This window comes from Pseudomonas sp. TWR1-1-3 (genome assembly GCF_049896805.1).
Taxonomy (GTDB): domain Bacteria; phylum Pseudomonadota; class Gammaproteobacteria; order Pseudomonadales; family Pseudomonadaceae; genus Aquipseudomonas; species Aquipseudomonas bubulae.
In genome coordinates, this window is record NZ_JAFCUZ010000005.1 from 515012 (window position 1) to 571451 (window position 56440).

A 56440-nucleotide genomic window follows, 5' to 3' on the forward strand; every position below is an offset into this window, starting at 1 on the left:
CTCGTCCAGAACCGGCGCGATCATTTTGCAAGGGCCACACCATTCAGCCCAGTAGTCGACCAGTACAGCGCCTTCAGCCTTGAGAACATCGGCCTCAAAGCTAGCGTCGGTGACGTGTTTAATAAGATCGCTGCTCATGGAAGTCTCCGTGGTTGTAAGCAAAAACGTAGCACATCATAGCTGTCATCACCGCGTTCAGGAAGGTGAGGGACGATTGACTCTCACTATAGTGGTGCATGAGTGCAGATATCGCCCGTTTCAGGAGCCGTCGGGGGTGACGAAGGCAATCCCGGTTCGCGAGGCAGCCTGGCGAATGTGCTCGCTCATGGCCTTTTGTGCAGGGCCGCTGGCATGACGGGCCAGGGCCCGGAGGATTTTGCGGTGCTCCTGCCAGGTTTCCATGGCCCGCTCCGGGCGGATAAACGGCAGCTTCTGGCTTTCCAGAAAAATATCGCCACGGGTGATCAGCATAGTGGCCATTGCCTGATTGCCACTGGCACGCAGGATCAGTTGATGGAACTCGAAGTCCAGCTGCGCGGCACGCTCAAAATCCCCGGCGCGTAACTCATGGCGCATTGCCTCGACATTGTCCTGCAACACATCCAGTTCGTCGCGGGTCAAGCGCACCGCCGCCAGCCCCGCAGCGAAACCTTCCAGTGCGTATCGCAGCTGGAAAATATCCTGCGGGCAGGCCTGGGCTGCATAGGGCCAGTCCGTAACCGGAACAACCGGGACATCTGCTTGCGCGGCCTGCACATACACGCCTTTACCCGGCTGCACACTGATCACGCCCAGGGCACTGAGCGAAGATAACGCCTCGCGCAGCGATGCCCGGCTGACCCCCAACTGCACCGCCAGCTCGCGCTGCGACGGCAAGGCATCTCCCGGCGCAAAAGCGTTTTCGGCGATCAATTTACGAATGGCCAGCAATGCCACTTCGGGTACGGCCCGTGCGCTTGAATTCATCACAACTCGGCTTGATCGGCTCAGGAAAGGCGTAGTTGTAAAGCTATTGCCAACGCTCGGCAAGTCACGCCCCAAGCCGGTTCAAGCCCTGTGAGAAACGCCCGATAGAGGTGCAAAAAACGTCATCACTGTTCAGACCAGTCAGACCGCCGCATGCCTTCTGAAATCAGCCCTGGCGGTCATAAAAGCCCTGTTGGCATGGCCTGTGCTCTGGCTCAACGGCGCACACCACCGCGCGCCCTTTCCGGAGAATTGCCATGACCCAGCGTTACAGCGCCTTGATTTGCGCCTTGTTCGCCAGCCTGATGCTGAGCCAGGCCCCGGCCCACGCCAGTGACCTCGATGAGGTGATGGCACGCGGCACCCTCAAGGTCGCAGTCCCCCAGGATTTTCCGCCCTTCGGCTCGGTCGGCCCGGACATGCAGCCTCGCGGGCTGGATATCGACACCGCCAAATTGCTGGCCGATCAGCTCAAGGTCAAACTTGAACTGACGCCCGTAAACAGCACCAACCGTGTGCCCTATCTGACCACCGGCAAAGTCGATGTAGTGATTTCCAGCTTGGGCAAAAACCCGGATCGTGAAAAAGTCATCGATTTTTCCCACGCTTATGCGCCGTTCTACCTTGGCGTATTTGGCCCGCCAGACGCGCAGATCAAGACCCTGGATGACCTCAAGGGTAAAACCATCAGCGTGACCCGTGGCGCCATCGAAGACATCGAACTGACCAACGTGGCGCCAGCCGGCGTGACCATCAAACGCTTCGAAGACAACAACTCGACCATCGCCGCGTATCTGGCAGGCCAGGTGGACCTGATCGCCAGCGGCAACGTGGTGATGGTCGCCATCAGCGAACGCAACCCCAAGCGCATCCCGGCCATGAAACTCAAGCTCAAGGATTCACCGGTCTACGTCGGCGTGAACAAGGGCCAGCCCGAGTTGCTGGACAAGGTGAACCAGATTCTGGCCACGGCCAAGGCTGACGGCAGCCTGGAAAAAAACGCGCTGCAATGGCTTAAAGAGCCGCTGCCAGCTGACCTCTGACACTTTGCGACGGGGTCAATCATGGCTTATCAGTTCGACTTTTTACCGGTGCTGCAAAACAGCGACCTGTTATTACGCGGCGCCCTGTTTACCCTTGAACTGACAGCGATCGGCACAGTATTCGGCGTCAGCCTGGGGATTGTCGGCGCCGTGGTCCGGGCGTGGAATATTCGACCTTTCGCTGCGTTGTTCGGGTTGTATGTCGAGTTGATCCGCAACACGCCGTTTCTGGTGCAGCTATTTTTTATCTTTTTCGGCTTGCCGGGCCTGGGTGTGCATATCAGCGAGTGGCAGGCCGCGGTGCTGGCGATGGTGATCAACCTGGGTGCCTATTCCACGGAAATTATCCGCGCAGGTATTCAGGCGATCCCCAAAGGTCAGCTGGAAGCAGCATCTGCACTGGCCATGAGCCGATTCGAGGCGTTCCGCCATGTGGTCCTGCAACCGGCGCTGGCCAAGGTTTGGCCAGCTCTGAGCAGCCAGATCATCATCGTGATGCTCGGCTCGGCGGTCTGCTCGCAAATTGCCACTGAAGAGCTGAGCTTTTTTGCCAATTTCATTCAGTCACGCAATTTTCGCAGCTTCGAAACCTACGTCCTGACCACCCTGATTTACCTGTGCATGGCCTTGTTGATCCGCCAGTTACTGAACTGGTTCGGCCGCCGCTACCTGAGCAGGAGTCGCTGATGGATTTCACGTTCTGGGACATCGTGCGTAACTTGCTGACGGGTTTGCAGTGGACAGTCGCCCTGTCTCTTGTTGCGTTTATCGGCGGCGGCTTTATCGGCTTGCTGGTGTTGCTGATGCGCATTTCCAAAAGCCGCTTCGCCCGCACTCTGGCGCGCGGTTATATAGAGCTGTTCCAGGGTACGCCCCTGCTGATGCAGCTGTTTTTGATCTTCTTTGGCATTGCCCTGCTGGGCATCGATATTTCGCCGTGGATGGCCGCGGCCCTGGCGCTGACATTGTTCACCAGTGCCTACCTGGCCGAGATCTGGCGCGGCTGCGTCGAGTCGATTGCCCACGGCCAGTGGGAGGCCTCGGCCAGCCTGGCACTCAGCCCGCTGGAGCAATTGCGCTACGTGATCCTGCCGCAAGCCTTGCGGGTCGCCATCGCGCCGACCGTCGGCTTTTCGGTGCAGGTCATCAAAGGCACTGCCGTGACCTCGATTATTGGATTCACCGAATTGACCAAGACCGGCAGCATGCTGGCCAATGCCACCTTCGAGCCTTTCATGGTCTATGGCCTGGTGGCTCTGGGTTACTTCCTCTTGTGCTACCCCCTGTCGCTCAGTGCGCGCTATCTGGAAAGGAGACTGCATGCCTCTGCTTAGAGTTACCGCCCTGCATAAATACTACGGCGACCACCACGTGCTCAAAGGCATCGACCTGACGGTCGAACAGGGCCAGGTGGTCGCTATCATTGGCCGCAGCGGCTCGGGCAAGAGTACCTTGCTCAGAACCCTGAACGGGCTGGAGTCCATTAACGACGGGGTGATTGAGGTCGATGACGAATACCTGGATGCCGCCCGCGCAGACTTGCGAAGCCTGCGCCAGAAGGTCGGCATGGTGTTTCAGCAGTTCAATCTGTTCCCGCACCTGAGCGTGGGCGAAAACGTCATGCTGGCCCCGCAAGTGGTGCAAAAGGTGCCCAAAGCCAAGGCCGCCGAACTGGCGCGCCAGATGCTGGAACGGGTGGGGCTGGGCGACAAGTTCGACGCCTTCCCGGAGCGCCTGTCGGGCGGTCAACAGCAGCGGGTGGCGATTGCCCGGGCTTTGGCCATGTCACCCAAGGTGCTGTTGTGTGATGAGATCACCTCGGCCCTCGACCCGGAGCTGGTCAATGAAGTGCTCAGCGTGGTGCGTCAGCTGGCCCGTGAAGGCATGACGCTGATCATGGTCACCCACGAGATGCGTTTTGCCCGTGAAGTTGGCGACAAACTGGTGTTTATGCACCAGGGCAAGGTGCATGAAGTGGGTGACCCCAAAGTGCTGTTCGCCAACCCGCAAACCCCGGAACTGGCGAATTTCATCGGAACGTTGTAGTCACTGACGAGGTACGAGGCTACGGGAATCGTAGAGCCTGAAAACACGAGGCCTCGGATAACAGCTAACCTCATTGCTTTCGTGCTCCACATCAAGGCAGGTGATATCACGCGTTGGCGCGAGCCTTTGATCGTGGCACGATGGCCGGGTTATCGACCGAGACCCCTCAACCATGCCCCAATCCCAAGCAAGGAATCCGTCCCTGATCGCCGCCATTGATCTGGGTTCTAACAGCTTTCACATGGTGGTGGCCAAGGCCCAGAACGGCGAAATCCGCATACTTGAGCGTCTTGGTGACAAGGTGCAGTTAGCTGCCGGCATCGACGAAGAACGCAAGCTCAGCGAAGAATCCATGCAGCGCGGGCTCGATTGCCTCAAGCGTTTCGCCCAACTGATCAACGGTATGCCGTTGGGTGCCGTGCGTATTGTGGGAACCAACGCATTGCGCGAGGCGCGCAACCGCAACGAGTTTATCGTGCGTGCCGAAGAGATCCTGGGTCACACCGTTGAAGTGATTTCCGGTCGTGAAGAAGCGCGCCTGATCTACCTGGGTGTGTCCCACACCCTCGCCGACACGCCGGGCAAACGCCTGGTGGCCGACATCGGCGGCGGCAGTACCGAGTTCATCATTGGCCAGCGTTTTGAGCCCCTGCTACGCGAAAGCCTGCAAATGGGCTGCGTCAGCTTTACCCAGCGCTATTTCCGCGACGGCAAGATCACCCCGGCACGCTACGCCCAGGCCTACACGGCTGCACGCCTGGAAATCATGAGCATCGAGCACGCCCTGCACCGCCTGACCTGGGATGAGGCCATCGGCTCTTCGGGTACCATTCGGGCCATTGGCCTGGCGCTCAAGGCGGGCGGTCATGGTAACGGCGAAGTAAACGCCGAAGGCCTGTCCTGGCTCAAGCGCAAGCTGTTCAAGCTGGGCGACGCGGACAAGATCGACTTCGAAGGCATCAAGCCCGACCGTCGCGCCATCTTCCCGGCCGGGCTGGCGATTCTTGAAGCAATCTTCGACGCCCTTGAACTGCAACGTATGGATCACTGTGACGGCGCCCTGCGCGAAGGCGTGCTGTACGACCTTCTGGGCCGCCATCACCACGAAGACGTGCGTGAGCGCACCCTCAGCTCGCTGATGGACCGTTACCATGTCGATCGCGAGCAAGCCGCACGGGTTGAACGCAAGGCGCTGCGCGCCTTCGATCAAGTGGCCAAGTCGTGGGGCCTCAAGGACGGTGTATGGCGTGAACTGCTGAGCTGGGCGGCCAAGGTGCATGAAGTCGGGCTGGACATTGCCCACTATCATTACCACAAGCACGGCGCCTACTTGATAGAGCACTCCGACCTGGCTGGTTTCTCACGCGAAGACCAGCAAATGCTCGCGCTGCTGGTGCGCGGCCATCGTCGCAACATTCCTAAAGACAAGTTCGCCGAATTTGGCGAAGACGGCATCAAGCTGATTCGCCTGTGCGTGCTGTTGCGCTTTGCGATCCTGTTCTACCACATCCGTGGCAACCAGGAAGCCTCGCAGGTGAAGCTGCGCGCCGAGGGCGATCACCTGGACGTCATCTTCCCCGACGGCTGGCTGGAACAGAACCCGCTGACCCAGGCTGACTTCGAACAAGAAGCGCAATGGCTGACCCGGGTCGGAATTGTGCTGACGGTTTCCTGACCGGGCACAACTCAAACCAACTGTGGGAGCGAGCAGGCTCGCTCCCACAGTCGTTACAGCGTTATACCGATGGCCCGGTACTCACGGCCAGTACCGGCAGGCTCAGACGCTCAAGCAGCGTGGCTTGCGCACTGCGCGGGTTCTGGTTGCCCGTTGGCGTATTGCGGATATACCGCCCGTCCGACTGAAGGCTCCAGCTGTGGGTGTTGTCCGTCAGATAGCACTCAAGCTCCTTCTTGACCCGCAGAATCAGCTTTTTACCCTCGACCGGGAAGCACGTCTCAACACGTTTATCGAGATTGCGCTCCATCCAGTCGGCACTCGACAGGAACATCTGCTCCTCGCCGCCATTGAGGAAGTAGAACACCCGTGTGTGCTCCAGGAAGCGACCGATGATCGAACGCACATGAATATTGTGCGAAACGCCGGCAATCCCGGGACGCAGGCAGCACATCCCGCGTACCACCAGATCAATACGCACGCCGGACTGACTGGCCTTGTACAGCGCACGGATGATTTTCGGATCGGTCAGCGAGTTGAACTTGGCGATGATATGCGCCGGTTTGCCTTCAACAGCGAACTGGGTCTCGCGGGCAATCATGTCCAGCATGCCCTTTTTCAAAGTGAAAGGCGCATGCAGCAGTTTTTTCATGCGCAGCGTCTTGCCCATGCCGATCAACTGGCTGAACAACTTGCCGACGTCTTCACACAGCGCGTCGTCGGAGGTCAGCAAGCTGTAGTCGGTGTAAAGCTTGGCGTTGCCGGCGTGGTAGTTGCCGGTACCCAGATGCGCGTAACGCACGATCTCCCCCGCCTCACGGCGCAGAATCAGCATCATCTTGGCGTGGGTCTTGAAACCGACTACGCCATAGATCACTACCGCACCGGCAGCTTGCAGGCGACTGGCCAGTTGCAGGTTGGACTCTTCGTCAAAGCGCGCACGCAGCTCGATCACCGCGGTTACTTCTTTACCGTTACGCGCCGCATCAACCAGCGCATCAACGATTTCCGAGTTGGCGCCGCTGCGGTACAGGGTCTGGCGTACGGCCAGCACATGCGGATCCTTGGCAGCCTGGCGAAGCAAGTCGACGACCGGAGTAAACGACTCAAACGGGTGCAGCAGCAAGATGTCCTGTTTGCTGACCACGCTAAAAATGTTCTCGCTGTTCTGCAACAGCTTGGGAATCGCCGGGGTAAACGGCGTGTATTGCAGCTCAGGGTGGCTGTCGAGGCTGGTGATGCTGAAAAGGCGTGTCAGGTTGACCGGACCATTCACCTGATACAACTCGGTCTCATGCAGGCTGAACTGCTTGAGCAGGTAGTCGGACAGATGCTTGGGGCATGTGTCGGCCACTTCCAGGCGTACGGCATCGCCGTATCGACGCGAGAACAACTCGCCACGCAGCGCACGGGCCAGGTCTTCAACATCTTCGGTATCAACCGCCAGATCGGCGTTACGGGTCAGGCGGAACTGGTAGCAGCCTTTCACCTTCATGCCTTGAAACAGGTCATCGGCGTGGGCGTGAATCATCGACGACAGGAACACATAGTTGTCGCCTGCCCCACCCACGTCTTCAGGCAGTTTGATCACGCGTGGCAACAGACGCGGTGCCGGGATGATCGCCAGGCCTGAATCACGACCAAAGGCATCGATGCCTTCCAGCTCGACGATAAAGTTCAGGCTCTTGTTCACCAGCAACGGGAACGGGTGCGTCGGGTCCAGGCCAATCGGCGTGATGATCGGCGCGATTTCGTCGCGGAAGAACTTGCGTACCCACGCCTTGATCTTGGTGTTCCAGTGCCGGCGACGGATAAAGCGCACCTGATGCTTTTCAAGCTCGGGCAACAGAATGTCGTTGAGGATCGCGTACTGGCGATCCACATGGCCGTGGACCAGTTCGCTGATGCGGGCCAGCGCCTGATGCGGCTGCAAGCCATCGGCACCGGCCTGCTCACGGGCGAAGGTGATTTGTTTTTTCAGGCCTGCGACACGAATTTCGAAAAACTCATCCAGGTTGCTGGAAAAAATCAGCAGAAACTTCAAGCGTTCAAGCAGCGGATAGGACTCATCCAGCGCTTGTTCCAATACGCGAATGTTGAACTGTAATTGCGACAACTCACGATGGATGTACAGGCTGCTGTCATCAAGGCCAGGAACGGCAATCGCCGGATGCACCGCCGCGTGCGACTCGGCCGCAGCAGGCGCATGGGCTTGCTGTTCAGGCGGGGTTTCAGGGACTGGCTCAACAATCGGCTGAGCTTCAGTGGCAACGATTTCAGCAAGTCCTTCGGTATTCATTGAATGTTCCTGTAAGAGCGGGTTTGACTCTCGTAACAGTTAAGCGACACCAGCAGTCAAGTTGTCAGAATGCCATCAACGCCTGTGGGTTTAAACCGCTCCCGGGCGCTTTATGCGGGCCAGAGACTGGTTAGAGGCCGATTTGTCGAAATTGTTTCCTGGGCAACCGACGCAGACACTGCGGGAGCGGGCTTGCTCGCGATTCAAACACCGCAGAGTTTCAGATTGACTGAGTCAACCCCATCGCAGTCAAGCCAGCTCCCACAGGTTCGAAGCAATAATCACCTGCGCGCATGGTTATAACGCTTCGCCATGAACACTAGATGACAACGCTAATGATGTAGGTCAAATACACATGATTTGTAGGACTTGTTAACGCAAAGTCACATTTCGATACTTTCCCGAACGTCCCTTAAGGCGTAGGCTGCGCGTTCATTTCGCCAGCATCCAGACAATGCTCCAACAATTTCTTCAAGAATTCGGCTACTTCGCCCTGTTTCTAGGGACGTTCTTTGAAGGTGAGACCATTCTGGTTCTCGCAGGCTTCTTGGCGTTCCGCGGATACATGGATCTCAAACTGGTCATGATCGTGGCATTCCTCGGCAGTTATGCCGGTGATCAGCTGTGGTACTTCCTGGGGCGCAAGCACGGCCGCAAACTGTTGGCGCGCAAACCGCGCTGGCAACTTATGGGCGACAAGGCGCTGGAGCACATTCGCAGGCACCCGGATATCTGGGTCCTGAGTTTCCGCTTCGTCTACGGCCTGCGTACCGTCATGCCCGTGGCAATCGGCCTGTCAGGCTACCCTCCGGGCCGCTATTTGCTGCTCAACGGCATTGGTGCGGCCATCTGGGCCATTGCCCTGGCTACCGCCGCCTATCACTTTGGCGCCGTGCTCGAAGGCTTGCTGGGCAACGTCAAGAAATATGAGCTGTGGGTGCTCGGTGCCTTGCTCCTGATCGGCCTGTGCCTGTGGGCCCGACGCCGCTTCAAGAATGCACGCCTGGCCAGACAGACCGCTCTTGAAGAGAAAAACAAGAGCAACGCCGAAGTCAGCAACCCGCCAGCCGAGTGATACGGTTTCTGCACACGTAGAGCCCCATCACGCTCAACAGGGTGTAACTGGACAGGCCGACCCAGCCCAATGCGCTGGCCGGCCACAGACCGGCCACAGGGGCCAGCCAGACCAGTGGCAGGTTGAGCGCCAGGCGCAGCCACTCAAGTTTCAGCGCCCAGGGCCGGTTCTCCAGACCTGCCCCCAGCACAAACAGCCCCAACGCCATATACCCCCAGCCCAGCATCAGCGCCTGGGGCGACAACGTCTCGCCCAGATTCAGCAAATAACTGCCCAGCGCCAGATAAACTGCAAATTGCGCCGCGATATACACCTGTTGGCGCCGTGCCAGTGGCACCTCGAATTTTACAAACCGGCTCAGGTCCGGCTTGTTTATCGGGTACTTCGCCGCTACATCCGCCGGACGCCAGCCCGTGGGCATAAACCATATCCGCAGCTTGTCCCGCCAGCGCTCGGTGCGCTGCGCATCAGCCAGCAACTGGCCATAGAACTGCCAGTTGGCCCACAGCGGATTCCAGCTTTGCAGCGGTGTGGTCACGCCGAAAATCACCGGTTCGGCGTCGTCTTCTTCCTGAAAAGTGCCGAACAAACGGTCCCAGACAATGAACACTCCACCGTAATTGCGATCCATATACAGAGCATTCTGCGCATGGTGAGCCCGATGATTGGAAGGTGTCACAAACAACCACTCGAACCAGCCCAGCTTGGGCACATGGCGGGTATGGACCCAGAACTGATAGAGCAGGTTGACGGTGGCCACGGTGACAAATACCGGCAGCGGCACACCCAGCACCGCCATTGGCAGGTAAAAGACCCAACCAAGCACAAACCCGGTGCTGGTTTGGCGCAGGGCGGTGGACAGGTTGTAGTCTTCGCTCTGATGATGCACCGAATGCGCGGCCCAGAGCACGTTGCGCTCATGCCCCAGGCGGTGGTGCCAGTAGTAGCAAAAATCGTAGAAGACAAACGCAAACAGCCACACCCACAGACTGTCTTCGGGCAATTGCAGCAGCGCCAGATATTTCAGTGCCAGCGCGTAGGTGATCAGCCCCACGCCTTTGGTCAGCAAACCGGTGGTGGTCGACAGCACACCGGCGCTCAGGCTGCTGATAGTGTCAGCCAGGCGATAGGTGTGCATTGCGCGCCAGCGGTCGGCCAGCAGCTCGACAGCAATCAGCACAAAGAAAAACGGTACGGCATACAGAATCAGCTTCATGGCACACCCCGAGCGGTATTCCATCAAGCGTAGGCGCACTTGCTGCGAAACCCTATGGCATCAAGCGCCAAATCAGGCGACATTAATGCCATGAACAAGGAGATCGACATGACCACTAAAAAAGTTGCCGTGATTCTTTCCGGCTGCGGCGTCTATGACGGCGCCGAGATCCACGAAAGCGTGATCACCCTGCTACGCCTGGACCAGCGCGGCGCCAAAGTACAGTGCTTTGCCCCCGACATTGCACAACTGCATGTCATCAACCACCTGACCGGCGAGCCAATGCCCGAGTCACGCAACGTACTGGTGGAGTCAGCGCGGATTGCCCGGGGCGAGATCAAGGATATTCGTGAGGCCAAGGTCGAGGATTTTGACGCCCTGATCATACCGGGCGGGTTTGGTGCCGCCAAAAACCTCTCCAGCTTTGCCACCGATGGTGCTGCGTGCTCGGTTCAGGCTGATGTGCTGAGCCTGGCCGAAGCCTTTGCCGAAGCTGGCAAACCGATTGGCCTGATGTGCATCTCACCTGCCATTGCCGCCAAGATTTATGGCCCAGGCGTGATCTGCACCATCGGCACCGACGCAGATACCGCTGCAGCCGTCACCAAAATGGGTGGCACCCACCAAGAGTGTGAAGTGTCGGAAATTGTCGAGGACAAGGCCCGCAAGCTGGTCAGCACCCCGGCCTATATGCTCGCCAAATCCATCAGCGAAGCAGCGTCAGGGATCAACAAGATGGTTGACCGCGTGCTTGAGCTGACGCAAAAAAACTGATCAACCCCGTGCCAGCCGGGTCAGGATACGGTCCAGGGCATTGGCGAACGCCTGCTTGTCGCGTTCGCCATAGGCACCCTGCCCGCCGCTGACCTGGCCTTGCTCGCGCAGATCGGTAAACAGATTACGCACCGCCAGGCGCTCGCCCATGTTTTGCGGGTCAAACTCCTTGCCGCGCGGGTCCAGCGCGGCAACGCCCTTTTTGACCAGCCGGTCGGCCAACGGCACATCGCTGCAAATCACCAGTTCGCCGGGCACGGCGTGCTCCACCAGATAATCATCCGCCGCATCCGGGCCGCTGGGCACCACAATCAGTTTGACCAGGGCGTAGGTCGGTTTGATCTGGCTCTGCCCTGCCACCAGCACCACCTCAAACTGACGCTTGAGAGCGAACTTGATGACCTGATCCTTTGCCGCCTTGGGGCAGGCGTCTGCGTCGATCCAGACACGCATAGAGAATTGCTCCTGAGTGTTGCCGCTCCCACTGAGGGGAGGTGTATAAGGATTTAAGAAGCCTGCACCCGACGCTTTTCCGCCAGTTTGCTTCGGCCGTACAACACGATAATTGCCAAAATGGCTACGGCCTGCGCACTCAGCGAGTACGCATCTGCATGAATACCCAGCCAGTCGAAGTCGAAGAACGCGACAGGCCGCGTGCCAAAGATGCCCGCCTCTTGCAGCGCTTTCACGCCATGCCCGGCGAATACCACCGACAGGGCGCAGAGCAAAGCCGCGTTGATGCTGAAAAACAGCGCCAATGGCAATTTGGCCGAGCCACGCAGGATGATCCACGCCAGGCCCATCAGCAAGACCAGTGCCGTGGCGCCGCCCGCCAGTACCGCGTTGTGGCCCGCCGGGCCGGCTTGCAGCCACAGGGTTTCGTAGAACAGGATCACTTCGAACAGTTCGCGGTACACCGAAAAGAACGCCAGTATCGCGAAGCCAAAACGACCGCCACCGCTGACCAGGCTGCTTTTGATGTAATCCTGCCACGCGGCGGCGTGACGACGGTCGTGCATCCATACGCCCAGCCACAGCACCATGACGCTGGCGAACAGCGCAGTACAACCTTCCAGCAGTTCACGCTGGGCACCGCTGACGTCAATCACATAGGCCGCCAGCGCCCAGGTCGCCAGCCCGGCCACCAGAGCCAGACCCCAGCCGACGTTGACACTGCGCACCGCCGATTGCTGGCCGGTATTGCGCAGGAAAGCCAGGATCGCGGCCAGCACCAGAATTGCTTCCAGGCCTTCACGCAGCAAAATCAACAACCCGGAGACATAGCTCAAAGTCCAGCTCAGGCCATCGCTGCCCAGCAGCCCGGCAGATTCCTTGAGCAAGACTTTGGCCGCTTCCAGTCGCTGCTCGACCTGCTCGATCGGCAAGCCGTCCTGCAGCGATTGCCGATAGGCCATCAGGGCTTTTTCAGTGTTTTTGCGCACATTGGCGTCAACGTTATCCAGCGAGCTTTCAACGAGTTCAAAACCTTCCAGATAAGCCGCCACCGACAGGTCGTAGGCTTGCTCACGGTCACCGGCGCGGTAAGCCGCAAGGCTTTTATCCAGGGTGGCGCTGGTGTAGTCGAGCAGCTGCGCCGGGCCGCGTTTGACTTGCGGCGGCTGCGCCCGCTGGGCACGGAACGTTGCGGTCGCCTCGGGGCCTTCAGCCGCCAGCACTTCATTCGGGGTTTGACGGGCAAGGTCCGCCAGGTTGTAGGTTTTGTCTGCCTTGCTGGCACTCGGGTCGGCACTCAGCCCGGCGATGTAGGTGGCCAGGTCCCAGCGCTGACGCTCGTCCAGCTGATCAGCAAACGAAGGCATATCGGTGCCTTCAACCCCCAGGCCAAGGGTGTTGTAGATCGCGTAGAGGCTCAGCCGGTCCAGGCGCTGCGCGTCACGCAGGTTCGCAGGCGGCGGCGTCATACCGACACTGGCAGGGCCGTCACCGGCGCCGGTTTCACCGTGGCACACCGAGCAATGCTGGGCATACAAGGGTGCGCCACGGGTAGGGTCAGGGGTAATGGCGGGGGCCTGGCTGACCTCGTAGGCCACCGCCAGTTTGGCACCCAACTGACGTGCTTCATGCGCAACGGCGGTGCCGTCTACACGCTGTTCGATGGCGCTTTGCAGGGCGTTCACGCCTTGCAGCAGCTCCTCACGCTCAGGGCGTTGCGGCAAGTCCGCGAGCAGGCCTTTGAGCACGGCCAGAAACTCGAGTTGCTCGCGGTATTCGGTCTCATCAATAACCTTGCCGTTTTCAACTGTGGGCGGATAGTCAGCACCAATGTAGTCAATCAGGTGCAGCGCTTGTGAGGCGCCTTCCGGGGTGTTGGCAGAGGCAACAAGGCTGCACAACGCGAGCACGGGCAACAATAGCCATGCCAAAAAACGCGAGCGGGAGGTCATCGATCAATCCGGATGGAAATGAGAAGTAACATATTGTTTACCGTTACTGGCTGCCGACTCAAGGCCCTCGTATGCGATCGAGCCGTAAATCAGCGAATTGCAATTCTGCGATTGAACTGGCCAAACATAGCGAGCCTTGCAGATTGATCGCCCCTTTATTGCAAGTGCTTGTGGGTTAACTATCGCCACAAATGTAGGCATTTTCCCAAAGTGATTAAACACAGCCATCACGCCCTGATTAAGGCTATTTCCCCTCCGCCGACGCTGCTAAAAATACCGATCCTTCACCACAACTGATCACCCGTACTCGGGCCCGGTCTCTGCGGTATCGACAAGTATTTATGGTTTATACGCCCGGGGACACTCATACCCATGACCGCTCGCGCCCTTAACGCTCTCATTTTGAGCGTGCTCACCTTACTGACTGGATGCTCGGTATTTCGTAGTTATGACAGCGAACTGCAAGCCACCAACCAGCAGTTGTCGGCTGGCAATGTCGATGGCGCACTGGTCCTGCTCGAACAAAACAACAGCAGCCAGAACAAAGACCTTCTCTACTACCTGGAAAAAGGCGAGTTATTGCGCGCAAAGGGCGACCTTGCTGCAAGCCAGAAGGCATGGCGCAACGCTGACAAATTGATATATGCCTGGGAGGAGTCGGTCAGGCTCGATACCGCCAGGTACCTCGCACAGTTCTCCAGTTTTCTGGTCAACGACAAAGTCCGCCGCTATGAAGGCCATGACTACGAGAAAGTCTGGTTGAGTACGCAAATGGCTCTGAATCTGTTGAACCTTAACGATTTCGAAGGTGCCCGCACGGAGATCAAAAAAACCCATGAACGCGAAGCCCTGATCACTGAACTTCGGGACAAGGAATACTTGAAACGTGAGCAGGAAGCAGAACGCAGGGGAGTACGAGCCCGGTTCAAGGATCTGCGTGGCTACCCGCTGGAAAGTCTTGATGCACCCGACGTACTGGAGCTGAAAAATAGTTATCAGAGCGCCTTTAGTCATTATTTGGCGGGCTTTGTTTATGAGGCTTTGGGTGAACGAAGCCTTGCCGCACCAGGCTATCGAAAGGCCGCAGAACTGCGACCCAACACACCTCTGATCGAGCAAAACCTGCTGAACCTGGACAAACCAGAGGCCCGCAGCGATGAAAGCGAAATTCTGATAGTGCTGCAAAATGGCTTTGCACCGGCGCGAGACTCAATACGTCTCCCACTGCCATTAACCATCAGCAACAACCTCGTCATTACGCCGCTGTCATTTCCGGTGATCAGGCCTTACACCCCCAATAGGCCCCTCACCCATGTCGTCGTCAACGGCCAGCTCCATCCCCTCACCTTGCTTAACACCACCACGACCATGTCGCGTCGCGCCCTGCGCGATGAACTGCCGTGGATCCTCCTGCGTAGCAGCGCGCGGGCTGTCACTCGAGGCGTCGCACAAAAACAACTCAATGACGACAACCCGCTGGCCGGCCTGCTTCTGGGAGTTGCTTCGACTGTTCTGGAAGACGCGGATACGCGCACCTGGCGCACCCTGGCAGACAACACATATGTGGTGCGTTTACGCCTCAGCCGTGGTGAGCATCAAATTAGCCTGCCCGACATCCCGGGCAGTACGCCGATACGCATAAGGGCCGAACGCGGCTATCAGGTCATCACGATACGCACGATCGGTAATCGCGTTTTCCACCATGCCGCCGCTGGCAGTACTACACCCGTCACCCCCCCGCTGGCTTTCATAAGCCGACAAAAACCCTGAGGAACCCACGATGCGATATTTGCTCTCGGGCGCTCTGGCGCTGTTTTTACTGATCGGCTGCGCCACACCGTCACCTCCACAACCCAACAGTGCAGCAAGCAAGATTACGGTCATGGGCAAGTTCAAACATATCTCTGCCGGAGCGATCCGCGTAGCGCGTGTAAATGGCTTCATGACCGTAAACGCCCAGATGACCAACACCAGCCGCCACAACCGATTGGTTTATTACCGCTTTACCTGGCTGGGCAAGGACGGGTTTCCCGTTGCCAATGAAGAAGGCTGGAAAACCATCACCCTGTACGCCAAACAAAACACTTTTATTCCTGCTATTGCACCAGTGCCTCAAGCCAGGGATTTCCGCCTGGAAGTGAAAACCCCCTGAGCCTGTAGCCTTTGTCACACCTGGAGAGCTATTCCATGCTTGCACGCACTTCATTACTCGCCCTTATGCTGATTCTGATCAGCGGGTGTTCCAACACTTCGCCAGTCATCGGCGGCAAAAACATAGCTTATGGCGACACCAAGGCTGTGGAACTGATCACCAATGAATTTGGCTCGACTGACCTGCAGATGATCGCCGAAAGCATGACACGCTCCCTTGCTCAGTCCGGCATTCTTCAGGGAAGGCCGGTGGTACAGGTCTACGATGTGAAAAACAAAACCAGCGAGTACATCGATACCCGCCAGATAACCACGTCGATAAAAACCCAACTGATGAAAACCGGCACCGTTCGTTTTGCGAGCGACAACACCGACATGCAAAGCCAGGTCGACCAACTTCAGTTGCAAAACCAAAGCGGCCTGTACAAAAAAACGACGATCAGCAAGACCGGCAACATGATCGCAGCCAAATACCGCCTCGAAGGCTCCATCACCTCGATTGTGAAGCGCAGCAAGGACTTCAAAGATGTTTTCTACACATTCAACCTGCAACTGGTCGATCTCGAAAGCGGCCTGGCGGAATGGATGGACGACAAAGAAATCCGCAAAACAACGGAGCGCTAAGCGATGCGTATCTGGATATGCGTTATCAGCCTGCTCTGTATCTGGGAAGTTCAAGCTGCCCCCAAAATAGCCGTGACCGACCTGGCTTATGAGACCCGTGTACAGCAATACGTCCAGTCAACCACTGCACGTAACCGTTTTCAGTCCGGCCCGAACAACGCCAATGGCTCGGCGAGCTACCAAACGTACGAGAACCGAAACAGCTACATCCAGCAAAACGAGTTGCGCAATTTCAGTGGCGATATCAAAGGAAAGATTCTCAAATCCGGGTTGTTCCGACTGGTGCAGGCCACGCCTTACAAAGCCAGCGACAAAACGGATGTTTATGACGTCATCAAGCGCATAAAGGCCGGTCATTTCAAAGGCGCCGACTACGTTCTGTTTGGCACGGTGTCTGACATTGATTTCACCCGGGACCTCAACGCACTGGCCAATACCAGGAGTTATTCGGCGATACTGGGGTTGACGCTGGTTGCTGACTTCAGCCTGATCAACACCCGTACCCTTGAGGTCACCTCAGCATTCACTGCCATGGGTAAAGGGGAGGACATCAAACTGACAAACCGCCACGATCTCAGAGTGTCCCTTAACCGGCCCCAGGTTATACGCGACGTAGCCGCAACCCTTGGCGAGGACGTGGTACGGCGACTACAAGAGCAACTGACAGGCATTGCACCTCAGCCGCCAAAGAGCGCGCCAGCACCACTCAACAGACTACCCGAGGATGAAGCTGCGGTGATTCTGCGCTGAGCCCTGAGCACAAGCCAGTTGTCGCTCAACAGCTGAGATCAGACCGACGTGTAATGCTGAGCCATGAACTCGACAAAAACACGCACTTTGGGGGCCAGAAGGCGGGCGTGCGGATAGAGGGCAAAGTAATGACGCTGGCCTGCGTTGTAGTCGGGAAGAATCTGTACCAACTGGCCGCTTTGCAAGTTCTGTTGCACCGTCGCCCGTGTGAACGCGGCAATGCCCAGACCGGCCAACGCGGCGCTGTGGAGGGAGGTAATGGTGTCGGTTTTGAAACGTCCGTTGAGCGCCACCACCACGGTATCAGCCCGCGCCGAATTCAACCGCCACTCATTGCTCCCCGTAAAACCGAGTAACTGATGGGTAGCCAGCTCGTCGACCTGGCGTGGCAAGCCTTGGCGACTGACATAACCGGGTGCAGCCACCAGAATCAGATCGGATACGGTCAGTTTCTTGGCCACCAGCGAGGAGTCTTCCAGGGGGCCGCTGATGCGCAGTGCAAGGTCGAAGCGCTCAGCCACCAGATCAACAAAACGGTCCTCGCAGGACAGGTCTACCCGGATCTTGGGGTAGCGTTGCTGGAACCCGGGCAACCAATTGCCCAACTCCAGCGTCCCGATCACCAAAGGCACGCTGATACGCAGAGTCCCTGACGGTTCGCTGCCATCGTCGGCAACAGCCAACGCCGCTTGGTCGAGCCGCTGCAAAATGTCGAGGCAGGCCGCGTGATAGCGCTCCCCTGCCTCAGTCAGGCTCAAGTGCCGGGTTGTGCGGTTGATCAACCGCACACCGAGTTGTGCCTCCAGATGCTGTAAATGCCGGGACAATGTCGAAGACGTGGTTTCCCATTGCTCGGCTGCTGCCGAAAATCCACGATTCTCGACGATGCAGCAAAACGCCCGCATGGCCAGCAACTGATTCATCGATTGAGATTCACTTTAGAGGCAATTTAACGATCTGCGCCGTAGTCATGACGTCGCCAAAGGTGTCTTCGACTGAAGCCAGGGCTGCGCGGTGCAGGCTATTTGCATCAATGCTCGAGCCGTCTGCCCGGGTAATACTGCGGGTAGCGGAAGCATCAGATGCTACCACGACCTGGTACCCCAGCGGCGCAGCGTCCCGAGCGCCGCCGGCCACGCAGGCATGGGTCATCAGGCCGGCAATAATTACCGTCTTGATGCCTTTTTCCTTCAGCAGGCGGTCCAGTTCAGTGCTGCCAAAAACGCTCACGGTGGTTTTTTGCAACACCGTATCACCCGCGCGAGGCAGCATCTGCGGGTGGAATTTCACACCTTCGCCGTCCAGCGCAAAAACCGCTGAGCCCGCCGGGGCGATATGCTGAATCTGATAAACCGGAATCCTGGCCTTGTCCGCGAATGCAATAAGCTCGCGAGTCTTGTTGAGTGCCTTCTGGCCGTCCGGGATCGGCAACCGGCCGGTGAAGTACTCCTGCTGAAAATCAATCACCAGTAAAGCCGTAGAGGCCGGGTCAAGACGATCAATCGGAACAGCGCCAGACATGGCACGGATAGTGGGGTTGGGATTGACGGCAGGCTCAGCCGCGATGGCTGAAGTTGCCGCCAGACTCAGACAGGCGAGCAATGAGGACAGTAGTTTGGGCATTGTAAAAGTCATATGAACCTCTGGTTTGGAATGATGCAACGGAGGGTAAAAGTCTAAAAAGACCGATACCTCGCTACAACGCCAGGGCGCGCATATGACTTATGCGCTTTTTGCACAGATTTCAGTTTGTAGCGCGATGCAACGTCGCCAGAAAACCCGCCGCGCCAACAAACAGACCGGCAAAGGTGCGGTTCATCCGGCGCTGTTGTTGCGGCGTACGCAGCAGACGCAGGACCTTGGACGCCAACCCTGTGTAACCGGCCATGACGATCAGGTCGACGCAGATCATGGTCACGCCCAACGTCAGGTATTGGGACACCAGCGGCGCTGCCGGGTTTACGAACTGCGGCAGCACCGCGAGCATGAACACCAGCGCCTTGGGGTTGCTGACGTTGACCAGAAAGCCGCGAAATACGAGAGCCAGCGGCTTGCCGATGGGACGCACGGCGGCGTCATCGCTCAGATCAGCCGGCAGGGCACGCCACTGTTTGACGGCGAGGTAAACAAGGTAAGCCACGCCGAACCATTTGATGGCATAGAAAGCGGTAGACGAGGCTGCAAGGATGGCGCCGACACCGGCTGCGACAATGGCGATTTGCAACGCCAGGCCCAGTTGCAGGCCCAGGGCATTCCAGTAACCGCGCCAGAAACCATACTGCAGACCGCACGACATCGAAGCAATCGCGCCAGCGCCGGGGGACAGGCTGATCACCCAACAGGCAGCAAAAAAGGCCAACCACGTTTCCAACGACATCGCACACCTCGGACAAGATCTGTAACAAGTCCCTTAAGCTAATGCGTTGGTTGAAAATTGACCACAAATTTCTGAGGGTAGTTTTGACTCTGCGGGAGCGTTACAGGTCGCTTTCTCGCCAGCGGCGTACCGAGCGCTGGAAGAACAGACTGTTGGGGACTTGCACCATGCTGCTACCACTGCCCGATTCAGCGGGCTCGATCAGCGTGGTGTAAAGCAGATTGATGGCCACCACACGGCCTTTGACGCCGGGCTTGTCCAGCGTGTCGAGCAACTCCACCACGTCGCCAATGCGAAACGGCCCCACGGTAAAGATCAACACTGCACACAGCAGATTGGAAAGCACGCTCCACATGGCGAAGAAGGCAATCGCCGCCACCGCCACAAAGCCCGACAGCGCCGTCCACAACACGGTGGCCGAAACCCCCAGACGTTCCAGCACGACGATCACTGCGCTGCCCATGATGAACCAGCGCAAGCCGCCGCGCAGCGGCATCATCAGTTGCGGAGGAAACGGGTAGCGCTCGCCCAGCCGCGTCAGGAAGCGCGCCACGACACGTTGGGAGAAGTAACCCGCCAACAGAATCAGCAAAATCTGCACACCGATCCACAGCGGTGCGATCAGTTCGGCGGGCACTGGCAAGTGCAGGGCTTCCATCAGGACAGGGCTTCCAGTTCTGCTTGCATGGACTCAAGCAATTCCAGCGCTTCCATCCACCGCTCTTCCAGCTGGCTTTCGAGCACTTTGAGCTTGGCCTGTTCCGCCAGCAGATCACGCAATTCATCTTTGCGCGCAGCTTCGTAAACGGCACTGTCGCCCAGGCTGGTTTCGATTTTCGCCAGCTTTTCGTTGACCTTGCCCAGCTCGCTCTCAAGCTTGTCAGCTTCGCGTTTATGCGGTGCCAGCTGCTGACGCAACGCTGCAGCGGCCTGACGTTGAGCCTTTTTATCGGTCTTGTCAGGGTTGACCAGCGTGGTGCTGACCGGCGCATTGCGCAAACGGTAGTCGGCCAGCCAGCGCGCGTAGTCTTCGAGGTCGCCGTCAAACTCCTGAACCTTGCCATCGGCAACCAGCAGGAACTCATCCGTAGTGCTCTTGAGCAGGTGGCGATCGTGGGACACCACCAGCACCGCGCCGCTGAACTCTTGCAGAGCCATGGTCAGCGCCAGACGCATTTCCAGATCGAGGTGGTTGGTCGGTTCGTCGAGCAGCAACAGATTCGGGCGGCCCCAGGCTATCAATGCCAGCGCCAGGCGGGCTTTTTCGCCACCGGAGAAGTTCAGTACCGGCTCGTCGATCCGCGCACCCCGGAAATCGAAACCACCGAGGAAGTCGCGCAGGGTCTGTTCGCGCTCGGTCGGCGCCAGACGCTGCATATGCAGCAACGGGCTGGCCTTGGAATCCAGTGAGTCGAGCTGATGTTGGGCAAAATAGCCAACCACCAGATTCTCGCCACGGGCCAACCGACCCGACAGTGGCTCCAACTCGCCTGCGAGGTTTTTGATCAGGGTCGACTTACCCGCGCCGTTTGGCCCGAGCAAGCCAATACGGGCGCCCGGAACCAGTTGCAGCTTGACCTTCTCGAGGATGGTTTTGTCGCCATAACCCAGGCGCGCATCGGACAAGTCGAGCAACGGGCTGGAGAGCTTGACCGCTTCGCGGAACACGAAGTCGAACGGCGAATCCACATGGGCCGCGCTCAGCTCTTCCATACGCTCAAGGGCCTTGATCCGGCTCTGCGCCTGACGGGCCTTGGTGGCCTGGGCCTTGAAGCGGGCGATATAGCTTTCCATGTGCGCACGTTGCGCCTGTTGCTTTTCGTAGGCCTGTTGCTGCTGGGCCAGACGTTCGGCACGGGCACGCTCAAATGCGCTGTAACCACCGCGATACAGGGTGATTTTGCGCTGATCGACGTGGGCAATGTTGTCGACCACGGCATCCAGGAAGTCCCGATCGTGAGAGATCAGCAGCAAGGTGCCAGGGTAATTCTTGAGGAAGTCTTCAAGCCAGAGAATGGCGTCGAGATCCAGGTGGTTGGTCGGTTCATCGAGCAACAAAAGATCCGACGGGCACATCAGGGCCTGAGCCAGGTTCAGGCGCATCCGCCAGCCACCGGAAAAATCGGCAACCGGGCGATCCATCTGTTCGTTGGTAAAGCCCAGTCCGGCGAGCATTTTGCGCGCCCGTGCATCGGCGGTGTAGCCGTCGGCGCTGTCCAGCTCGGAGTGCAGGCGCGCTTGCGCAGCACCGTCCTCGTCAGCTTCGGCCCTGGCCAGATCGGCCTGCACCTGGCGCAATCGCTGGTCGCCATCGAGCACATAGTCGATCGCAATGCGGTCGAGGGTGTCGATTTCCTGGCGCATATGGGCGATCCGCCAGTCGGCCGGGAGCAGACAATCCCCGGAATCAGGCGTCAACTCACCCAGCAGCAAGGCGAACAAAGTGGATTTACCGGCGCCATTGGCGCCGACCAGACCGGCTTTGTGGCCGGCGTGCAGGGTCAGCTCGGCGTCTTCTAGCAGACGTTGCGGGCCACGCTGTAAAGTCAGGTTCTGAAGTCGGATCATAATGGCGGCGGAGTCTACCAGCTTCCCTCTCAACTGGCGCGAATTGCACTATGCAGACTGACCTGTGGAATTACTGTTTGAACCTCTATGCCCGACCTGGGGTGGAGCAGGCCTGCCTGCAATTGCAGGACCAGGGTGTGGATGTGTGTGTGCTGCTGTGTGCAGCCTGGCTTGAGGAGCGCGGCGTGGCCTTCGACAAGGCGCGCCTTGGGCAACTGAATGCCTGTGCCGGACCCTGGCAGCACGAAGTGGTTCAGCCGTTGCGACAACTGCGAACACGCTGGCGCGAAGCAGCCGCGCACGACGATGCACTGGCGACGCTGCGCGTGCAGGTCAAGGCATTGGAGCTGGAGGCCGAACGGATGTTGTTGCGGCGCCTGGAATCCGTGACTCAGGGCTGGTCGGAAACGCCATCGCAGGATACCTGCGCCTGGCTGCAGAAGATGACGGTCGATGCCGGTCACCCTGATTGCGACGCGCTGCATACGCTGCGCGTCGCAATCAATCGCGCTTAAGAAGCGCTGGCTGGGGTCGTAGCCGAGTTTGTAGCGGTTACCGGAGTTGACGCCGGGGTTGTAGCGGGTGCCGCGGCGGCGGACGTCACGGCGGGCTTGGCCGGAGCCGTGGCCGGTTTGGCAGCTGCTGGCCTTCTTGCGGCAGGCTTGGCTGCTGCAGGTTTAGCCGCTGCGGGTTTTGCCGCAGGCTTGGCCGCTGCAGGTTTGGCCGTTGCGGGTTTTGCCGCAGGCTTGGCCGTTGCGGGCTTGGCCGCTGCGGTTTTAGCGGCAGGTTTGGCCGCTGCAGGTTTAGCAGCAGGTTTGGCCGCCGCTTTTACCGGGGCTTTTGCTGGTACTGGTTTGGCTGCTGCGGGTTTGGCGGTCGGTTTTGCCGCAGCCGTTTTGGACACTGCCGGCTTGGCCGCTACGGTTTTTGCAGCAACTGGCTTGGTCGCAGGCTTAGCCGCCGCTACTTTGCCGGCAGGCTTGGCAGCTGCTTTGGCCGGTGCTTTGGCCGGAGCCTTGGCAACCCCTTTGGCAGCCGGTTTTTTCGCTGCCGCTGCAGGCTTGGCATCGCGACTCGACAAAGCCTTGCCAACAGCCTCTTTGACTCGACCGATACCTTGGGCCAACTTCAGGCTTTCTTGAGCATCACGTTTGAGTTGCAGAATATAAGTGCGCGTTTCGCTTTGACGGTCTTTGAGTGAGTCGAGCAGTTGCTCGAGCTCTTTGACCCCAGACTTGGCCTTGGCCTGAGCCTTGGATTTTCCGGCGTTGGCGGCGTCTTGCAGTTTTGCACGTGACTTGTGCAGTTTTTCCTGCGCTTTACCGCGCTGCTTTTCAAGCTTGGCGAGCAGTTTCTCAGCATCAGCCAACGCTTGGGAGCAAGCGTTTTCCAAATGCTCAAGCAGACTGCCTGAGAGCTGTTGGAGCAAGTGCAACGGCGTATTTACGGGCTTCTTATTGGCCGACATGGTTTACCTCCTGGCTGAAGTGAGTGCGGCTCATACTAGACCTCTGCAACTACCGCCGCTAGGGCATGTTGACACTAAGGATAGCTGCACGTTGCATGACGTCGAAAAACTTGTGCTGGATCAATCTTTAACGGCCAAGCCAGCTAAATTCAAAGAGTGCCCAAACGTCTTTTAGCCCCTTCGAATTAAAACATCGGCGCCGCTCGGGCGCTGGCATAATCGCTCGCACATCACGCCGGAGAACCCCCATGCCGCGTTACATGTTTTGGATGTTGTTGTGCCTTGCGCCTGTGGCTGACGCAGCCCCCTCTCCCTCCCCCGACGACGCCCGCGATCTGGCCTACAGCATGGGCGCCAGCCTGGGCGAACGCTTGCGCCAGGAAGTCCCCGAGCTTCAAATCCAGGCACTGATCGAGGGCCTGCACACCGCCTACCAAGGCAAACCGCTGGCCCTGACGGATGAGCGCATCGGCCAGATTCTGGCGCAGCATCAGGCTCAAACAGATCCCGGGCAGGCCTCGTCAGGCATCAACGCCGCCCTGAGCGCTGAAGAAGTTTTTTTGCTGGTCGAAAAACAGCAACCCCAGGCTCGCGAGCTGGCCGACGGCATCATCCTGACCGAACTAAAACCCGGCAAAGGCGCCAAGCCCGGCCCACAGGATTCGGTGTATGTGAGCTATGTGGGCCTACTGCCCGATGGCACCGTGTTCGACCACAGCACCCAACCACAATGGTTTCGCCTGGGCAGCGTTATCGCCGGCTGGCGCAGTGCATTGGTACAGATGCCGGTGGGTGCGAAATGGCGGCTGGCGATACCTTCAAGCCAAGCTTACGGCACCCAGGGGGCCGGGGATCTGATTGCCCCCAATACACCACTGGTGTTTGAAATCGAACTGTTCGCTACCCGAAAGTAACCGTCCCGGAAATAAAAAACGGCGCGCCATTGCGCACCGTTTTTTAAATGAATTGTTGCTTAAGCCTGAGCGGCTTCTTTCTGCTTGTGCGCGCTGTGCAGCACTTCGATCAAGCAGTCTTCAAGCTCAAAACGCTCATCAAGCAGAGCGCCCAAAACCTTGATCTCTTCTGCCAGCTTGTCACAGTCAGGGCGATGGGCCTTACCATCACAATGATCGTTGAAAGCCAGGGCGGCCTCCGTAATCACGTTGATACGCGGGTAGATGGTCTCTGCCAGGGCAAGCCCGCGCTCGTCATTGAAGGCCTTGGCCTCCTGATTGAGCTGCTCGTAAATCTCGAAATGGCCTGCGGAAACATAGTCGACCAGCAGCTGGCAAAACTCTTTTTGAGGCCCGCGTTTGGGATTGTTTTGCTGCTCCAGCAGAACCGCATAAGCCTTCACAAGTTTACGGCGCTCAAGCAACCAGCGGTCTACCAGTTGGTGGACGCCGTTGAATCGTTCCTGAGCACTCTCGCATCTTTCGAGCATGATGATCTCTCTTCCCTTGTGGGCCCATGCCACCCGACATCAGCCAGGCCTGTGTGAACCAAAACCTGCACGATTGCACGGGCATTGGGCGGCATAACTCCGTGATACGTGCGGGCCAGATTATGCCCGCTTGCCAACTGCTTCAAGGTACCCACGAGAGAAAATTCATACAAGTGTTTAATCCCAAGTGCTACTTCACGTCGCAGTCACGGGGTAATTTGTCCCTGGCAATCGAGCGACTGATCTGAAAGATGGCAAGAACAAGCAGCCCGATAAAGGCCAGCAAGCTCAACTCGGGAATGCTCAAGTCAAAGATGGTCCAGTGAATATGTGTGCAGTCCTCACTGCCACGATAAATCATCGAAATGATTTCACTCGGCGACATGTCGCGCCAGATGCAGGCCAGCTCTGGCTGACAGAGCATCAGTTGATCTGGCGCCAGCTCTTGCAGCCATACCTGCCTCAAGGCACTCGCCGCGCCACCCAGCGCGAACAACATGGAGGCAAGGGAGTAACACAACATGCCAAAACCTTTGGGGCCATGGGCAAAAGCCACCAGGTTGACGAGGCAGAAATCCAGCAAGAAAAAACGCTGAACCTGACATAGCGAACAAGGCTTGAGCCCGGGCCCGTACTCGAGATAAAAAGTGCCGCCCATTACCAAGGCGCCTACTACAAAGGCTAAAAAGAAAATAAAACGTGAAGCTGCCAAGAACATGGCTTTTCCATGACAAAAGAGACAGTTGGTTACGGTAGATGAAAGCCATTAGCCCTTTCAAGGTGACCCTAAGCGGATAGTTCTCGAAGAAACCAAGGAAACCCCAACAGAAACACTAAGCCTTTAGAACAAATCATGTAGGAAAAGGCAGATTGCCCCTCGCTCGCTCAATACTGCAGGCAGCCCCACGTGTGCCGAAACACACGCCAGGCTGACCTCTTCACAGGGTCGTGGCAGTGACTGGCAAGGGGGATGCGAGCAAACGCTCATCCAGCAAATTCAGCCCTTCCTGAAAAAGCTGATTGCTGCGCCCCGTATCCCCCAACTGGGCCAGCAGTCGTGCCAGCTCGGCACAGGTTTCGGGGTTGCGCTCCACCTTGAGGCTGCTTTCAAGGTAATCCCGCGCTTTGCCCCACAAGCTGTTTTGCAGGCACAGGCGACCCAGGGTCAACAGCAGGCTGGCATCGCCGGGATGGCTCTTGAGCCAGCCTTCGGCGGCCTGCAACTGCTTCACCGGGTCACTGCCGCGCAGCAGGCCATAGAGGCGCACAAGATGGCTGTCATAACTGCGCTTGAGCGCCCCGCGCAAGACTTCTTCGGCTTCAGTTTGCGCGCCCAGCTGGCGCAATTGCTCGGCATAGGCCAGCACGAGCGCGGGCTCCTGGCGCTGGGCCGAGGTAAGCTGTTGCCAGGCGCGTTGAAGTGACTGCAACCCCGCCTCGCCTTCGCTTTCACGCTGGGCCGCCAGGCTCAGATTCTGCCCCCAGGCCCGTCGCTCCAGCTCGGCCAGCTCCTTGGGCGGCAATACCTTGTCCTTGCGCAGCTCTGGCAACAGGCGGATCAACGCCGTCCAGTCGCCACGCTGCTGGTGCAGACGCTGCAGCTGGCGCAACACCTGAACATTGTGTGGATGGCGCTCGTGCATGGCCTGCAAGGTCACCAGCGCGCCCTCGGTGTCAGCACGGTCCACCTGCAACTGGGCATGGCTCAGGGCAATGGCCAGTTCGGCCTGAGGCTGGCGTTCCAGCGCTCGCTCCAGCAGGTTGTCGCTTTCTTCGTAGTGCCCCTGCTCGTTGGCCGCTCGTGCAGCCCCCAGGTAGTAGAGCAATGGCTGCGGCTCGGCTTCGGCGGCACGGGCCAGATGCTTCTGTGCGCTGGCCCAGCGGCCCTCGGCAAGGTCCATCTGGCCTTGCTCGATGGCGATCTGCACTCGACGGCTGCGGTTGCGCCGCGACCACGGGTTGACCAGCCCTGTAGAAGCCGTCACCAGCTCCACCAGCAGCTTGACTCCCCACACCAGCAGCCACAGGACGGCCAGCAGCGCGAGCGTTGCCCAGACACTGGATTCGTAACGGAAATTTTTATAGGCGATCAGCACATAGCCCGCATCTTCAGCAATTGCCAGGCCGATGCAGGCCGCAGCTGCAATCAACAAGAACACAATCACGTAGAAGCGCTTCATGGAAGTGCCTCCTGCGCAGGGCTGGCAGCCGCTTTGACCGGCTCTTGCGCACGCACATGCCGACGCTCAAGGTAGGCCTGTACTGCGCTCAAGGCAGCCGCAAGGTCCGGGGTTTTTACCGTAACCGGCTGCTTGCCGAGTTCAATCACTTGCTCGAGGATTTTTTTGCTCTGCGGGTTATCCGCATTGAAGTTGCCCTTGAGCACATCTTGCGCCTGCGCCAGGGCCTGGGTGTAAACCGACTCCTGGCCATTGAGCGCCGCCCACTGGGCTTGCTCCAGCGCCAGGCTCAAGGCCAAGCGAACCTGGGTCAGGCTTTGGCCAGCCAACAGGGGGCGCACATTTTTGTCGGCATTGAAGTCGATGCGGATGTAGTGCGAGATCTCCTCCCACCACCGGGACCAACGGCTCGCGCCATCGCCATCAGCGGTGAGGCTGGCCAGCGAGTCACCCTGGTTCTGATAGGCCGGGGCCAGCGCACTGAGTTGCGCCACTTGATCACGCAAGGCCGCCAACTGCAAAAACAGTCCGGTGCGGTCCGGCTGCTCAACACTGCGCAATGCAGTCAGGCTTTTGGCCAGTTGCTCACGAGCGGCGAATGAACCCGGATCGTTCTGCTCACGCAAAATCGCGTCCGCGCCCTGTACCAGTGCCTGGGCGCTGGTGACGTCTTGCAGGGCCGACAAGCGCAAGGTGGCAAGACGCAACAAGTGCTCGGCCTCGGCCAGGCGCCAGTCTTTACGGCTTTCGCCCAGCACGGTTTCCAGGCGCTGGTTCAGGCGCTGCTGATCGCCTTGCAGCTGCACGACCAATTGGCGCTGATTATCCAGTTCACTGGCCGAAGGCAGTTGGTTGAGCCGCGCCAGCAGCTTCTGCTCGCCCTGCTTGATCGAAAGCGTTTGCGCGGCCAGGGCCGGTACGTCGCTCAGCTGCTCTGCGGTGGCAGCTTGCAGTTGACGCACCTGCCAGACCCCCCAGCCGCCGACAGCAACACCGGCGGCGCCGAGCAACAGGGCGAAAACCGCCAGGCCATTGCCTCGACCCTGTGGTGCAGGTTCGGTTTTTTTAGCCGGCGCTTCTGGCGCGGGCTGCACGTGTTCTTTGGACAAGACTGTTTCGCTCACGAATCCATCCTTTGCATTAGAAAGCAGGTGCGGGATGCTCCCGCAGCGCCGCCAGCAAAGCCGTGGCGCTTGCACCACGACAATCCACAACATGTTGCGCCCCGGCGCTGCGAGCCAGCTCAGCAACCCGCGGGCTTGGAACAAACAACGGCAGGCACCCAAGCATGGGCCAGGAATCGCCTGCCATCTGCCGTAAATGTTCAAAACCCTGCCCACTGCTGACCACCAGCGCGTTCAGGCGTTCCACTTCAACCCGCCGGGACAGGGTTGCAGGCGGGTATGACGGCAGTACGCGGCGGTAGACTTCAAGGTAGTCGACCTGCGCGCCAATGCTGCGCAGACGATCCGCGAGCAACTCGCGACCACCCTCCCCACGCAGGATCAACACGCTGGGCTGATCCCCCCCCACTGCAGACTTGAACTCGGGCATCGCCAGCAGCGCCTCGCTGTCATCACCCCGTTGAGGGTAGCTAACATCGAGGCCGTAATCGGCGAGAATCTGCGCCGTCGCGGCGCCAACGCTGAACCACTTCTGCCGGGGCGCATGCGGCCAGTACTGGCTGACCAGCTCAAGCCCCAGGCGCGCCGCAGGCTTGCTGACCACAATCACTGCGCAATACCGGTCAAGACCCGCAATCAGCGCACGCTGAGCCTCAGTCATGGTCAACGGGCTGATCGCCAGCAGTGGCAAGCTGCTGCTATATATCCCGGCAGCCGCCAGCTCAGCGGCCAGCGCGGCCGATTCCTCGGCTGGCCGGGTCAGCAGCAAGCGCCAGCCTGTCACTCGTGACCTGCCTCACCATAAACGGCTTTGAGAATATCCCCAGCCCCTTGGGCCAGCAGAGCCTCAGCCACTTGCACACCCAACTCACTGGCGTGTGCACGCGGCGCACGGGCGTCGGCACTGAGCAACACACCGCCACTCGGCTCGCCGACCAGGCCGCGCAGCCAGATTTGCTCGCCTTCAAGCACGGCATAACAGGCAATCGGCACTTGGCAGCCACCGTTGAGATGCTTGTTCAGCGCACGCTCGGCCGTAACGCGCACGGCCGTATCGGCGTGATGCAAAGGCGTCAGCAGGGCATGGATTTCGGGATCTGCGCTGCGGCATTCGATACCCACTGCGCCTTGGCCACCGGCTGGCAAGCTGTCTTCGATGCTGATGGGTGATGTGATGCGCTGTTCAAAACCGAGGCGAATCAGGCCGGCAGCCGCGAGGATAATGGCGTCGTATTCACCTGCATCGAGCTTGGCCAGACGGGTATTGACGTTGCCACGCAGAAAGCGGATTTGCAGGTCCGGACGGCGAGTCAGCAACTGGGCCTGACGGCGCAGGCTCGACGTGCCGACAATGCTGCCCTGAGGCAAATCGTCGAGGCTGGCATAGGTGTTGGAAACGAAGGCGTCACGCGGATCTTCGCGCTCGCAAATGCAAAACAGACCCAGGCCTTCAGGGAAGTCCATCGGTACGTCTTTCATGGAGTGCACGGCGATGTCTGCTTCGTTTTCGAGCAGGGCTGTTTCCAGCTCCTTGACGAAGAGCCCCTTGCCGCCAATTTTCGACAGCGGCGAGTCCAGCAGCTTGTCACCACGGCTGACCATGGGCACCAGCGTCACCAAAATACCGGGGTGAGCCTGCTCTAAACGGGCTTTAACGTATTCGGCCTGCCAAAGAGCCAGGGCGCTTTTACGGGTAGCGATGCGGATTTCGCGAGAGGACATGGATCAATCCGTACTGAAAAGATACGGCTGATAATAACAGCTCAGCCAAAACAGCTTTGACTTGTATCAGAAAGTCCTCGGCCTCCCTGGCCCAAAAACGGCGTATCCACGCCTTTTGAGCACGAATTACAGTTGCTGCATCATCTTGCGAACACCCGCCACATGCCTGCGGCTCACAATCAGCGCATCCCCGTTCAGGCCGCGCAGGAACAGCTGGAAATGCCCAAGGGGCGTGCGTTGCAAGCGCTCGATGCGGTCTCGGGCCACCAGTGCATTACGGTGAATACGCACAAAGCGTTCACCAAACTCGTCTTCGAGTGCCTTGAGCGGCTCGTCGAGCAGAACTTCACCGCCAGCGTGACGCAATGTCACGTATTTATGGTCAGCGATAAAGTAGATCACCTGGTCGATAGGGATCAGCTCAATGCCTTTTCGGGTTCTGGCACTGATATGACTGCGTGGGCCACTGCCCGTTTGCGCGGCAGGCCGGGTGAGTGCAGCCAGCTGGATGCGGTTGGGCCGGTGCGCCTCTTTCAGGGCAGCACGCAGGGCATCTGCGGTGACCGGCTTGAGCACATAGCTGACACCGCTCTCTTGCAGGGCCTGTACGGAAAACTCGTCAGGCGCCACGCAAAACACCACCGAAGGCGGTAGCTCGCGCTCGCACAATTTGGCTGCAACCTGCAACCCGTCGAGGCCTGGCAGGCGGATATCGAGCAAAACGACATCCGGTTTCAGGCTTTCGATCAGGTTAAGTGCCTCTTCGCCATTAGTGGCGCCAGGCTCCAGCAACGTATAGCCCCCGAGCGTGCTGAGCAAATGGCTCAAATGCTCGCGGGCCAGGGTTTCGTCATCAACGATCAGGACATTCATATAGCGCTGTATTCCTGCGTGAGTCTCGCACAAGGATAGCGTAGACAGGTGATGTGACGACTGTCACGGCGATCCACGCTAAGACTAGCGCGAAGGCCAAAAAGTGCCGCAAACCTCACAGCAATATTCACCTGCCTCGATTGCTCGATTTAATACCGGATACGTCTGGCAATCTACAAAGACCTGCTATGACTGATCCATACGACCAACTGTAGACGGTTGCCAAGGCGAAAGTATTCAAACGATACATTTCCTTTCGGAAATTTATTTATACCGCACTTCACACAAAAACCTGCCGAGCTGCGTCAACGCCATGAATGGCAACCCTGTTATGATTCGCGGTAACTATTTGTGTAACTCCCCTCAGCCGATTACGAGCGAATCCATGAGCACCGACAAGACCAATCAGTCCTGGGGCGGCCGCTTCAGTGAACCCGTCGACGCCTTCGTTGCGCGTTTCACCGCCTCCGTCACTTTCGACCAGCGCCTTTATCGCCATGACATCATGGGCTCCGTGGCTCACGCCACGATGCTGGCCAAGGTCGGCGTGCTGACCGATGCCGAACGCGACAGCATCATCGACGGCCTCAAAACCATCCAGAGCGAAATCGAAGCCGGTACGTTTGACTGGCGCATCGATCTGGAAGACGTGCACATGAACATCGAGGCGCGTCTGACCGACCGCATCGGCGTGACCGGCAAAAAACTGCACACCGGCCGTAGCCGTAATGACCAGGTTGCGACCGATATCCGCCTGTGGCTACGTGACGAAATCGATCTGATCCTGGCCGAGATCACCCGCCTGCAAAAAGGCCTGCTGGAACAGGCAGAGCGTGAAGCCGAGACCATCATGCCCGGCTTTACCCACCTGCAGACCGCACAGCCGGTAACATTTGGTCACCATATGCTGGCCTGGTTCGAGATGCTCAGCCGCGATTACGAGCGCCTGGTCGACTGCCGCAAGCGCACCAACCGCATGCCTCTGGGCAGCGCCGCACTGGCGGGCACCACCTACCCGATCGACCGCGAATTCACCGCACAACTGCTGGGCTTTGACGCCGTGGGCGGCAACTCGCTGGACAACGTCTCCGATCGCGATTTCGCCATCGAATTCTGCGCCGCCGCCAGCATCGCGATGATGCACTTGTCGCGCTTCTCCGAAGAGCTGGTGCTATGGACCAGCGCGCAATTCCAGTTTATCGACCTGCCCGACCGCTTCTGCACCGGCAGCTCGATCATGCCGCAAAAGAAAAACCCCGACGTGCCGGAATTGGTACGTGGCAAAAGCGGCCGTGTATTCGGTGCGCTGATGGGCCTGCTGACCCTGATGAAAGGCCAGCCATTGGCCTACAACAAGGATAACCAGGAAGACAAGGAACCCCTGTTCGACGCCGCCGACACCTTGCGCGACTCGCTGCGCGCCTTTGCCGACATGATCCCGGCGATCAAGCCCAAGCACGCGATCATGCGTGAAGCGGCGCTGCGTGGCTTCTCCACCGCGACCGATCTGGCCGACTACCTGGTGCGCCGTGGCCTGCCGTTCCGTGACTGCCACGAAATCGTCGGCCACGCTGTGAAGTACGGCGTTGAGACCGGCAAGGACCTGGCGGAAATGAGCCTCGAAGAACTGCGTCAGTTCAGCGATCAGATCGAAGACGATGTGTTTGCCGTACTGACCCTTGAAGGTTCGGTCAATGCCCGTGATCACATCGGCGGCACTGCGCCGGCGCAGGTGAAAGCGGCAGTAGTTCGCGGCAAGGCGCTGCTGGCCAGCCGTTAAACCTCAAAGCGGCGCCCCTGTGGGAGCGAGCCTGCTGGCGAAAGGTGTTATGGATAACGCGTTTTGCTGGATAAACGCGATGTTCTTGAGACCTTCGCGAGCAGGCTCGCTCCCACAATAGGGGGCGACACCCTGTGTACTGGTTATTTCTTGCTGCTGATCCACGCCAGAAACTGCGGCATGGCGGCGTCCTTGTCCGCGGCGATTTTCTGCACGTGCGGGTTTTGCTGCAGACGCTCCAGCAATGCCTTGGCCCCCGGCATGTCGGCCAGCAGGTCGAGACCAAACACCTTGTGTGCGACGCCACAGGCCAGATCAACGCTGAAGGCGAAGTAGATATCCGCCACGCTCAGGATCTCGCCCGCGACATAAGGCGCGAACTTGCCGTGACGGCCCAGGGAGGCGATACCGTCGAGCAGCTCGGTGCGGGCCTTTTCCTTGATCGCGTCGGGCACTTGCATGCCGAAAAACGCCTCGGGGTAACAGGCGCGGGCAGGCAACTCGATATACAGCTCGATTTCCTTGGCCAGTGCCAACACCTGCGCACGCTCAAACGGATCCACTGGTAGCAGCCTGAGGCCCGATTGGGTTTGCTCGATATATTCCAGGATCACGCTGGTTTCGTTGATAAAACCTTGTTCAACGCCCAGTGCCGGGACTTTGCCGCGGGGGCTGATGGCCAGCGCCTCAGGGGTCTTGCCAGCGAAAAACGGCACTTCTTCAAAGGGCACGCCCTTTTCCAGCAGCGCCAGCTTGACCATGTTGTAGTAGTTGCTGACTGCGAATCCATAAAGCTTGAGCATTACAAAGCCTCCAGGCCGTGTTGGGGTTGGCAGCAGCTGTTATAGAGCTTCGCCATCAGGCTGGCTAGCAGCATCAGCATCCTGAATACCGTTAGACTGCCAACCTTTACCCAAGGAGCCTGCCCATGAGCGAGCCAACCGATATCGACAACGAAGAAGAAGAGTTCGCCGAATCCACCCTGATTCAGGCGATTGAAAACCAGATTGAAAGCGACAACCCGCCTGCTGCCAAAGCCACGTTCAACAAACTGACCCTGGTCGGCTACGAGCGCGACGATATTCTGCAGATGATGGCCCATGTGTTGGCCGTGGAGATTGACGCGATCCTCGAAGAAGACCGCGCCTTTAACACTGAGTGGTACGAAGCCGCACTGCGCGCGCTGCCGACCCTGCCGCCAGAAAAGGACTAAGCCCGGTTCAGGGGCGAATTGCCGGCGCCCGCTGCCAGTCCAGATCCTTGGCAGGCATCGGACGCCCAAACCAGTAGCCCTGGCCCAGGTTGCAGTCAAGGTCGAGCAGGAACTGCGCCTGCTCAACCTGCTCTATCCCTTCGGCATGCACCTCCAGGCCCATGCTTTGACCCAGTGCGATAACCGCTCGCACGATCGCCACATCATCATTGTCCCCAGGCAAGCCGGCGACAAAGCCCTGATCGATTTTCAGCTTCTGCACAGGCAGGCGCTTGAGTCGCAGCAAAGATGAAAAACCGGTGCCGAAATCATCGATGGCCAGGCGCAAACCCAGCACCCGCAGACGATGCATCTGCTCCAGGGCCACTTGCGAGTTGTCCATCACCGCACTTTCGGTCACTTCAAGCTCCAGCAAGGCCGGATCCAGCCCGGTGTCTGCCAGTACCGTTGAAACCAGCGAAAACAGCTCGGGACGGGCAAACAGTCGGCTGGAAATATTCACCGCCACAAACGACAGTTCCACACCTGCAGCCTGCCACTGAACCATCTGCCAACAGGCTTGTTCCAGCACCCAGGCGTCAATCTCGGCGATCAACCCGGTACGTTCCGCGATCGGGATAAACTCACCCGGTGACAACAGCCCCCGCAGCGGGTGCTCCCAGCGCACCAGTGCTTCAACGCCAATCAGGCGGCTGGTTTTAAGGTTGTGCACCGGCTGGTAGTACACGCGCAGCTCGTGCTGCTCCAGGGCGCGGCGCAGATCGCTGGCCACCTCAACCCGGTATTGGGCATGGGCCGTCAGCTCCTCGGTGTACAAGGCATAACCCTCGCGTCCCGAACTTTTGGCCTTGAACAAAGCCGAGTCGGCATTGCGCAGCAATTGCTCGGCGTTCAGAGCATCGCCGGGGAACACGCTGATGCCGACGCTGGCGCTGATAAAGAGTTGATGCCTGTCGACATCGAACGGGCCTTTCATGACCTCCAGCACCTGCTGCGCAAGCCCGGCGGCCTGGCTCGCATGCTCACAGCTGTCGACCAGCACGGCGAACTCATCACCGCCCAGCCGGGCCACGGTAAAGCCTTTGCCGAACACCCTGAGCAAACGCTCGGCCACCGCCTTGAGCAGCAGGTCACCGACGTTGTGGCCCAGGCTGTCATTGATGATCTTGAAGTGATCGAGGTCGATCATCAGCAGAGCACAGCCGGTCTGGTGGCGTTGCGCAGAAGCCAGCGCCTGCTCAGTGCGGTCGGTGAACAGCAGACGGTTGGGCAGGTCAGTCAGGGGATCATGGTGAACCAGACGTGCGAGCTCGGTCTGGGAGTTCTTGATCGCGGAGATATCCGAAAAAACCGCGACATAGTGACTGACCTGGCCCTTGTCATCGGTAATCGAGCGCACGGTCTGCCACTGCGGGTAGACCTCGCCGCTTTTGCGCCGGTTCCAGATTTCGCCGTGCCACTCGCCGCGCTCATCGATCGTCTTGAACATTGCCTGATAAAACGCGGGGCCGTGGCGACCCGACTTGAACATGTTCGGGCGTCGGCCAAGCACCTCTTCGGCCGGGTAGCCGGTTATTTCAACCAAGGCACGGTTGACGTGAACGATCACCCCGCGGCTGTCGCTGACCAGCACCCCTTCACGGGTGCAGTCAAACACCACCGCTGCCTGACGCAAGCGCTCCCTATCCTGAAGCTGGCGCTTCAGACCGGGGTTCATCCCCAAAAAATCGAACAAACGGGCCCGGGCGAAAAAAATCAGTACGGCGCTGAACAGGGCAAAAACATAGCCATTTACCTGCTGCCACCGCACCAACTGTGCTGAATCATCGAAATAACTGTTCAATAAATGATCAGTCACCAGCAGCCAGAAAACCGCTAGCAGCCCGTATAACAGGGCCGTACGCAAGGCATCGCGAGAAGAAACAGACATAAGAAAGTTAATGCGCCTACAAAAAAGTGGGAATTATAGTGTAAGAAACATCCGGGCACTCTTATCTGAAAGGCCGACTGGTTTTATCTGGCTGCATGGTGATAATGCGTGTTGCAGTTTTTTTCATCTTCCCGAGGGCCAAACAGCCTATGTGGTACAACGGTTTTCTCGACTTGTCAGCCTGGCAACTGGTGGCAGTCACTCTGTTGATGACCCACGTGACCATTATCGGTGTCACGGTTTATCTACACCGCTACTCAGCCCACCGCTCGCTTGAGCTCAATGGTGGCCTGAAACACTTTTTCCGCTTCTGGCTGTGGCTGACCACCGCGCAGAATACCCGTGAGTGGACAGCCATCCACCGCAAGCACCACGCCAAATGCGAAACCGTCGATGACCCGCACAGCCCGGTTATCAAAGGGTTATCGACCGTTTTGCGAAAAGGTGCAGAGCTGTATCGTGAAGAAGCGCAAAATCCTGAAACATTGCGTATTTATGGCAAAAACTGCCCTGAAGACTGGATTGAGCGAAACCTTTATTCGCGTTACAAAATGCTCGGCGTGGCGCTCATGCTGGTCATCGACCTGTTGCTGTTCGGTGCTATCGGCCTGACTATCTGGGCCATCCAGATGATGTGGATCCCGGTGTGGGCGGCAGGTGTGGTCAACGGTTTGGGTCACGCGGTGGGTTATCGCAACTTCGAATGCCGCGACGCAGCCACCAATCTGGTGCCTTGGGGCATCATCATTGGCGGTGAGGAGCTGCACAACAACCACCACACCTACCCCAACTCGGCCAAGATGTCGGTCAAGAAGTGGGAGTTCGACCTGGGTTGGGCCTGGATCAAGGTCTTCAGCTTTTTGCGCCTGGCCAAGGTTCAGCGTGTTGCGCCTATCGCCCACCGGGTGGAAGGCAAGGGCAATCTGGATATGGACACCGCCATGGCGATCCTCAACAACCGTTTCCAGATCATGGCCCAGTACCGCAAGCTGGTGATTGCACCGCTGGTGCAGCAAGAGCTGGCCAAGGTCGATCATTCGGTGCGTCATCAGTTCCGCCGCGCCAAGCGTCTGCTGTCGCGCGAAACCAGCCTGCTTGAAGACCGCCACCATCAGCGTATTGAAAAGATGCTGGAGCATAGCCACTCACTGAAAGTGATTTACGAGAAGCGGCTGGCCCTGCAACAGATCTGGGTCAAAACCAGCACCAACGGTCACGACATGCTGGCGGCGATCAAGGAATGGGTTCACGAGGCAGAAGCCAGCGGGATCCAGTCGCTGCGCGACTTTGCCCACCAGCTCAAGACCTACTCGCTGCGCCCTGCAGCGGTTTAAGAGCAAGCGCCCTCACCCTCTCCCGGAGGGAGAGGGTGCTGATCTTCAATGTGACGAAAATCCGCTTTTGCCTTTAGTCCCCTCTCCCTCCGGGAGAGGGTGAGGGGCTCTTGATCAACTGCGAAAGCTGCGACATACCCACCCGCAACAAGCGCGCCGTCTTCCCGCCGGCCACCTCGGCAATCCCCTCTTCCGACTCCAGATTGGCCACTTGCGCCGCCAGGTTCATCACCAGCGCTTCTCGCGAGTACACCCCGCCACCCAGGTGATACATCGCCGCAATCAACTCCCGCAGCTCCAGCGGCAATCGCCAGCGCGTGCGCAAGGCTGAACCATAGGCTGCGCCAAACTCGGCCAGAGAGGCATCAATAGCCTGGGTATCCAGCTCCCCACCCGCCTGGCGCCACTCCTGCAAGCAACGCACCAAGGCCAGATCACCCAGGCAGTGCAACAACCCGGCGCAGAAACAACGCTCCTGATCCAGATTCAACATGCCTGCCAATGTGCGGCCATAGTCTGCCGCACGCTGGGACAACGCCCAGTAACGCTCGGCGTAGTCCGCCAGGCAAGGATCGCTCAACTGCGCGCTGTACTTGAGAGTAAGCCCCTGGACCAGGTTCACGCTTTGCGCAGGCCCCAGCCGCTGCATGGCTTGCGCAAGGGTCTGGGCCGGGCTCACAAGGTGCTGCGCCGCACTGTTGGCGGCCGCAATCAGCACCGCCGTAATTTGTGGATCGGTGCGTACTTGCTGCTCAAGCCGTGCCAGGTCCACCCCTTCAGGCGTGAGGCTGCCCTTGAGCGCCGATTGCGCATCCACTCTTAGCGGCGCGCCATCGGAAGACGCGCGGCGCTGCTCCAGAAAACGCTTGAGGGTCATGCCTGGCGCCAGTGCCGGTACGTCACACGAAATCTCTTGCCCCGCCGAGAGCAGCAGGCTCTTGAGGCGCCTGGTCAGGCCGGCAATATCCAAGGGTGTGGTCAGATAAGCCGTTGGCGCCAGCGGCAAGGCTTCGCGCACACTGGCGCTGTCATTACGTGCACTCAACAAAATAAATGGCTGCGCTGCAACCGCGCGGCGTTGGCGCACAGTGCGCAACAGATCCAGACCACCTACACCCGGTAGCTCACGGTCAGCAATCACCAGGCCATAAGTTTTCCTGCCCAACTGCGCAAGCGCCTGCTGACCGTCGCCACAGACATCCAGTTGAGCGTCGCAACGTACCGTCAGCACCACTTGCTTGAGCAAATCCCGAGTCCAGGGATCGGCCTCGGCAATCAATACAGTGGGTGCTGCCATTAAATCTACAACCGTCATCCAGTTTGCTCCCCGTGCGATACAGGCACCTTAGTCAAAGGGCGCACGCGGATACAGGCCAAAACACCCAAATAGACGCTTCAGACGCAAAAAAACCGCCGAAGCGGTTTTTTTGTCTATCAGGTCACACCGTCAGGTGCGCAGCTCACGCCAGTTCAGCGAAGCACTCCTCGATGATGGCCAGACCTTTGTCCAATTGCTCGTTAGGCGAGGTCAGCGGTACCAGTACGCGCAGGACGTTGCCGTAAGTGCCGCACGACAGCAGGATCAAACCCTTGTCGCGAGCCTTGGCAACCACTTGTGCCACTGCCGTCGGATTTGGCTTGTGCGAATCGCCGCCTTCGAACAGCTCGACCGCGATCATCGCGCCCAACGCACGCACATCACCGATCACCGGGTGCTTGGCCTGGATAGCCTTGAGGCCGGTTACCAGACGCTCGCCGACTTCCTTGCAACGGTCCAGCAGGTGCTCTTCTTCAAACACATCCAGTACCGCCAGCGCTGCTGCGCAAGCAATCGGGCTACCGGCATAGGTGCCGCCCAGACCGCCTGGAGCGATGGCGTCCATGTACTCGGCCTTGCCGCACACACCGGCCAGCGGGAAGCCGCCAGCGATGGACTTGGCGAAGGTGGTCAGGTCGGCCGTTACGCCCATCTGTTCCATGGCGAAGAACGTGCCGGTACGGCCAGCGCCGGTTTGCACTTCGTCGGCGATCAGCAGGATGCCGTGCTTGTCGCACAGCTCGCGCAGACGGGCCATGAACGCTTTCGGCGCCACATAGAAACCACCTTCGCCCTGTACCGGCTCGATGATGATGGCAGCGATGTCTTTAGGCTCGGCGTCGTTCTTGAAAATGCGCTCGATGCTGGCGATGGAGTCATCCACGCTCACGCCATGCAGTTCGCACGGGTACAGCGCGCGGAAGATACCGCCTGGCATCAGACCCATGCCTGCCGAGTACGGTACGACTTTCCCGGTCAGGCCCAGGGTCATCATGGTACGGCCATGGTATGCGCCAGTGAAGGCGATCACGCCGGCACGGCCAGTTGCGGCACGGGCGATTTTCACGGCGTTTTCAACGGCTTCGGAACCGGTGGTGACCAACAGGGTTTTCTTGTCGAAATTGCCCGGGACCTTGGCGTTGATCTTTTCGCACAGCTCGACGTAAGGCTCGTAAGCCAGTACCTGGAAGCAGGTGTGGGTCAGCTTGGTCAGTTGTTCTTGCACGGCGGCAATGATTTTCGGGTGCAGGTGACCGGTGTTCAGTACCGCGATACCGCCGGCGAAGTCGATGAACTCGCGGCCTTCAACGTCGGTAACGGTGGCGTTAATCGCCGATTCGGCGAAAATCGGGTGGATCTGGCCAACACCGCGCGGAACAGCGGCTTCACGGCGTTTCATCAGGGATGCGTTGGTCTTGTTGCTCATGGTGTTCCTCATTCGCCGCTGATCAAGCAGCGTGGTTCAAGGCTGACGCGCCAGGCAGACACCCATGCCAGCATGCGATGATCGACTGGCATGGCGCTCCCGGCCACAAAAATTAACAGTTTGAAACGCAGGGGAAGCATCGCTCTCGTGCCCCCTCTGCTTGAACCACCCGCCGGGTTAGATGCCCAGGCAGAGATATTTAATTTCCAGGTAGTCTTCGATGCCGTACTTGGAGCCTTCACGGCCCAGGCCAGACGCCTTGATCCCGCCAAACGGCGCGACTTCGTTGGAGATCAGGCCGGTGTTGACGCCCACCATGCCGTACTCCAGCGCTTCAGCCACACGGAATACACGGCTCAGGTCGCGGGCATAGAAGTACGACGCCAGGCCGAACTCCGTATCGTTGGCCATCGCGATCACTTCGGCTTCGTCTTTGAAACGGAACAGCGGCGCCAGCGGGCCGAAGGTTTCTTCCTTCGCCACAGCGGCGTTTTTCGGCACGTTCACCAAAATGGTCGGCTCGAAGAAGCTGCCTTCCAGGCTGTTGCCGCCGGTCAGCAGGGTCGCGCCCTTGCTCAGTGCGTCAGCGATGTGCTCCTTGACCTTGGCCACGGCCTTGTCATCGATCAGGGGGCCTGTGGTGGTGCCTTCGTCCAGACCATTGCCGATCTTGAGCTTGGCCACCGCTACTTTCAGTTTTTCTGCGAAAGCGTCGTAGACCGAGTCCTGAATGTACAGGCGGTTGGCACATACGCAGGTCTGACCGTTGTTGCGGTATTTGGAGATGATCGCGCCTTCTACGGCTTTATCCAGGTCCGCATCGTCGAACACGATAAAAGGTGCGTTGCCGCCCAGCTCCAGCGACACTTTCTTGATGTCCTTGGCGCATTCGGCCATCAACTGGCGACCGATTTCGGTCGAGCCGGTGAAGGACAGCTTGCGCACGATCGGGTTGCTGGTCAGCTCGCCACCGATATCGCCGGCACTGCCGGTTACAACGCTCAACACGCCTTTAGGGATGCCGGCACGGTGTGCCAGCTCAACCAGGGCCAGGGCCGAGAACGGGGTTTGCGAAGCTGGCTTGATCACCATGGTGCAACCGGCGGCCAGGGCCGGGCCGGCTTTACGGGTGATCATGGCTGCCGGGAAGTTCCACGGGGTAATGGCAGCGGTCACGCCGATCGGTTGCTTGATCACGATCAGACGTTTGTCCGGCTGGTGGCCCGGGATCACGTCGCCATAAATACGCTTGGCTTCTTCAGCGAACCACTCGATAAACGAAGCAGCGTAAACGATTTCGCCCTTGGCTTCGGCCAGTGGCTTGCCCTGCTCCAGGGTCATCAAGCGGCCGAGGTCGTCCTGGTTTTCGATCAGCAGCTCAAACCAGCGACGCAGCTTGGTTGCACGCTCTTTGGCGGTCAGGGCACGCCAGGCTGGCAACGCTTTGTCTGCGGCTTCAATGGCACGACGGGTTTCAACCGCGCCCATCTTTGGCACTGTGCCGATGATTTCACCGGTAGCCGGGTTGTTGACCTTGATGGTCTGGCCACCGTCCGCATCAACCCAGGCACCATCGATATAGGCTTGCTGGCGGAACAACTGTGCGTCTTTGAGCTGCATGTGGGCTTTCCTTAACAGCACCGCGCAGGCGCGGAGCGAATTATTAAAGTAGAAAGGCGCCGTGGAAGGCTGCCGTCAGGAAGTCATTCACTGCCAAAGTATCTAAATGACGCACAAAGAACATGCCGTGCGATTCAGCACCCAGACAAGAGCGTTTGAAATCTCAAACGAATCCTAGGGATAAAGGGGGTAAAGGACAATAGCCTGTTCGAAAAAAAGAACAAGCTGCCAGACTTCACCGTTTTATCGCCCGGCCCCCATTAATAGCCCATAACGCGTAAGGAAACACCTCACGAATCAGCGGCATGGACGACTGACACGCAGATGAGTATGATGGCGGCCGCGTCGCACCAGTAGCTCAGCTGGATAGAGTACTGCCCTCCGAAGGCAGGGGTCGTGGGTTCGAATCCCGCCTGGTGCACCATTCTTTTTCCCTTGCTCAAGGGAATCGCGTCAAAACCCTGTAACCAACAGCATTTTGCCTCCCACCGAGAACCCGGTGAGCGATCGCACGCCTGTTTTTTGAGCTTTTCTGCGCAAAACGCAGATCCGGTTAAATTTTCTATGGGCAACTGACGAAAGGCTGGTTACTATACGCGGCGTTTCGCGGAGAGCTGGCCGAGTGGCCGAAGGCGCTCCCCTGCTAAGGGAGTACACCTCAAAAGGGTGTCGGGGGTTCGAATCCCCCGTTCTCCGCCATTATTTGTGGCACCTGAATGCGTTCCCTTGTTCAAGGGAACCGCGTTTTCCCCCCTACCCAATCAAACCCGATGTGCACCTGCGCAAGGTTTTGTCGCGTCCGCAGAAAACTGTGGGAGCGGGCTTGCTCTCGACTCAAGCGGCGCGGTCGTCCTGCCAGACCGCATTGATGCCATCGCGGGCAAGCCACACTCCCACAAGACTTGTCGACCGCTATAACTCAATGCTCATCCCAGCAAGAGTCGTTGCGCCATCGGGTTCAATCGTTAATGATACGGCTTCTCATTAACGCCTGAGCCCTGCTCCATGCCCTCGCCTTCACCCTCCAGCCTGCTGGCCAGTTTTCAGGAGCACTACGACGATCTGTTGTCGTTCATGACCCGGCGCCTGCGTGACCGGCATCGGGCAGCGGATGTGGCGCAGGAAACCTGGATCAAGCTGGCAAAAATCGACCCCGAGGCGGTCACGGTACTTAATGACCGGCACTTTATTTTCAAGGTGGCGGGCAACCTGGCCATCGATGCCTTGCGCGTGGATCAGCGCCAGACACGCAACCTGAGCGGCGAACCGCCTTCACTGCAAATCGCTGATCCGGGGCTGCCGCCCGAAGGTCTGCTGCTGGCCACCGAGCGCATCGGCATTCTGGATGAGGCGCTGCAACAACTGTCGCCCAATGCCCGCCAGGCGTTACTGCTGAGTCGCATCGACGGCATGACCCAAGCCCAGATCGCCGTCGAACTGGGCGTGTCGCCAAGTATGGTGGCAAAATACATTGGCCAGGCCTTGCGCCACTGCCGTGACTGGCTAAAAGACAACCATGCCTGAGCGTGCCGTGATGCCTTCAACGCCCTCCCCTGACGATCTCGACGATCAGGCCATCGACTGGCAGACCCTGCTGCACTCGGGCGAAGCCAGCGCATGCCAGCGCCTGGACTATCAGCGCTGGCAACAGTTGAGCCCGGCGCACAAAACCGCGGCCCAAGAGGCCGAAGCGCTATGGGCGGATATCGGTCTGACCGCCAGCGCCGAGCAACATCGCGCAAGACCGCGCCGCCGGGCTTATCGCTGGGCCAACGGGCTGGCGGCGGGGTTGCTACTGGCCGTACTCGGGTATGGCGCTACGGACTATGTACCAAGCTGGTCCGACACTCATCACACCGGGGTCGGTCAGCGCCAGCAATGGCTGTTGAGCGATGGCACGCGTGTCACGTTGAACAGCGCCACGGCGTTGTCGGTCGACTTCACGGGCAATCAACGTAGCGTCATCTTGCGCAAGGGCGAAGCCCTGTTCGAGTTGGCCGATGACCCGTCGCGCCCCTTTATCGTCCAGGCCGGGCAAGACCGGGTGGCGGCTAAAAACGGGGCCTTCAGCGTGCGCCGCGATGCAGTTCAGACCCGTGTACTGGTCGCCTCGGGCGCGGTGCAAGTGCAGCACCAGACGCAAACCCTGGAGCTGCAACCCAACCAGCAGGCACTGTATCAACCAGGCCAGGCTGTCGCCGAGCGCCAGCAGGTTGATGCCAATGCCCTCACCGCCTGGCACCGCGGCAAGCTGATCTTCAACCGTAAACCCTTGCAGGACGTACTCGCCGAACTGGAGCGCTATCAATACGGCCGTATCGTGCTGCCCGATGCAACACTCGGCGCCATGCAGATCAGCGGCGTGTTCGACCTCAACGATCCACAGAACCTGCTGCATACCCTGGAACAGCGTTACGGCCTCAACATCACCTACCTGCCCTTTGTGGCGTGGGTGCACTGAAAATAATTTCGCACAGGCACTGCAAGATCCTGTCGGGCATATCGTCGTAGTAAGACCAGGAACGAATCCGTTCCCATTCGCGATATAAAAAACCTCGAACAAGGATCAAAAACGCAATGGTCGAGCACGTCAAGAAGCCGCGTGGCGCACACCTAAACGAACAGCGACTGCGCCAGGTATTCGTAGCCACAGCCTTGCTGGCCAGCCTGGGAGGCCCGCTGCAAGCCAGTGCCCAGACCGCAACTGCGGCCACGCCCGGCACGTCCCAGCACACCCGCCAGGTCAGCGTGGACGTCAGGGCCCAGGACCTCGATCAGGCGCTCACCCAGTTTGCCGATCAAGCCGATTTGCACCTGCTGTTTACCTCAGCCGAAGTCGCCGGCTTGCACAGCCAGGCGCTGCGGGGGGAGATGAGTGTTGAACAGGCCCTGCAATCGCTACTCAAAGACAGCGGTCTGGTCTGGCAATTCAGCGATGCCCGCACCGTCATCTTGGGTAAACCTCAAGCCCCCGCTCAGAGCCTGCAACTCAAGGCCCTGGAAGTCAGCGTCGGCGCCCGTACCAGCACCTCCATCAGTGAAATCCCGGGCACCGTGTGGGTGGTCGACCAGGTGCAGTTGCAGGAGCAACTGGACACTGGTGTCACCCTCAAGGAAGCCATCGGCAAACTGGTGCCGGGGCTCGACCTGGCGCCCGAAGGGCGTAGCAACTACGGCCAGAACATGCGCGGGCGCAACGTGCTGGTGATGATCGACGGCGTCAGCCAGAACAGCTCGCGAGGGCTGTCGCGCCAGTTCGACAGCATCTCGCCGTTCAACGTAGAGCGGATCGAAGTGTTGTCCGGCGCCAGCGCGCTGTACGGTGGTGGCGCCACAGGCGGGATCATCAATATCGTGACCAAAAAGGGCACCCCCGGCCCCGCGCAATTCGAAACAGAGCTGTCCGCCACCAGCGGTTTCAACAACAGCGACGACCTCTCCAGCCGCATTTCACAATCCGTCAGCGGCGGCACTGATCGGGTCTATGGCCGCCTGGGGATTTCCGGTGAACAGAACGAAGCCTTTTACGATGGTAAAGGCGATCAGGTATTTATCGACAACACCCAGACCGACCTGCAATACAACCGCACCCTGGACCTGATGGGCAGCCTGGCAATCAAGCTCGATGACGTACAGGACCTGGACTTGCTGGCCCAGTACTATGATTCGGGGAACAACGGCAGCGTCGGGATTTACTTCCCCAACCTGCACGACAAAGCACCGTCCAATCTCGAAGACGCCGAAATCCGCAGCGGCTACGACACCGACCTGGAGCCGCGTTCCAAGCGCCTGCTGTTCAACGCCAACTATCACCACGCCGACCTGCTGGGCCAGGACTTCTACTTGCAGGGCTCGTACCGCAAGGAAGACAACAATTTCTATCCGTTCCCGTACTACAACGCCGGTAAACCGCAGGGTTCCAAGGGCGTGTACTTCGCCGCTTCGCAGCAGAACTTCGAAGTCACCAGCCTCAAGGCGCTGTTTGCCAAACAATGGGACAGCCTGAAGCTGACCTATGGCGTAGACCTCGACCGAGAGCGCTTCAATGCCGAACAAAGCGTGTTCGATTCGGCCATTTCATCCGAAAGCGGCGGCCTGGACCTGGTCACCCAAAGCAAGTCCCCGCGCTACCCAAGTTACCGGGTTGATGGGCATTCGGCCTACGCCCAGCTTGACTGGAAACTTACCGATGCCCTGACCCTGTCTGGCGGCGCGCGGCGCCAGCAAATGGACGTCGATGTCGGTGTGTTCAAGGGCATTGCCGGTGGCAGCAACGACTACGCGGTCAACCTGTTCAACCTGGGCGCCATTTATGACTTCAAGAATGGCCATCAAACCTGGGTCAACTACAGCGAAGGCTTTGATTTGCCGGACCCGGCCAAGTACTACGGCAAGGCGGGGCTGAGCGTCAAAGACAACCCGTTGGCCGGGATCAAGAGCCGTCAGGTCGAAACCGGCTGGCGCTTTGCCGATGTGGATTGGGACGCGCAGGCGGCGATCTATTACATCTGGTCTGACAAGGTCATCACCACGGACGCTGCCACGCTGACGATTGATGTAACCGACAAGAAGAGCCGTGATTTTGGCTTTGAAGGCGCGCTGACCCGTCACTTCAATAACGGTTGGGACGCAGGCGGCACCTTGCATCTGGTACGTTCAGAGGAAGAGGACGCGCAAGGCGACTGGATGAAGCGTGACGCCCGGTATGCGTCATTGTCCAAATCCACCGCGTTTGTTGGCTGGCACGGTGATGGGCGCAATGTGCGCTTGCAGGGTAACCATGCCTTTACGCTTAAAGACGATTCCGACCACAAGATCAGCGGTTACACCACGTTCGACTTGATGGGCAGCCAGGAGACTGAATTCGGCACGTTCAGCGCCGGCATCCAGAACCTGCTGGACAAGGAGTACAGCACGGTCTGGGGCCAGCGTGCGGCGCTGTTCTACTCGCCGACCTACGGCCCGGAGTATCTGTATGACTATCAGGGCCGTGGCCGCACATACACCATGACCTGGTCATTGGCTTATTGAACAGAGCAAGACAGTGGGAGCGAGCCTGCTCGCGAAGATCGTTCGCGAGCAGGCTCGCTCCCACAGTTTAAGTCGCGGCTTTACTGGCTGGCCACACCACCAAAGCGGGTACTCATCGCAGTGATGAAGTCTTCAAGGCTCATTTTCTGGCCATTGAGATCCACCTGGCCATCAGCGTAATTGAGCGAAGCCAGGATGTTGTTGCCCTCCACTTTGGCCAGCCCGGTTTGCACCGCCATCACGCCTGCCATCTCGCTGTTCATGCTGGCCATCTTGGCAATGGCTTGCGGATCGGTCTGGCCAACCAACTGTGCCTGCACCGCTGACAAATCAGCAATCATCGGCTTGGACAGCAACAGCTTGGCATCCAGCGCGGTCAGCATCTGCTTGGTGACGTCAACTGGCGGCTGCTCAAATGAGGTCGGCTTGGCCAGCCCCATGACAACGTTGAGCTGGCTTTCACCATTGGCGGTCTTGATCGTGAATTTCTCCAACGCCAGTTGCGGTTTGGCAGCCAGAATTTTTTCAACCTGAAGCTGCATCTGCACTTGCTCCGCCGGGGTCAGCGGGGTTTGCGGCAGGGTACCGTCGGCCTGAGGCTGGAACTTGTTCTGATAAATCTGCAGCAGCGCCTGCATGGCCGGGATATCCAGGCTGCTGGCAGTCAGTACCATTTGCGCACTGCCCACCGGCTTGCCATCCAGGGTGATATCACCGACGTTATAGGCCAGACGCCCGGACATCAGATTGCCATTGGCGGAAGCAGAATCCGTGTACTCGAAGTTCTTGAGTTTAATCACCGATTGCTTGACGCCATAAGTCAGCTGACCTTCGCTCAGCGCCATCACGTTCTGCCCAAGATAGAAGCCAAAGTCGGTCTTCTTCAGGTCACTGGCCAGGGTCAGGCCGTTGAGCTCGACCGTTACCGGCGGGTTCTCAATCGTGATCGCATTAAGCTTGAGGTGGTCCATATAGCCTTTGGCCTTGAGGTTCTGGCCATCGGCATCGGTCTGGGCTTGCATGGTCATGCCCGAGAAGCTGAACGTGGAGTGCTCGTCCAGCTGGGTCTCCAGTGCCATCAGCTCCATATGACCGTCAACCGAGCGGTCGTAACCCAGGGTGACCTGACCTTTGAGCGGAGCCTGATCCTTGGTTGCGGCAAACCACTTTTCGGTAAATGGGGTTTTTTCCAGCGAGTAATTGCTGACCGCCATCACTGGCATCCACTTGAACGTCTTGATACGCGACCACGGCAATGGACCATGCTCGATATTATCGACAAACAGCAATTCCACCGGCTTCGCATCCGGGCCCGCCTTGTCGTCCTGGATCTTCAGGCGATAGTGCGCGGTGCTGCTGTAGAGGTTGCGCTCAATGGAAACCAGCTCAATAGTGCCGTGAGTGGTGGTGCCTTGCAGTTGCTTGGCCAGCTCCTGGTTGGTCTGCTCGATCGAGGTCTGCAACACACCCTCGATTTTGCTGCCGGTATACCACGCGCCAGCGGTATTCAGCGCCCCGGCGACAACAACGATCCCTACCAGCACACCTAATGGTTTATTCATCAATTGACCCGTTCAATGTCCGTTATGTTGAAAGTAAAGCGGTCTTTGCCAAGCCCTTCATGGGCCGAAAAGTGCTAGCAGATTAACACTGGCAGCAGAGCAGACGCTCCTCCAACGTGATACCTGGCTTTATGCAGGTTGGGCGTAACGCTGGTCAATTTCGTCGAGCTGGTGGTCGAAACTCTTGAGACTGGCACTCCAGGTGTACACCAGCACTTCCAGATCATGGTCGATGCATGTTTCTCCTACAGAATTAAAAGAAACGTCCGAGTAATCCAGCTGATAACGCTCACGCGCCATCGCTGCCGCGACATTCGAGAGCTCACGCGCAGTGTCGAGCCATTGGCGCTCTTCGGATGGCAGGGCCTTGTCGAGTTTCAGGCATTGGGTCTTGAGGGCTTCGAGGCTTTTTTCCAGCGGGGTGCCGGTAAGTTCGCCCATAAACTCCTGGAAGGTCCGGCCCGGTTGCCAGTAACTGCCCCAGAAATAGCGGTCAAATACCGTCTCTACCCGCCGCAGGGCAACCTTGGTGTCCCAGATCAGGACGCGGGTCTGGCCCTGGTTGATCTGGCGTTTTTTGATCTGCCGGGTTTGCACCGAGGCGCAGGCCACCACCACTATGGCCAGAACGGCAATCAACGCACTCGCGCTATCGAGAAAGATCATTGCCTTGTCGATCTGGTGCGCCAGCATGATGCCGTAGAAGTAGGTCGCCGAAAGCAGCACCACGGCTGCCACTGCACACCAGAAGCCGGGAGCATAAGGGTTTTTCATTATTAGTATCCCCATCAGGCATGGTCTGCACGATGAGGAGGGCTACAGACCGCAAACGCCCTGAACCATCGTTCTGATACCGATAATTCAGAGCATAGCAACGCTGTCAGGGTTTGGCGTTTGTCGCCGCTTGCGTTCGTCCACTTTCCCAGCCCCCACCCAGGGCCAGGAACAGATCGATCTGACTCATGGCAACCTGGGTGTTGGCCGCCGACAATTGCGCGCGCATGTCAGTGTAGGTGCGGGTTGCCTGCAGATCGGCCAGGAATGACTCGCGCCCCGCCTGGAAGAACTGATGGGTCTGGTCGGCCGCCGTTTTGGCCGACAACTCGGCCTCTGCCAGGGCATCACGGCGCTGCAGCAACGCCGTGTATTGCACCAGGCTGGTCTGGGTTTCACGGATGGCATTGAGCACCACACCGTCAAACTTGGCCAAAGCGCCTTGAGTCACCGCCTCGGCCTCACGAATTCGGGCTCGCGAGCCATTGGTCGGAATCGTCCAGCTCAGCATCGGGCCGAAGCCCCAGCGGTTAGTAGGGGCCGTGCCCAGGTTGTCGATAATCCCCACTGTGCCAATGCTGGCACCGATGCTGATGTCCGGGTACAGCGAACCTGTGGCCACACCGATTTCGGCGGTGGCGGCGGCCAGATGGCGTTCGGCCTGACGAACGTCGGGACGGCGTTTAAGCAGTGCTGCACCGTCCCCCACGGGCAGCAATTGCGCGATATGCGGCAGCTCGGCGCAGGTAGCCACACCGGCGGGCAGTTGATCCAGCGGCCTGGCCAGCAACATCGACAAACGGAACAGGCCGGACTGGCGCAATGCTTCGTAACGGGGCAATTCTGCGCGCAACGATTTGAACTGGGTTTCAGAACGGGTGACCTGGGTTTCATCACCGCGACCCGCATCACGCAGGCGCTGGGTCAGGCTGGTACTTTGCGCTTGCAGCTTGAGGGACTCTTCTGCGATGTGGTGTTCCTCATTGGCTGCGCACACTTGGGTGTACGCCCGCACCACATCCGCCACCAGAGTGATGCGCGCGGTGTCGGCGGCAGCCTGAGTCGCGTCGGCGTTGGCCTGTGCCGCTTCGATCCCGCGCTGCAAAGTGCCCCACAAGTCGAACTGGTATGAAGTGCTGATACCCAGATCACCGACATTGGCTACCGGCACCTTGTCCGCCAGCAGGAACGCTTCACCGGACTCCTGCAGGCGCTGGGCGCCCGCCTTCACAGAACCACTCCAGCCACCGGCCGACTGTGCCTGCTCAACCTGGGCCCGCGCCCGCGACAGGTTCGCCGCAGCGACCCGCAGATCAGTGTTGGAGGCCAGCGCCTGGCGCACCAGTTCATTGAGCCTGGGGTCCTCATAGAGTTTCCACCAGTCAACTGGAACCGGGGCGGACACCACGTTGGCGCCCTCGCCAGCCAGTTGGCCCTGCAAGTCCGGGCGCTGCATGGCCGCGTCTTTGGGCAATTGGTAATCAGGGCCAAGCAGTTGGCAACCGGACAGCAGCAGCCCAAGTCCTACGGCTGCCAGGCGAACGGCTTTCATTGCGCGCGCTCCGGGGCAGGCTGGGCTTTGGCCGAATCTTCGATGATGGACACGGTCGCGGTGCGCCCGGCAATCATGCGAAAGTCTTCAGGCACGTCGTCAAACACGATGCGTACCGGAATCCGTTGCGCCAATCGCACCCAGCTGAACGCAGGGTTGACGTTGGGCAGCAGGTTCTGGCCACTGGTGCGGTCACGGTCTTCGATGCCCGCCACAATGCTTTCAACATGCCCGCGCAAACGTGCGTTATCACCAATGACACGGATATCGACGCTTTGGCCGACATGGATGCCATCGAGTTTGGTTTCTTCAAAATAGCCGTCGATATGGAACGAGCTGCTGTCGACGATCGACAAGACCGGCCGCCCCGCCGTGACGAACTCATTGACCCGTGGAGCCCGGTCGTTGACGTAACCATCGACGGGGCTGCGCACCACCGTACGATCCAGATTGAGCTGGGCGCTGTCCACGGCCACTTGGGCCTCAATCAGTGCGGCCTGGGCGCGCATTTCACGGGACTGGCTTTCTTCAAGCTGTTCGCGGGCGACCAGGTTGCCCAGGCCTTTGTTACGGCGGCTCTCACGTTGGGCCTGGGCCAGGGTCTCCTTGCGGTCGGCCACGGTGGCTTCGGCCTGACGCAGCGCCAGCTTGAAGCGCTCCTGGTCGATGACAAACAACACCTGATCACGGCTGACGGGCTGGTTGTCACGCACATCCACCTGCTTGATCAGGCCCGACACGTCGGGGGCGATTTGCACGATGTCGGCGCGAATGTGGGCGTCACGGGTCCAGGGAGCAAACATGTAGTACATGGTCATGCGCCAGACCACGACGCAGGCAAACGTCACCACCAATAAGGTGAGAACGACACGGCCCAGGGTCAGTAAAGGTTTTTTCATGTCATCAGATATCGACTGAACGAATCCACAACGCCGAGTAACAGAGCGTAGAGACCGACGTTGAACAAAGCCCGGTGCCAGACCAGGCGGTAAAAGTGCACACGGGTGAGTAACCCGTGAACCACCAGAAACAACAAGTAGGTGATGCCCATCAGTACCAGGAGCGTGGGCAGGAAAACCCCGCTGATATCTACGTCACCGATCATAGCGGCGCTCCCTCAATGTGGGCCTGGGGATGTGGCCGGTCGTCGTTGTCGACAATAAATTCGACACCGGGCAGCAGCGCCAGACGCAGGCCGCTGAGGGCGTGCAGCAAATGCACTCGTGCCTCGCCTTCGGCTTGCAGGTCATTGGCGTTGAGGGCGCGACGCGTGCGGTCCATGGTCATTTGCAGGCCCATTGGCATTGGCAGGCGCTCACCCGCCTTGAGGCAGGCACAAAAGTAGTCACCCACATCACTGACCACCTGGCGCAGCAACAGTTGCGGCCCGCCCGTAACCCTGGGTGCGTAGGCCAGCAGATCGAGCAGGTTGAGGGCCACCCGCAGGTCACGCAAGGCGCTGCCGGTGTCCTGCCCGGTCAGGGCCAGACGTGGCAAGTGCTGCATCAGGCGGTCGAGCATTTGCGCGCCCATTTGCCGGTGTTCGGCCAGGGTGGCGGGCTGGGTCAGGCTGACAATGTCACGCCAGCTGAAGCGGGTCAGGCGCTTGGCCGCCAGTTCGGCACCGAACGGGCGCGCGATCAGGGTCCAGACGAAGGCAAACAGCAGGCCGACGGGGCCGGCCAGGTTGGCGTTCATAAACACCATGAAGTCCGCGTCGTAGGCGCCCTGGATACTGATAAACGAGGCGGTGTTGACGATAGTCAGCAAGGTGCCCAGGTAAAAGCGCGGTTGCACGGTCAGGGTGCCGACGCAGATAAACGGCACGGCAAACGCCAGCACCAGCATCGGGAAGTCATGCAGGTTGGGCAGGATCACAAACAGGTAGAGGCTGGCAAACAGCACCGACAGCGAGGTCCAGAAAAAGAACCGGTAGATCTGTGGCGCCGGATCGTCCATCGCGGCAAAAAAGCTGCAGGCCACGGCGGCCAGAATCACCGCACTGGCGCCGTCAGTCCAGCCGAGCAGAATCCACAACACCGAGGCGACGACAATCGCGGTGACGGTAGAGAACGCTGAATAAAGCATCAGCCCGCGATCCAGAAATGGCGTCAGGCGACCCAGGCGCCAATGCCGATAGACCGCACGCCAGACATCCTGGTTACCGGTCGAGATGGCCTCTTGCAGGCTGCGGCAGTCTTGCCACAGGTCGATCCACTCACCCAGCCGGTACAGCACGTTGGAGAGCACCAGTTGGCGCCGATCATCCAGGGCGGCGGCGCTGGGCTGCAATGCTTCAAGTTCATGGCGCAATGCTTGCCACTGCTGGATCGAGGCGCCCTCACGGGTGCGCTCAAGCCATGCCTGGGCGTGGTCGAGCAACGGCGTGACCTTGTCGAGCAGCTCCGGAGCGCGACGCTCCAGCGCATAGAGTGCATCGTCCAGGGCATCGACCACCGGCAGCAGGTGGATCATGCGTCCACGCAGCTCTTTGGTGTTGCGCACGGTCTGCGGGTGCGCGCCCTCATGAGGCAACTGGCCAATCATCATTTCAAGGCTGTTGAACGTCGCCACCATTGATGAACGCAGGCCACTGGCTTTGCTGGGTTCGACATCGCGGGCCAGAAAGTGCTGGCTGTAATTGCTCGCATCGGCAAACCACTTGGCCGCCGCGTCGATAAATACCGGCGTCAGGCGCCGAGGCCAGAACATGCTGCCTACGACCGCCGCGCAGACGATACCGAGCATGATTTCTTCAGTACGCGAAACGGCGATGTCGAACACATTCAGCGGGTTATCCACAATCGGCAGGGCGATCATGGGCATGGTGTAGCCGGCGAGCATGAACACGTAGCTGTTGGCGGTGCGCAGGTGCAGCGACAGGAACAACAAAATGCCCGTCCAGAGGGCAATCACCAGCACCAGCAAGAACGGTGTCTGGACAAACAGCGGCACAAAAAATACCGCTGCAGCAGCGCCTATCAGCGTGCCCAGGGCTCGGTACACGGCCTTGGAGCTGGTGGGCCCGACAAAGGGGCTGGAGACGATATAGACCGTAGCCATGGCCCAGTAAGGGCGAGGCATTTCCATCAACAAGGCGATATACAGCGCGATCATCGACGCGGCGAAGGTACGTACCCCGTAGAACCAGTCGCGGGCAGGCGGCATGCTGCTGAAAAAACCGTTCAAGAGGCAGCCCCGTCAGGCAGTTGTCCGGCAGCTTCGAAGGCTTTGATCACACGCAACGCAGCTTCCTGGTCAGCCACTGGAATATCGGCCAGAGCGGCCCTTCTCAGTTGTACAAGCTGAGCTTCAATCGATTGCACCAGAGCACGCCCGGTGTCGGTCAGGCTCAGGGTTTTGGCGCGGCGGTCACTGGCATCTTCACAGCGGCGCACATAGCCAGCCTTGCACAGTTGATCGAGCAAGCGCACCAGCGACGGGCTTTCCATCCCGGCAGCGTGGGCCACGGTGACTTGCCGCACACCCTCACCCAGGCGGCCGATGATCAGCAGCGGCATGGCGCAGGCTTCGGAAATACCATAGTTGACCAGCGTGGCCTGGCAGACGCGACGCCAATGGCGAGTCGCAACCACCATGCCGGTGCTGATGCTCATTTGCAGTGGATCGAGAGTGTCAGGCAAGAGGCGTCACATAATGTTAGTTTGCTAACTATTAATATTGCGCGGCCAGATGAGCACAGTCAAGTGTTGCTATTTATTTCTTAGGGCCCGTGACAGGTTTTTGCCGCAGCATCAGATTCAATTGGTCGACAACTTCAGCCCAGTCAGCGTCTTCAAGATGCTCCTCACGCAAAAAAGCCGCTTGGGCGGGCGTCCAGAAAAAAGCATCTTCAAGCTTGAGGTCAGGCTTGAGTGGCGAGTGGGTGGTGACAAACTTTTCGATATCTTCCGGGCTGGACGGCAGGCCCAGCTGCTTGAACAAGGATGGCAGGCTATGGGTTGGCTTTTGCATCGAGTTGACTCCATTCAGGTTCAGAGCCGCATTTGGCGGCAACGCAGGTCAAATATAGACGAGCCTGAGTGTCATCGACGGCCAGGTCCTGTGCTTTGCGCCAATCCATGGGAATTGCACTGAAGTCGTCGGGCTGCAGTTTGCTGCTGATCAGCCAGATACGACCCGGGCCTGGGGGCATATCGCTCAGGCGATCGACATAGATACTCGTGCCGTGGCCATTGACCAGCGTGCCAAAGCCATAGTCATTCGGGCGCCCTGAAGTGCCATCTTCCAGGGGCGGCGTATAGAGCATCGGTTGAAATCCGGTCTTGTTGTAATAGACAAAGCTGAAGTACCAGAACAGGTCACTGACGACGATCCGGTCACCGGGCCTGAACTGCTGGTTAACGTGCTCCACCAGACGATCAAAATGATCGGCATCGCTGCTGAAGTTGCTGCGCAAGCCCGTCACTTCGGCGCCAATGAACAGTGTCAGCAGCGCTATGGCCAGCGCCCGCTTGCGCTTGAACAGTTGATCGACTGCAATCGCCACAAGCAGCGGCAAACCCAACGCGGCAAACATCACATAGCGTTCGATAAACAGAGGCGAGATAAAGGATACGGCGTAAATGGCCAGGATCGGCAGCAGGGTGTAGATCACGATCAACGTGATGAATTTATGCGGGCTTGAATCGCGTACAGCCATTCCTGCGACACCGCCAAGCAGTGCCAGCGGTGCCAGCCAGAACAACGGCCAGGGCAGGTTGTCGCCTTCATCCTGTATCAACAGCTGCCACGTCATGGCGGGCAAGGAGTGGGCATCGACTGCAGGCTCCCACCCCACATCACCGCCACTCTTGAGTTCATCCATATGTTGCAGCAAATCCACCAACCCCGGCAGCCAGGGCAGGAACAACAGCACAATGGCAACGTTAACCAGCCACCAGGCCGGGCGCCTGATCAGCCAGCCGCTGCTGCGGCCACTTAGCAACAGGTACAGCCAATGGGCCATTACACAAAACGCTGTGAAGTAATGGGTGTAAAAAGCAGCCGCCATCAGCACGGTGTAGAGCACCGGGTAGCGATACTTATGCGGGGCCTTGACCCAGTACACAAGCGCGATTGTGGCAGCTATCAGCCACAACCCCATCAGTGAATACATCCTCACTTCCTGACTGTAGCGCACGGCGGTAGGCAATAACGCCAGCAGCAGGCCCGCCAGCAATGCAGCCCGCGGGGTGGCCACCAGCCGTACCAGCCAGATACCGAAAAATACCGTGGCAATGCCGGGCAGGACACTCAGGGAACGAATCGAGACCAGGCTGTCACCAAACAGCGCTATCCAGCCGTGCAACAGCATGAAATACAACGGAGGGTGAACATCGTGCGCAGCATGAAACCAGATCCCCGACAGCGGGTAGTCGCTCAGCATCAGGCTGGAGCCTTCGTCGCACCAGATCGCCGAGGCGGTGAAACCGTAAAAGCGTACTCCTGCGGCCAGCAGCAAAATACACCACAGCCACGGCTGACGAATCAGGCTGGAAAAAACGTTAGAGGGCTGTAACAGGAGTTCAAACCGTTGCTCACCCACATCGTTGTTGCTGAGTACGCCCATCCCTCACCTGCTGTGCATTGGTGCTGCAAATCGGGCAGCTCTAACTTCGGCGATTGTAGGGCACAGCCCATAACAAAAGGGAGGGCACCCGCCAAGAAAGATAGTGGCCCCATGCAATCTCTTATCCCGCAGTCACGCTAAACTATGCGTAACAAGGTTTGACAGCAATCAGGTCAGTACCTAACTTGAATTGGATCCAAACATGTATGCCGGTTCGTCGGCACAGGTAGTCGCAACGTGGCCGTCAAAAACAATCCCTTAAACAGCATAGTTGTGTCGGGTCCCATACCCGCTCACCTGGCGCGCTCGGAGATCGAAGAAACCTTGCGCAACGCCATTCTTGATGGCCGTTTGCCTTGCGGTACAGCCATTCGCCAGGAAGCACTGGCGAAGTTGTTTGGCGTCAGCCGTATGCCTGTACGCGAAGCACTGCGTCAGCTGGAAGCTCAAGGTTTGCTGCAGGTCGTGCAATACAAGGGTGCCGTGGTCGCTCCTTTGATTGAAGACAACTCGCTCGAGACCTATGAACTGCGACAGTTGCTCGAAGC

The 56440-nt window shown here is 58.8% G+C and carries 53 protein-coding genes, 2 tRNA genes and 1 pseudogene (2 of these 56 cut by a window edge); 22 read left to right on the forward strand and 34 right to left on the reverse strand.

From position 1 onward, the window contains the following. Both trxA and ACP7BE_RS20765 read right to left on the reverse strand, forming a co-directional pair. A protein-coding gene (gene trxA, locus ACP7BE_RS20760) for a thioredoxin TrxA (RefSeq protein ID WP_016783018.1) crosses the window boundary here: on the reverse strand, positions 1-138 show its beginning. Its footprint begins 192 nt before the window's first position; 138 of the gene's 330 nt are visible here — the first part of the coding sequence; it begins with the start codon at positions 136-138; the stop codon falls past the left edge of the window. A gap of 120 nt (positions 139-258) precedes the next feature. Continuing rightward, positions 259-966 carry a FadR/GntR family transcriptional regulator gene (locus ACP7BE_RS20765; RefSeq protein WP_095000699.1) on the reverse strand — a complete coding sequence of 236 codons (708 nt, stop codon included), beginning with the start codon at positions 964-966 and terminating at the stop codon, positions 259-261. Positions 967-1223: 257 nt separating this feature from the next. On the opposite strand from ACP7BE_RS20765, the gene ACP7BE_RS20770 reads away from it, so the two are divergent. From ACP7BE_RS20770 to ppx, 5 genes are all read left to right on the forward strand, one after another. Beyond that, on the forward strand, positions 1224-2009 hold the full coding sequence (locus ACP7BE_RS20770; protein ID WP_095000698.1) for a transporter substrate-binding domain-containing protein: 786 nt from the start codon (positions 1224-1226) through the stop codon (positions 2007-2009). A gap of 21 nt (positions 2010-2030) precedes the next feature. Beyond that, positions 2031-2696 carry an amino acid ABC transporter permease gene (locus ACP7BE_RS20775; protein ID WP_095000697.1) on the forward strand — a complete coding sequence of 222 codons (666 nt, stop codon included), beginning with the start codon at positions 2031-2033 and terminating at the stop codon, positions 2694-2696. Further along, on the forward strand, positions 2693-3343 hold the full coding sequence (locus ACP7BE_RS20780; protein ID WP_169916205.1) for an amino acid ABC transporter permease: 651 nt from the start codon (positions 2693-2695) through the stop codon (positions 3341-3343). Before ACP7BE_RS20775 ends, ACP7BE_RS20780 begins: the two co-directional genes overlap by 4 nt. Then, on the forward strand, positions 3330-4055 hold the full coding sequence (locus ACP7BE_RS20785; RefSeq protein WP_095000695.1) for an amino acid ABC transporter ATP-binding protein: 726 nt from the start codon (positions 3330-3332) through the stop codon (positions 4053-4055). Before ACP7BE_RS20780 ends, ACP7BE_RS20785 begins: the two co-directional genes overlap by 14 nt. Positions 4056-4227: 172 nt before the next feature. After that, the gene (gene ppx / locus ACP7BE_RS20790; RefSeq protein WP_095000694.1) at positions 4228-5730 is read left to right on the forward strand and encodes an exopolyphosphatase; all 1503 of its coding nucleotides are present in this window, start codon (positions 4228-4230) and stop codon (positions 5728-5730) included. Between the two features lie 61 nt (positions 5731-5791). Here ppx and ppk1 read toward each other — a convergent pair whose 3' ends face one another. Then, the gene (ppk1, locus tag ACP7BE_RS20795) at positions 5792-8029 is read right to left on the reverse strand and encodes a polyphosphate kinase 1 (protein ID WP_095000693.1); all 2238 of its coding nucleotides are present in this window, start codon (positions 8027-8029) and stop codon (positions 5792-5794) included. A 454-nt stretch (positions 8030-8483) separates the two neighbouring features. On the opposite strand from ppk1, the gene ACP7BE_RS20800 reads away from it, so the two are divergent. After that, positions 8484-9104 carry a DedA family protein gene (locus tag ACP7BE_RS20800; RefSeq protein WP_086799407.1) on the forward strand — a complete coding sequence of 207 codons (621 nt, stop codon included), beginning with the start codon at positions 8484-8486 and terminating at the stop codon, positions 9102-9104. Here the strand turns inward: ACP7BE_RS20800 and ACP7BE_RS20805 are convergent. After that, a complete protein-coding gene (locus ACP7BE_RS20805; RefSeq protein WP_150628911.1) occupies positions 9082-10320 on the reverse strand; it encodes a sterol desaturase family protein in 1239 nt (412 codons plus the stop codon). The genes ACP7BE_RS20800 and ACP7BE_RS20805 overlap by 23 nt on opposite strands. Before the next feature lie 108 nt (positions 10321-10428). Between ACP7BE_RS20805 and elbB the strand changes: the two genes are divergently transcribed. Beyond that, the gene (gene elbB / locus ACP7BE_RS20810; RefSeq protein WP_095000691.1) at positions 10429-11094 is read left to right on the forward strand and encodes an isoprenoid biosynthesis glyoxalase ElbB; all 666 of its coding nucleotides are present in this window, start codon (positions 10429-10431) and stop codon (positions 11092-11094) included. Here the strand turns inward: elbB and ACP7BE_RS20815 are convergent, their stop codons facing one another. Then, positions 11095-11547, reverse strand: a complete 453-nt coding sequence (locus tag ACP7BE_RS20815) for a YaiI/YqxD family protein (RefSeq protein ID WP_016783011.1) — start codon at positions 11545-11547, stop codon at positions 11095-11097. Between the two features lie 53 nt (positions 11548-11600). After that, a complete protein-coding gene (locus tag ACP7BE_RS20820; RefSeq protein ID WP_095017801.1) occupies positions 11601-13499 on the reverse strand; it encodes a cytochrome c/FTR1 family iron permease in 1899 nt (632 codons plus the stop codon). A gap of 372 nt (positions 13500-13871) precedes the next feature. Between ACP7BE_RS20820 and ACP7BE_RS20825 the strand changes: the two genes are divergently transcribed. From ACP7BE_RS20825 to ACP7BE_RS20840, 4 genes are read left to right on the forward strand one after another with little or no spacing between them, the layout of a single operon-like run. After that, a complete protein-coding gene (locus ACP7BE_RS20825; protein ID WP_426107082.1) occupies positions 13872-15269 on the forward strand; it encodes a COG3014 family protein in 1398 nt (465 codons plus the stop codon). A gap of 10 nt (positions 15270-15279) precedes the next feature. Continuing rightward, the gene (locus tag ACP7BE_RS20830; RefSeq protein WP_153379250.1) at positions 15280-15651 is read left to right on the forward strand and encodes a YcfL family protein; all 372 of its coding nucleotides are present in this window, start codon (positions 15280-15282) and stop codon (positions 15649-15651) included. Between the two features lie 35 nt (positions 15652-15686). Further along, positions 15687-16274: a penicillin-binding protein activator LpoB gene (gene lpoB, locus ACP7BE_RS20835; RefSeq protein WP_095017803.1), complete on the forward strand. Its 588-nt coding sequence runs from the start codon at positions 15687-15689 to the stop codon at positions 16272-16274. 3 nt (positions 16275-16277) lie between these two features. After that, positions 16278-17024: a penicillin-binding protein activator LpoB gene (locus ACP7BE_RS20840; RefSeq protein WP_426107085.1), complete on the forward strand. Its 747-nt coding sequence runs from the start codon at positions 16278-16280 to the stop codon at positions 17022-17024. 38 nt (positions 17025-17062) lie between these two features. On the opposite strand, the gene ACP7BE_RS20845 is transcribed toward ACP7BE_RS20840, so the two are convergent. The 5 genes from ACP7BE_RS20845 to ACP7BE_RS20865 all read right to left on the reverse strand — a co-directional run bounded on the left by ACP7BE_RS20845 (position 17063) and on the right by ACP7BE_RS20865 (position 21969). After that, a complete protein-coding gene (locus tag ACP7BE_RS20845) occupies positions 17063-17947 on the reverse strand; it encodes a LysR family transcriptional regulator (protein ID WP_095000685.1) in 885 nt (294 codons plus the stop codon). Positions 17948-17957: 10 nt separating this feature from the next. Further along, complete coding sequence (locus tag ACP7BE_RS20850) at positions 17958-18647, reverse strand: cysteine hydrolase family protein (RefSeq protein WP_240055612.1); 690 nt, start codon at positions 18645-18647, stop codon at positions 17958-17960. 121 nt (positions 18648-18768) lie between these two features. After that, positions 18769-19401 carry a LysE family transporter gene (locus ACP7BE_RS20855; RefSeq protein WP_095000684.1) on the reverse strand — a complete coding sequence of 211 codons (633 nt, stop codon included), beginning with the start codon at positions 19399-19401 and terminating at the stop codon, positions 18769-18771. A gap of 100 nt (positions 19402-19501) precedes the next feature. Then, positions 19502-20059, reverse strand: a complete 558-nt coding sequence (locus tag ACP7BE_RS20860; protein ID WP_095000683.1) for a mechanosensitive ion channel family protein — start codon at positions 20057-20059, stop codon at positions 19502-19504. Continuing rightward, complete coding sequence (locus tag ACP7BE_RS20865) at positions 20059-21969, reverse strand: ATP-binding cassette domain-containing protein (protein WP_095000682.1); 1911 nt, start codon at positions 21967-21969, stop codon at positions 20059-20061. Before ACP7BE_RS20865 ends, ACP7BE_RS20860 begins: the two co-directional genes overlap by 1 nt. A gap of 50 nt (positions 21970-22019) precedes the next feature. Between ACP7BE_RS20865 and ACP7BE_RS20870 the strand changes: the two genes are divergently transcribed. Next, a complete protein-coding gene (locus tag ACP7BE_RS20870; RefSeq protein WP_095020093.1) occupies positions 22020-22484 on the forward strand; it encodes a TIGR02444 family protein in 465 nt (154 codons plus the stop codon). Here the strand turns inward: ACP7BE_RS20870 and ACP7BE_RS20875 are convergent. Next, on the reverse strand, positions 22481-23437 hold the full coding sequence (locus tag ACP7BE_RS20875; RefSeq protein ID WP_095017806.1) for an AlgP family protein: 957 nt from the start codon (positions 23435-23437) through the stop codon (positions 22481-22483). The genes ACP7BE_RS20870 and ACP7BE_RS20875 overlap by 4 nt on opposite strands. 248 nt (positions 23438-23685) lie before the next feature. On the opposite strand from ACP7BE_RS20875, the gene ACP7BE_RS20880 reads away from it, so the two are divergent. Further along, positions 23686-24351, forward strand: a complete 666-nt coding sequence (locus tag ACP7BE_RS20880) for an FKBP-type peptidyl-prolyl cis-trans isomerase (RefSeq protein ID WP_095000678.1) — start codon at positions 23686-23688, stop codon at positions 24349-24351. 59 nt (positions 24352-24410) lie between these two features. Here ACP7BE_RS20880 and rsd read toward each other — a convergent pair whose 3' ends face one another. The 8 genes and pseudogenes from rsd to ACP7BE_RS20920 form a co-directional block, all read right to left on the reverse strand. Further along, positions 24411-24881, reverse strand: a complete 471-nt coding sequence (rsd, locus tag ACP7BE_RS20885; protein ID WP_095000677.1) for a sigma D regulator — start codon at positions 24879-24881, stop codon at positions 24411-24413. A 190-nt stretch (positions 24882-25071) separates the two neighbouring features. Next, on the reverse strand, positions 25072-25599 hold the full coding sequence (locus ACP7BE_RS20890; protein WP_095017808.1) for a disulfide bond formation protein B: 528 nt from the start codon (positions 25597-25599) through the stop codon (positions 25072-25074). A gap of 220 nt (positions 25600-25819) precedes the next feature. Beyond that, positions 25820-27061 (reverse strand): heme biosynthesis protein HemY, encoded by a 1242-nt coding sequence (locus tag ACP7BE_RS20895; protein WP_095000675.1) that lies wholly within the window; start codon positions 27059-27061, stop codon positions 25820-25822. Next, positions 27058-28185, reverse strand: coding sequence for a uroporphyrinogen-III C-methyltransferase (locus ACP7BE_RS20900; protein ID WP_095000674.1), 1128 nt, complete (start codon positions 28183-28185; stop codon positions 27058-27060). Before ACP7BE_RS20900 ends, ACP7BE_RS20895 begins: the two co-directional genes overlap by 4 nt. 16 nt (positions 28186-28201) lie before the next feature. Further along, the gene (locus tag ACP7BE_RS20905; RefSeq protein ID WP_095020091.1) at positions 28202-28969 is read right to left on the reverse strand and encodes a uroporphyrinogen-III synthase; all 768 of its coding nucleotides are present in this window, start codon (positions 28967-28969) and stop codon (positions 28202-28204) included. Continuing rightward, positions 28966-29907, reverse strand: a complete 942-nt coding sequence (gene hemC, locus ACP7BE_RS20910) for a hydroxymethylbilane synthase (RefSeq protein WP_095000672.1) — start codon at positions 29905-29907, stop codon at positions 28966-28968. The genes ACP7BE_RS20905 and hemC overlap by 4 nt, the downstream gene beginning before the upstream one ends. A 126-nt stretch (positions 29908-30033) precedes the next feature. Continuing rightward, complete coding sequence (locus ACP7BE_RS20915) at positions 30034-30780, reverse strand: LytR/AlgR family response regulator transcription factor (RefSeq protein ID WP_095000671.1); 747 nt, start codon at positions 30778-30780, stop codon at positions 30034-30036. Further along, a pseudogene (locus tag ACP7BE_RS20920) lies at positions 30777-30908 on the reverse strand (sensor histidine kinase); the annotation flags it as partial. The pseudogene ACP7BE_RS20920 and the gene ACP7BE_RS20915, both read right to left, overlap by 4 nt. Positions 30909-31165: 257 nt before the next feature. On the opposite strand from ACP7BE_RS20920, the gene argH reads away from it, so the two are divergent. Continuing rightward, positions 31166-32560, forward strand: a complete 1395-nt coding sequence (gene argH, locus ACP7BE_RS20925; RefSeq protein ID WP_095000670.1) for an argininosuccinate lyase — start codon at positions 31166-31168, stop codon at positions 32558-32560. A gap of 143 nt (positions 32561-32703) precedes the next feature. On the opposite strand, the gene ACP7BE_RS20930 is transcribed toward argH, so the two are convergent. Further along, the gene (locus tag ACP7BE_RS20930; protein WP_133143930.1) at positions 32704-33363 is read right to left on the reverse strand and encodes a glutathione S-transferase family protein; all 660 of its coding nucleotides are present in this window, start codon (positions 33361-33363) and stop codon (positions 32704-32706) included. A 125-nt stretch (positions 33364-33488) separates the two neighbouring features. Between ACP7BE_RS20930 and ACP7BE_RS20935 the strand changes: the two genes are divergently transcribed. Beyond that, a complete protein-coding gene (locus tag ACP7BE_RS20935; RefSeq protein WP_016782995.1) occupies positions 33489-33773 on the forward strand; it encodes a hypothetical protein in 285 nt (94 codons plus the stop codon). Between the two features lie 7 nt (positions 33774-33780). Here the strand turns inward: ACP7BE_RS20935 and dibA are convergent, their stop codons facing one another. Beyond that, positions 33781-35703: a phosphodiesterase DibA gene (dibA, locus tag ACP7BE_RS20940; protein ID WP_095017810.1), complete on the reverse strand. Its 1923-nt coding sequence runs from the start codon at positions 35701-35703 to the stop codon at positions 33781-33783. Positions 35704-35852: 149 nt separating this feature from the next. Here dibA and desA point away from each other — a divergent pair, with 149 nt between their 5' ends. Then, positions 35853-37037: a delta-9 fatty acid desaturase DesA gene (desA, locus tag ACP7BE_RS20945; RefSeq protein WP_165446538.1), complete on the forward strand. Its 1185-nt coding sequence runs from the start codon at positions 35853-35855 to the stop codon at positions 37035-37037. A gap of 73 nt (positions 37038-37110) precedes the next feature. On the opposite strand, the gene ACP7BE_RS20950 is transcribed toward desA, so the two are convergent. The 3 genes from ACP7BE_RS20950 to gabD all read right to left on the reverse strand — a co-directional run bounded on the left by ACP7BE_RS20950 (position 37111) and on the right by gabD (position 41401). Next, entirely contained in the window at positions 37111-38352 is a 1242-nt protein-coding gene (locus tag ACP7BE_RS20950; protein WP_095031433.1) for an HDOD domain-containing protein, read from the reverse strand. A gap of 145 nt (positions 38353-38497) precedes the next feature. Next, positions 38498-39781, reverse strand: a complete 1284-nt coding sequence (gene gabT, locus ACP7BE_RS20955) for a 4-aminobutyrate--2-oxoglutarate transaminase (RefSeq protein WP_095000665.1) — start codon at positions 39779-39781, stop codon at positions 38498-38500. A gap of 177 nt (positions 39782-39958) precedes the next feature. Continuing rightward, on the reverse strand, positions 39959-41401 hold the full coding sequence (gabD, locus tag ACP7BE_RS20960) for an NADP-dependent succinate-semialdehyde dehydrogenase (RefSeq protein WP_095000664.1): 1443 nt from the start codon (positions 41399-41401) through the stop codon (positions 39959-39961). Between the two features lie 347 nt (positions 41402-41748). Here gabD and ACP7BE_RS20965 point away from each other — a divergent pair. From ACP7BE_RS20965 to ACP7BE_RS20985, 5 genes are all read left to right on the forward strand, one after another. Beyond that, positions 41749-41825 (forward strand) — tRNA-Arg (locus ACP7BE_RS20965). A gap of 184 nt (positions 41826-42009) precedes the next feature. Further along, positions 42010-42100: transfer RNA gene (locus tag ACP7BE_RS20970), tRNA-Ser, on the forward strand. Between the two features lie 306 nt (positions 42101-42406). Next, positions 42407-42925, forward strand: coding sequence for an RNA polymerase sigma factor (locus ACP7BE_RS20975; protein ID WP_426107094.1), 519 nt, complete (start codon positions 42407-42409; stop codon positions 42923-42925). Then, a complete protein-coding gene (locus tag ACP7BE_RS20980; protein ID WP_426107096.1) occupies positions 42918-43862 on the forward strand; it encodes a FecR family protein in 945 nt (314 codons plus the stop codon). Before ACP7BE_RS20975 ends, ACP7BE_RS20980 begins: the two co-directional genes overlap by 8 nt. Positions 43863-43978: 116 nt before the next feature. Then, positions 43979-46432 (forward strand): TonB-dependent siderophore receptor, encoded by a 2454-nt coding sequence (locus ACP7BE_RS20985; RefSeq protein WP_232527666.1) that lies wholly within the window; start codon positions 43979-43981, stop codon positions 46430-46432. An 80-nt stretch (positions 46433-46512) separates the two neighbouring features. Here the strand turns inward: ACP7BE_RS20985 and ACP7BE_RS20990 are convergent, their stop codons facing one another. The 9 genes from ACP7BE_RS20990 to ACP7BE_RS21030 form a co-directional block, all read right to left on the reverse strand. Further along, complete coding sequence (locus ACP7BE_RS20990) at positions 46513-47994, reverse strand: YdgA family protein (protein ID WP_095000662.1); 1482 nt, start codon at positions 47992-47994, stop codon at positions 46513-46515. A 129-nt stretch (positions 47995-48123) separates the two neighbouring features. Beyond that, the gene (locus ACP7BE_RS20995) at positions 48124-48768 is read right to left on the reverse strand and encodes an NADH:ubiquinone oxidoreductase subunit N (protein ID WP_095000661.1); all 645 of its coding nucleotides are present in this window, start codon (positions 48766-48768) and stop codon (positions 48124-48126) included. Positions 48769-48874: 106 nt separating this feature from the next. Continuing rightward, positions 48875-50320 (reverse strand): efflux transporter outer membrane subunit, encoded by a 1446-nt coding sequence (locus ACP7BE_RS21000; protein WP_095000660.1) that lies wholly within the window; start codon positions 50318-50320, stop codon positions 48875-48877. Then, positions 50317-51219 carry an efflux RND transporter periplasmic adaptor subunit gene (locus ACP7BE_RS21005; RefSeq protein WP_095000659.1) on the reverse strand — a complete coding sequence of 301 codons (903 nt, stop codon included), beginning with the start codon at positions 51217-51219 and terminating at the stop codon, positions 50317-50319. The genes ACP7BE_RS21000 and ACP7BE_RS21005 overlap by 4 nt, the downstream gene beginning before the upstream one ends. Further along, positions 51216-51425 (reverse strand): DUF1656 domain-containing protein, encoded by a 210-nt coding sequence (locus tag ACP7BE_RS21010; RefSeq protein WP_016782973.1) that lies wholly within the window; start codon positions 51423-51425, stop codon positions 51216-51218. The genes ACP7BE_RS21005 and ACP7BE_RS21010 overlap by 4 nt, the downstream gene beginning before the upstream one ends. Beyond that, positions 51422-53509 carry an FUSC family protein gene (locus ACP7BE_RS21015; protein ID WP_426107099.1) on the reverse strand — a complete coding sequence of 696 codons (2088 nt, stop codon included), beginning with the start codon at positions 53507-53509 and terminating at the stop codon, positions 51422-51424. The genes ACP7BE_RS21010 and ACP7BE_RS21015 overlap by 4 nt, the downstream gene beginning before the upstream one ends. Next, entirely contained in the window at positions 53506-53937 is a 432-nt protein-coding gene (locus ACP7BE_RS21020; RefSeq protein ID WP_016782970.1) for a MarR family winged helix-turn-helix transcriptional regulator, read from the reverse strand. The genes ACP7BE_RS21015 and ACP7BE_RS21020 overlap by 4 nt, the downstream gene beginning before the upstream one ends. A 100-nt stretch (positions 53938-54037) precedes the next feature. Further along, positions 54038-54295 (reverse strand): DUF2789 domain-containing protein, encoded by a 258-nt coding sequence (locus ACP7BE_RS21025; protein ID WP_095000657.1) that lies wholly within the window; start codon positions 54293-54295, stop codon positions 54038-54040. Then, positions 54276-55892, reverse strand: a complete 1617-nt coding sequence (locus tag ACP7BE_RS21030; RefSeq protein ID WP_426107102.1) for a glycosyltransferase family 39 protein — start codon at positions 55890-55892, stop codon at positions 54276-54278. Before ACP7BE_RS21030 ends, ACP7BE_RS21025 begins: the two co-directional genes overlap by 20 nt. A 237-nt stretch (positions 55893-56129) precedes the next feature. Between ACP7BE_RS21030 and ACP7BE_RS21035 the strand changes: the two genes are divergently transcribed. Further along, a protein-coding gene (locus tag ACP7BE_RS21035) for a GntR family transcriptional regulator (protein ID WP_095017815.1) crosses the window boundary here: on the forward strand, positions 56130-56440 show its start. It continues 388 nt past the right edge of the window; 311 of the gene's 699 nt are visible here — the first part of the coding sequence; it begins with the start codon at positions 56130-56132; the stop codon falls past the right edge of the window.

Bases quoted from the DNA above. Each gene is read 5' to 3' on its own strand.
- ACP7BE_RS20765 (WP_095000699.1), bottom strand. From the start codon at position 966: ATGAATTCAAGCGCACGGGCCGTACCCGAAGTGGCATTGCTGGCCATT.
- ACP7BE_RS20770 (WP_095000698.1), top strand. From the start codon at position 1,224: ATGACCCAGCGTTACAGCGCCTTGATTTGCGCCTTGTTCGCCAGCCTG.
- ACP7BE_RS20775 (WP_095000697.1), top strand. From the start codon at position 2,031: ATGGCTTATCAGTTCGACTTTTTACCGGTGCTGCAAAACAGCGACCTG.
- ACP7BE_RS20785 (WP_095000695.1), top strand. From the start codon at position 3,330: ATGCCTCTGCTTAGAGTTACCGCCCTGCATAAATACTACGGCGACCAC.
- ppx (WP_095000694.1), top strand. From the start codon at position 4,228: ATGCCCCAATCCCAAGCAAGGAATCCGTCCCTGATCGCCGCCATTGAT.
- ppk1 (WP_095000693.1), bottom strand. From the start codon at position 8,029: ATGAATACCGAAGGACTTGCTGAAATCGTTGCCACTGAAGCTCAGCCG.
- ACP7BE_RS20800 (WP_086799407.1), top strand. From the start codon at position 8,484: ATGCTCCAACAATTTCTTCAAGAATTCGGCTACTTCGCCCTGTTTCTA.
- ACP7BE_RS20805 (WP_150628911.1), bottom strand. From the start codon at position 10,320: ATGAAGCTGATTCTGTATGCCGTACCGTTTTTCTTTGTGCTGATTGCT.
- elbB (WP_095000691.1), top strand. From the start codon at position 10,429: ATGACCACTAAAAAAGTTGCCGTGATTCTTTCCGGCTGCGGCGTCTAT.
- ACP7BE_RS20815 (WP_016783011.1), bottom strand. From the start codon at position 11,547: ATGCGTGTCTGGATCGACGCAGACGCCTGCCCCAAGGCGGCAAAGGAT.
- ACP7BE_RS20820 (WP_095017801.1), bottom strand. From the start codon at position 13,499: ATGACCTCCCGCTCGCGTTTTTTGGCATGGCTATTGTTGCCCGTGCTC.
- ACP7BE_RS20825 (WP_426107082.1), top strand. From the start codon at position 13,872: ATGACCGCTCGCGCCCTTAACGCTCTCATTTTGAGCGTGCTCACCTTA.
- ACP7BE_RS20830 (WP_153379250.1), top strand. From the start codon at position 15,280: ATGCGATATTTGCTCTCGGGCGCTCTGGCGCTGTTTTTACTGATCGGC.
- lpoB (WP_095017803.1), top strand. From the start codon at position 15,687: ATGCTTGCACGCACTTCATTACTCGCCCTTATGCTGATTCTGATCAGC.
- ACP7BE_RS20840 (WP_426107085.1), top strand. From the start codon at position 16,278: ATGCGTATCTGGATATGCGTTATCAGCCTGCTCTGTATCTGGGAAGTT.
- ACP7BE_RS20845 (WP_095000685.1), bottom strand. From the start codon at position 17,947: ATGAATCAGTTGCTGGCCATGCGGGCGTTTTGCTGCATCGTCGAGAAT.
- ACP7BE_RS20850 (WP_240055612.1), bottom strand. From the start codon at position 18,647: ATGCCCAAACTACTGTCCTCATTGCTCGCCTGTCTGAGTCTGGCGGCA.
- ACP7BE_RS20855 (WP_095000684.1), bottom strand. From the start codon at position 19,401: ATGTCGTTGGAAACGTGGTTGGCCTTTTTTGCTGCCTGTTGGGTGATC.
- ACP7BE_RS20860 (WP_095000683.1), bottom strand. From the start codon at position 20,059: ATGGAAGCCCTGCACTTGCCAGTGCCCGCCGAACTGATCGCACCGCTG.
- ACP7BE_RS20865 (WP_095000682.1), bottom strand. From the start codon at position 21,969: ATGATCCGACTTCAGAACCTGACTTTACAGCGTGGCCCGCAACGTCTG.
- ACP7BE_RS20870 (WP_095020093.1), top strand. From the start codon at position 22,020: ATGCAGACTGACCTGTGGAATTACTGTTTGAACCTCTATGCCCGACCT.
- ACP7BE_RS20875 (WP_095017806.1), bottom strand. From the start codon at position 23,437: ATGTCGGCCAATAAGAAGCCCGTAAATACGCCGTTGCACTTGCTCCAA.
- ACP7BE_RS20880 (WP_095000678.1), top strand. From the start codon at position 23,686: ATGCCGCGTTACATGTTTTGGATGTTGTTGTGCCTTGCGCCTGTGGCT.
- rsd (WP_095000677.1), bottom strand. From the start codon at position 24,881: ATGCTCGAAAGATGCGAGAGTGCTCAGGAACGATTCAACGGCGTCCAC.
- ACP7BE_RS20890 (WP_095017808.1), bottom strand. From the start codon at position 25,599: ATGTTCTTGGCAGCTTCACGTTTTATTTTCTTTTTAGCCTTTGTAGTA.
- ACP7BE_RS20895 (WP_095000675.1), bottom strand. From the start codon at position 27,061: ATGAAGCGCTTCTACGTGATTGTGTTCTTGTTGATTGCAGCTGCGGCC.
- hemC (WP_095000672.1), bottom strand. From the start codon at position 29,907: ATGTCCTCTCGCGAAATCCGCATCGCTACCCGTAAAAGCGCCCTGGCT.
- ACP7BE_RS20915 (WP_095000671.1), bottom strand. From the start codon at position 30,780: ATGAATGTCCTGATCGTTGATGACGAAACCCTGGCCCGCGAGCATTTG.
- argH (WP_095000670.1), top strand. From the start codon at position 31,166: ATGAGCACCGACAAGACCAATCAGTCCTGGGGCGGCCGCTTCAGTGAA.
- ACP7BE_RS20930 (WP_133143930.1), bottom strand. From the start codon at position 33,363: ATGCTCAAGCTTTATGGATTCGCAGTCAGCAACTACTACAACATGGTC.
- ACP7BE_RS20935 (WP_016782995.1), top strand. From the start codon at position 33,489: ATGAGCGAGCCAACCGATATCGACAACGAAGAAGAAGAGTTCGCCGAA.
- dibA (WP_095017810.1), bottom strand. From the start codon at position 35,703: ATGTCTGTTTCTTCTCGCGATGCCTTGCGTACGGCCCTGTTATACGGG.
- desA (WP_165446538.1), top strand. From the start codon at position 35,853: ATGTGGTACAACGGTTTTCTCGACTTGTCAGCCTGGCAACTGGTGGCA.
- ACP7BE_RS20950 (WP_095031433.1), bottom strand. From the start codon at position 38,352: ATGACGGTTGTAGATTTAATGGCAGCACCCACTGTATTGATTGCCGAG.
- gabT (WP_095000665.1), bottom strand. From the start codon at position 39,781: ATGAGCAACAAGACCAACGCATCCCTGATGAAACGCCGTGAAGCCGCT.
- gabD (WP_095000664.1), bottom strand. From the start codon at position 41,401: ATGCAGCTCAAAGACGCACAGTTGTTCCGCCAGCAAGCCTATATCGAT.
- ACP7BE_RS20975 (WP_426107094.1), top strand. From the start codon at position 42,407: ATGCCCTCGCCTTCACCCTCCAGCCTGCTGGCCAGTTTTCAGGAGCAC.
- ACP7BE_RS20980 (WP_426107096.1), top strand. From the start codon at position 42,918: ATGCCTGAGCGTGCCGTGATGCCTTCAACGCCCTCCCCTGACGATCTC.
- ACP7BE_RS20985 (WP_232527666.1), top strand. From the start codon at position 43,979: ATGGTCGAGCACGTCAAGAAGCCGCGTGGCGCACACCTAAACGAACAG.
- ACP7BE_RS20990 (WP_095000662.1), bottom strand. From the start codon at position 47,994: ATGAATAAACCATTAGGTGTGCTGGTAGGGATCGTTGTTGTCGCCGGG.
- ACP7BE_RS20995 (WP_095000661.1), bottom strand. From the start codon at position 48,768: ATGAAAAACCCTTATGCTCCCGGCTTCTGGTGTGCAGTGGCAGCCGTG.
- ACP7BE_RS21000 (WP_095000660.1), bottom strand. From the start codon at position 50,320: ATGAAAGCCGTTCGCCTGGCAGCCGTAGGACTTGGGCTGCTGCTGTCC.
- ACP7BE_RS21005 (WP_095000659.1), bottom strand. From the start codon at position 51,219: ATGAAAAAACCTTTACTGACCCTGGGCCGTGTCGTTCTCACCTTATTG.
- ACP7BE_RS21010 (WP_016782973.1), bottom strand. From the start codon at position 51,425: ATGATCGGTGACGTAGATATCAGCGGGGTTTTCCTGCCCACGCTCCTG.
- ACP7BE_RS21020 (WP_016782970.1), bottom strand. From the start codon at position 53,937: ATGAGCATCAGCACCGGCATGGTGGTTGCGACTCGCCATTGGCGTCGC.
- ACP7BE_RS21025 (WP_095000657.1), bottom strand. From the start codon at position 54,295: ATGCAAAAGCCAACCCATAGCCTGCCATCCTTGTTCAAGCAGCTGGGC.
- ACP7BE_RS21030 (WP_426107102.1), bottom strand. From the start codon at position 55,892: ATGGGCGTACTCAGCAACAACGATGTGGGTGAGCAACGGTTTGAACTC.